45 protein-coding genes (2 of these 45 cut by a window edge) are annotated in these 57671 nt (G+C 59.6%); 23 read left to right on the top strand and 22 right to left on the bottom strand.

Translation table 11 applies throughout. From position 1 onward, the window contains the following. The 5 genes from pdeR to JS46_RS00840 all read right to left on the bottom strand — a co-directional run. Positions 1–591: the 5' portion of a cyclic di-GMP phosphodiesterase gene (pdeR, locus tag JS46_RS00820; protein WP_033746840.1), read on the bottom strand. The gene continues 1395 nt to the left of window position 1, outside the view; 591 of the gene's 1986 nt are visible here — the first part of the coding sequence; its start codon is at positions 589–591; its stop codon lies beyond the left edge, outside the window. A 159-nt stretch (positions 592–750) separates the two neighbouring features. Next, positions 751–1035 (bottom strand): YbdD/YjiX family protein, encoded by a 285-nt coding sequence (locus tag JS46_RS00825; protein ID WP_033746842.1) that lies wholly within the window; start codon positions 1033–1035, stop codon positions 751–753. Continuing rightward, positions 1028–3094, bottom strand: a complete 2067-nt coding sequence (locus JS46_RS00830; protein WP_033746844.1) for a carbon starvation CstA family protein — start codon at positions 3092–3094, stop codon at positions 1028–1030. Before JS46_RS00830 ends, JS46_RS00825 begins: the two co-directional genes overlap by 8 nt. 181 nt (positions 3095–3275) lie before the next feature. Beyond that, positions 3276–5210, bottom strand: a complete 1935-nt coding sequence (locus JS46_RS00835) for an exoribonuclease II (protein WP_033746847.1) — start codon at positions 5208–5210, stop codon at positions 3276–3278. A gap of 122 nt (positions 5211–5332) precedes the next feature. Beyond that, the gene (locus JS46_RS00840; RefSeq protein ID WP_033746849.1) at positions 5333–7636 is read right to left on the bottom strand and encodes an FdhF/YdeP family oxidoreductase; all 2304 of its coding nucleotides are present in this window, start codon (positions 7634–7636) and stop codon (positions 5333–5335) included. Between the two features lie 250 nt (positions 7637–7886). Between JS46_RS00840 and JS46_RS00845 the strand changes: the two genes are divergently transcribed. Both JS46_RS00845 and JS46_RS00850 read left to right on the top strand, forming a co-directional pair. Continuing rightward, the gene (locus JS46_RS00845) at positions 7887–9473 is read left to right on the top strand and encodes a PTS transporter subunit EIIC (protein ID WP_033746853.1); all 1587 of its coding nucleotides are present in this window, start codon (positions 7887–7889) and stop codon (positions 9471–9473) included. Between the two features lie 49 nt (positions 9474–9522). Further along, positions 9523–9732 (top strand): hypothetical protein, encoded by a 210-nt coding sequence (locus JS46_RS00850; protein WP_033746856.1) that lies wholly within the window; start codon positions 9523–9525, stop codon positions 9730–9732. A gap of 56 nt (positions 9733–9788) precedes the next feature. On the opposite strand, the gene JS46_RS00855 is transcribed toward JS46_RS00850, so the two are convergent. Continuing rightward, a complete protein-coding gene (locus tag JS46_RS00855; protein WP_033746860.1) occupies positions 9789–10001 on the bottom strand; it encodes a hypothetical protein in 213 nt (70 codons plus the stop codon). 284 nt (positions 10002–10285) lie between these two features. Here JS46_RS00855 and JS46_RS00860 point away from each other — a divergent pair, with 284 nt between their 5' ends. From JS46_RS00860 to JS46_RS00865, 3 genes are all read left to right on the top strand, one after another. Continuing rightward, the gene (locus tag JS46_RS00860; protein WP_033746862.1) at positions 10286–10498 is read left to right on the top strand and encodes a cold shock domain-containing protein; all 213 of its coding nucleotides are present in this window, start codon (positions 10286–10288) and stop codon (positions 10496–10498) included. Between the two features lie 17 nt (positions 10499–10515). After that, positions 10516–10659 carry a hypothetical protein gene (locus tag JS46_RS24495; RefSeq protein WP_227741483.1) on the top strand — a complete coding sequence of 48 codons (144 nt, stop codon included), beginning with the start codon at positions 10516–10518 and terminating at the stop codon, positions 10657–10659. A 271-nt stretch (positions 10660–10930) separates the two neighbouring features. Then, a complete protein-coding gene (locus JS46_RS00865; RefSeq protein ID WP_033746864.1) occupies positions 10931–11848 on the top strand; it encodes a LysR family transcriptional regulator in 918 nt (305 codons plus the stop codon). On the opposite strand, the gene JS46_RS00870 is transcribed toward JS46_RS00865, so the two are convergent. The 5 genes from JS46_RS00870 to sapC all read right to left on the bottom strand — a co-directional run bounded on the left by JS46_RS00870 (position 11824) and on the right by sapC (position 16743). Next, on the bottom strand, positions 11824–12951 hold the full coding sequence (locus JS46_RS00870) for an oxidoreductase (protein WP_033746866.1): 1128 nt from the start codon (positions 12949–12951) through the stop codon (positions 11824–11826). The two genes, JS46_RS00865 and JS46_RS00870, sit on opposite strands and share 25 nt — an antisense overlap. Before the next feature lie 195 nt (positions 12952–13146). Then, positions 13147–13935: an enoyl-ACP reductase FabI gene (gene fabI / locus JS46_RS00875; protein ID WP_033746867.1), complete on the bottom strand. Its 789-nt coding sequence runs from the start codon at positions 13933–13935 to the stop codon at positions 13147–13149. A gap of 118 nt (positions 13936–14053) precedes the next feature. Beyond that, complete coding sequence (sapF, locus tag JS46_RS00880; RefSeq protein WP_033746870.1) at positions 14054–14857, bottom strand: putrescine export ABC transporter ATP-binding protein SapF; 804 nt, start codon at positions 14855–14857, stop codon at positions 14054–14056. Then, positions 14858–15853 (bottom strand): putrescine export ABC transporter ATP-binding protein SapD, encoded by a 996-nt coding sequence (gene sapD, locus JS46_RS00885; RefSeq protein ID WP_033746872.1) that lies wholly within the window; start codon positions 15851–15853, stop codon positions 14858–14860. Further along, on the bottom strand, positions 15853–16743 hold the full coding sequence (gene sapC, locus JS46_RS00890) for a putrescine export ABC transporter permease SapC (RefSeq protein ID WP_033746874.1): 891 nt from the start codon (positions 16741–16743) through the stop codon (positions 15853–15855). The genes sapD and sapC overlap by 1 nt, the downstream gene beginning before the upstream one ends. Before the next feature lie 395 nt (positions 16744–17138). On the opposite strand from sapC, the gene JS46_RS00895 reads away from it, so the two are divergent. The 9 genes from JS46_RS00895 (at position 17139) to arnF (ending at position 26040) form a co-directional block, all read left to right on the top strand. Beyond that, on the top strand, positions 17139–17348 hold the full coding sequence (locus JS46_RS00895) for a DUF1471 domain-containing protein (protein ID WP_033746875.1): 210 nt from the start codon (positions 17139–17141) through the stop codon (positions 17346–17348). Positions 17349–17451: 103 nt separating this feature from the next. Then, complete coding sequence (locus tag JS46_RS00900; RefSeq protein ID WP_033746877.1) at positions 17452–17856, top strand: cupin domain-containing protein; 405 nt, start codon at positions 17452–17454, stop codon at positions 17854–17856. A gap of 797 nt (positions 17857–18653) precedes the next feature. Beyond that, positions 18654–19793, top strand: coding sequence for a UDP-4-amino-4-deoxy-L-arabinose aminotransferase (gene arnB / locus JS46_RS00905; protein WP_152560649.1), 1140 nt, complete (start codon positions 18654–18656; stop codon positions 19791–19793). 1 nt (position 19794) lies between these two features. Next, on the top strand, positions 19795–20781 hold the full coding sequence (arnC, locus tag JS46_RS00910; RefSeq protein ID WP_033746882.1) for an undecaprenyl-phosphate 4-deoxy-4-formamido-L-arabinose transferase: 987 nt from the start codon (positions 19795–19797) through the stop codon (positions 20779–20781). Next, positions 20778–22757 carry a bifunctional UDP-4-amino-4-deoxy-L-arabinose formyltransferase/UDP-glucuronic acid oxidase ArnA gene (gene arnA / locus JS46_RS00915; protein WP_033746885.1) on the top strand — a complete coding sequence of 660 codons (1980 nt, stop codon included), beginning with the start codon at positions 20778–20780 and terminating at the stop codon, positions 22755–22757. The genes arnC and arnA overlap by 4 nt, the downstream gene beginning before the upstream one ends. Then, positions 22754–23638 carry a 4-deoxy-4-formamido-L-arabinose-phosphoundecaprenol deformylase gene (gene arnD, locus JS46_RS00920; RefSeq protein ID WP_033746887.1) on the top strand — a complete coding sequence of 295 codons (885 nt, stop codon included), beginning with the start codon at positions 22754–22756 and terminating at the stop codon, positions 23636–23638. The genes arnA and arnD overlap by 4 nt, the downstream gene beginning before the upstream one ends. A 34-nt stretch (positions 23639–23672) precedes the next feature. Further along, positions 23673–25334 carry a lipid IV(A) 4-amino-4-deoxy-L-arabinosyltransferase gene (arnT, locus tag JS46_RS00925; RefSeq protein WP_033746890.1) on the top strand — a complete coding sequence of 554 codons (1662 nt, stop codon included), beginning with the start codon at positions 23673–23675 and terminating at the stop codon, positions 25332–25334. Next, positions 25331–25663 (top strand): 4-amino-4-deoxy-L-arabinose-phosphoundecaprenol flippase subunit ArnE, encoded by a 333-nt coding sequence (gene arnE, locus JS46_RS00930; protein ID WP_033746892.1) that lies wholly within the window; start codon positions 25331–25333, stop codon positions 25661–25663. Before arnT ends, arnE begins: the two co-directional genes overlap by 4 nt. Continuing rightward, positions 25660–26040, top strand: coding sequence for a 4-amino-4-deoxy-L-arabinose-phosphoundecaprenol flippase subunit ArnF (arnF, locus tag JS46_RS00935; RefSeq protein WP_152560650.1), 381 nt, complete (start codon positions 25660–25662; stop codon positions 26038–26040). The genes arnE and arnF overlap by 4 nt, the downstream gene beginning before the upstream one ends. On the opposite strand, the gene JS46_RS00940 is transcribed toward arnF, so the two are convergent. The 6 genes from JS46_RS00940 to JS46_RS00965 all read right to left on the bottom strand — a co-directional run bounded on the left by JS46_RS00940 (position 26035) and on the right by JS46_RS00965 (position 32341). Beyond that, positions 26035–27522 carry a sensor domain-containing diguanylate cyclase gene (locus JS46_RS00940; RefSeq protein WP_051905531.1) on the bottom strand — a complete coding sequence of 496 codons (1488 nt, stop codon included), beginning with the start codon at positions 27520–27522 and terminating at the stop codon, positions 26035–26037. The genes arnF and JS46_RS00940 overlap by 6 nt on opposite strands. Positions 27523–27728: 206 nt before the next feature. Continuing rightward, complete coding sequence (hutH, locus tag JS46_RS00945; RefSeq protein WP_033746897.1) at positions 27729–29225, bottom strand: histidine ammonia-lyase; 1497 nt, start codon at positions 29223–29225, stop codon at positions 27729–27731. Continuing rightward, the gene (locus JS46_RS00950; protein WP_033746900.1) at positions 29222–30016 is read right to left on the bottom strand and encodes an ABC transporter ATP-binding protein; all 795 of its coding nucleotides are present in this window, start codon (positions 30014–30016) and stop codon (positions 29222–29224) included. Before JS46_RS00950 ends, hutH begins: the two co-directional genes overlap by 4 nt. A 1-nt stretch (position 30017) precedes the next feature. Then, a complete protein-coding gene (locus JS46_RS00955; RefSeq protein WP_033746902.1) occupies positions 30018–30746 on the bottom strand; it encodes an ABC transporter permease in 729 nt (242 codons plus the stop codon). A gap of 11 nt (positions 30747–30757) precedes the next feature. After that, entirely contained in the window at positions 30758–31477 is a 720-nt protein-coding gene (locus JS46_RS00960; RefSeq protein WP_033746906.1) for an ABC transporter permease, read from the bottom strand. A gap of 12 nt (positions 31478–31489) precedes the next feature. Continuing rightward, positions 31490–32341 carry a transporter substrate-binding domain-containing protein gene (locus JS46_RS00965; RefSeq protein ID WP_033746909.1) on the bottom strand — a complete coding sequence of 284 codons (852 nt, stop codon included), beginning with the start codon at positions 32339–32341 and terminating at the stop codon, positions 31490–31492. Positions 32342–33190: 849 nt separating this feature from the next. Here JS46_RS00965 and JS46_RS00970 point away from each other — a divergent pair. Then, positions 33191–34375 carry an MFS transporter gene (locus JS46_RS00970; protein WP_033746912.1) on the top strand — a complete coding sequence of 395 codons (1185 nt, stop codon included), beginning with the start codon at positions 33191–33193 and terminating at the stop codon, positions 34373–34375. A 55-nt stretch (positions 34376–34430) separates the two neighbouring features. Here JS46_RS00970 and JS46_RS00975 read toward each other — a convergent pair whose 3' ends face one another. Continuing rightward, the gene (locus JS46_RS00975) at positions 34431–35372 is read right to left on the bottom strand and encodes an alpha/beta fold hydrolase (protein WP_235212953.1); all 942 of its coding nucleotides are present in this window, start codon (positions 35370–35372) and stop codon (positions 34431–34433) included. Between JS46_RS00975 and JS46_RS00980 the strand changes: the two genes are divergently transcribed. Together JS46_RS00980 and JS46_RS00985 are read left to right on the top strand one after the other, a co-directional pair. Further along, positions 35358–35753 carry a prolyl endopeptidase gene (locus JS46_RS00980; protein ID WP_033746917.1) on the top strand — a complete coding sequence of 132 codons (396 nt, stop codon included), beginning with the start codon at positions 35358–35360 and terminating at the stop codon, positions 35751–35753. The genes JS46_RS00975 and JS46_RS00980 overlap by 15 nt on opposite strands. 51 nt (positions 35754–35804) lie before the next feature. After that, positions 35805–36275, top strand: a complete 471-nt coding sequence (locus tag JS46_RS00985) for a GNAT family N-acetyltransferase (RefSeq protein WP_033746921.1) — start codon at positions 35805–35807, stop codon at positions 36273–36275. 79 nt (positions 36276–36354) lie between these two features. On the opposite strand, the gene JS46_RS00990 is transcribed toward JS46_RS00985, so the two are convergent. Then, complete coding sequence (locus JS46_RS00990; protein ID WP_033746924.1) at positions 36355–37443, bottom strand: NADH:flavin oxidoreductase; 1089 nt, start codon at positions 37441–37443, stop codon at positions 36355–36357. A 105-nt stretch (positions 37444–37548) separates the two neighbouring features. Here JS46_RS00990 and JS46_RS00995 point away from each other — a divergent pair, with 105 nt between their 5' ends. From JS46_RS00995 to JS46_RS24005, 5 genes are all read left to right on the top strand, one after another. Further along, complete coding sequence (locus tag JS46_RS00995) at positions 37549–38457, top strand: LysR family transcriptional regulator (RefSeq protein WP_033746927.1); 909 nt, start codon at positions 37549–37551, stop codon at positions 38455–38457. 348 nt (positions 38458–38805) lie between these two features. Continuing rightward, positions 38806–40470 carry a ShlB/FhaC/HecB family hemolysin secretion/activation protein gene (locus JS46_RS01000; protein WP_033746930.1) on the top strand — a complete coding sequence of 555 codons (1665 nt, stop codon included), beginning with the start codon at positions 38806–38808 and terminating at the stop codon, positions 40468–40470. A 12-nt stretch (positions 40471–40482) separates the two neighbouring features. Continuing rightward, a complete protein-coding gene (locus tag JS46_RS01005; protein ID WP_051905532.1) occupies positions 40483–52332 on the top strand; it encodes a hemagglutinin repeat-containing protein in 11850 nt (3949 codons plus the stop codon). An 11-nt stretch (positions 52333–52343) separates the two neighbouring features. Beyond that, positions 52344–52595: a MafI family immunity protein gene (locus JS46_RS01010; protein WP_033746931.1), complete on the top strand. Its 252-nt coding sequence runs from the start codon at positions 52344–52346 to the stop codon at positions 52593–52595. Between the two features lie 632 nt (positions 52596–53227). Continuing rightward, a complete protein-coding gene (locus tag JS46_RS24005) occupies positions 53228–53632 on the top strand; it encodes a hypothetical protein (protein ID WP_152560651.1) in 405 nt (134 codons plus the stop codon). Between the two features lie 444 nt (positions 53633–54076). On the opposite strand, the gene sapB is transcribed toward JS46_RS24005, so the two are convergent. Continuing rightward, positions 54077–55042, bottom strand: a complete 966-nt coding sequence (sapB, locus tag JS46_RS01015) for a putrescine export ABC transporter permease SapB (protein WP_033746932.1) — start codon at positions 55040–55042, stop codon at positions 54077–54079. Next, entirely contained in the window at positions 55043–56665 is a 1623-nt protein-coding gene (gene sapA, locus JS46_RS01020) for an ABC transporter substrate-binding protein SapA (protein ID WP_033746933.1), read from the bottom strand. Positions 56666–56834: 169 nt separating this feature from the next. Between sapA and JS46_RS01025 the strand changes: the two genes are divergently transcribed. Continuing rightward, positions 56835–57020 (top strand): hypothetical protein, encoded by a 186-nt coding sequence (locus tag JS46_RS01025; protein WP_033746934.1) that lies wholly within the window; start codon positions 56835–56837, stop codon positions 57018–57020. A gap of 241 nt (positions 57021–57261) precedes the next feature. On the opposite strand, the gene JS46_RS01030 is transcribed toward JS46_RS01025, so the two are convergent. After that, positions 57262–57671, bottom strand: the 3' portion of a protein-coding gene (locus JS46_RS01030; RefSeq protein ID WP_072010378.1) for a TetR/AcrR family transcriptional regulator. The gene runs 205 nt beyond the window's last position; only the last 410 of its 615 coding nucleotides appear in the window; the start codon falls outside the window, past its right edge; its stop codon occupies positions 57262–57264.

A 57671-nucleotide genomic window follows, 5' to 3' on the forward strand; every position in this document is an offset into this window, starting at 1 on the left:
GAGTCGCTGGCCCTTGCGGGTCTTCACCCAGCGTTCCACCTCATAGGAATTGCCGTCGCGGAAGAAGCCGGCGATGTTGCGGCGCGAGGCGGCCGCTTCCTGTTTGGTCATAAACAGCTGGAAAACGTTGCGGCCGATCACTTCGTGCTCGTTGAGGCCGGTGTACTCCTCGCTGAGGCGGTTGAAGCGCTGAATATTGCCGCGCTGATCGACAATCACGATCACCGAGTTAGCTTCAGAGACCACCTGTTCGGCAAACGAGAGCCCCAGCGTCAAATCGCGCGCGACGGCGGAGGTATCACCCCACGCGGAGGCGGTGCCGGCCCAGCTCGACTGGTTTACCTTGCGGCCGACGAAATGCATCGGCACCGGCGTGCCGTGCAGCGGCAGCGTCAGGTTTACGCTGGAGGTGATCACCGTCATGGCGCGCAACAGGGTGGCCTGCGCGGGCGTCAACGCAACGGCGATGTTGGTGTGCGCGTTTTCATCCTCTGCAAAATGCAGGGCGTCGCTGTCGGTGGTCAGGCGCCAATGAGGGCTGGTCGTGCCAAACAAGGTATACAGCAACGTTTGCCCTTGTTCATCGGTCATGGAAAGGTCCTCCGGGGGAGTGCTCTACTGGCGTTATCTCATTATTTTATCAACAGTATTCGGCATCTCACTTCAGCACAAGATGCCAGCCAAATATATTTTCCGGTCTGATAAAGAATGGCACAAAAAAGCCCCGCGTCGCGGGGCCGATTTACCTGCTTAACAAGGACATTTTCCCAGCTTGCCTGCCTGACTGGGGAACCGGGCATCAAGACAGTAACGATGAAAATCGCGTTCGCTCATCGGAGCCAGATCCGGGTGTTGACGCTGCATATGCTGAAGATAATTTTGATAATCCTGCACGCCCACCATCAGCCGGAAGCTTTGCTGCAGGCCGCGCCACAGCGTTCGCCAGCTAAAGCGTTTGGGCGCGTCGAGCGGACGGCAGCGGGTAATGGCGTTGAGGCGCGCCGGACGGGCGGCGCGGCGAATCGCATCAGACATGGTGCACCACCTTACGCAGCGACGGCTCCGCTTCGTGCGTGGTCGGCACGTTGCTGCGCAGGGCGCGGCGAATCACGAAGAAGGCGGCGATCAGCATGGTGACCGCCACCAGCATAAAGAAGCCGCACAGCACGGCGTTAATCTGGTTGCTGAAGACGATGGTTTGCATATCCGCCACGCTCTTCGCCGGGGCGATAATCACCCCTTCGTCGATGCCTTTGCGGAACTTGTTCGCCTGCGCCAGAAAGCCGATCGAAGGCTTCTCATGGAAAATCTTCTGCCAGCCCGCCGTCATCGAGGTGATAAACAGCCAGACGGTCGGCAGAATCGTCACCCAGGCGTAGCGCTGCTTCTTCATCTTAAACAGCACCACGGTGCCGAGGATCAGCGCCATCGAGGCGAGCATCTGGTTGCCGATGCCGAACAGCGGCCACAGGGTATTGATGCCGCCCAGCGGATCGACCACGCCCTGATAGACGAAAAAGCCCCAGCCGGCGACCGCGACCGCCGTGCCCGCCATATTGCCCACCCACGAGCGGTTATTCGCCAGCGACGGCACCACGGTGCCGACCAGATCCTGCACCATAAAGCGGCAGGCGCGCGTCCCGGCATCCACGGCGGTCAGGATAAACAGCGCTTCGAACAGGATGGCGAAGTGATACCAGAAGGCCATCATCGCGCGGCTGTTGAAGACGTCGGTGATGATATGCGCCATGCCCACTGCAAAGGTCGGCGCGCCGCCCGCGCGCGACAGCACCGAAGCCTCGCCGACGTCGCGCGCGATGCCCGAGAGCATCTCCGGCGTCACCACGAAGCCCCAGCCGTTAATGACCTGCGAGGCGTTCTCGACCGTGGTGCCGATCAGCGCCGCTGGCGCGTTCATGGCGAAGTAGACGCCGGGATCGATAACCGACGCGCAGATCAGCGCCATGATGGCGACGAAAGATTCCATCAGCATCGCGCCGTAGCCGATAAAGCGGATATGGCTCTCGCGCTCCACCAGCTTCGGCGTGGTGCCGCTGGAAACCAGCGCATGGAAGCCGGAGATGGCGCCGCAGGCGATAGTGATAAACAGGAACGGGAAGAGCTGGCCGGCGAAGACCGGGCCGCTGCCGTCGATAAAGCGCGTCACCGCCGGCATCTTCATCTCCGGCATGGCGAAGACGATGCCGACCGCCAGTCCGACGATCACGCCGATTTTCAGGAAGGTGGAAAGATAGTCGCGCGGCGCCAGCAGCAGCCAGACCGGCAGCACCGAGGCGACGAAGCCGTAAATGACCAGCACCCAGGTCAGCGAGGTGCCTTTCAGGGTAAAGAAGGGGCCCCAGTAGGGATCCTGCGCCACGTTGCCGCCGTAGATAATCGCCGCCATCATCAGCACAAAGCCGATCAGCGATACCTCTGCGATTTTGCCGGGACGGATAAAGCGCATATAGACGCCCATCAGCAGCGCAATCGGAATGGTCGCGGCAATGGTAAAGAGTCCCCACGGCGAGTTGGCCAGCGCTTTCACCACCACCAGCGCCAGCGCGGAGAGGATGATGATCATCACGCCGAGCGCGCCGAGCATGGTAATCACGCCGGCAAAGGCGCCCAGCTCCTGACGCGCCATCTCGCCCAGCGAGCGGCCGTCGCGGCGGGTAGAGATAAACAGCACGAGGAAATCCTGCACCGCGCCCGCCAGCATTACGCCGACGAGGATCCAGATGGTGCCGGGCAGAAAGCCCATCTGCGCCGCCAGAATCGGCCCGACCAGCGGTCCGGCGCCGGCGATCGCGGCGAAGTGGTGACCGAACAGCACCCATTTATTGGTCGGGACATAGTCGAGGCCGTCGTTGAAGCGCTCGGCGGGGGTACGGCGGCGATCGTCCAGCTCGAAAATATTGCGGGCGATAAACAGGCTGTAAAAGCGATAGGCTATGCTGTAGCAGGCGACGGCGGCCACCACCAGCCAGACGGCGTTAACGTGCTCGCCGCGGTTTAACGCCAGCATGGCGAATGCGCCCGCGCCGACTAACGCCACCGCTAACCAGATGACACTGGTTTTGACGTTCTTCATGACCTCACTCCTTGTATGAACCGAAAGGGACGTTCAAAGACAACGAGTCAAAGGTAATGTAATGGAATGTAAGTGAAAGTTAATGTGTTGAGAAGTGTGAAGCGGGGAACAAATTTAACATTTGTGTAAAGAGAGAGGTGAAAATGCGGGATAACAGCAATTATCCCGCATCTTTTCATGCTCAGACGGCCGGGCGGGCCACCACGCTGCGCGTTTCCATGCGCACTTCGGCGATGGTCACGTCGATCACGTCGGTCACGCGGAAGGCGACTTCGCCTTTGATCTGCACGGTACCGCTCTCCTGGCTGCACACCAGTTCGTCGCGCACCGCGTGGATAAAGGGCGCCGGAATAAAGGCGACCGCGCCATTCTCCAGCAGGCGCACGCGCATGCCGCCGCGCGAGACGTCGATAATCTCGGCGCTGAACTTGCGATCGGTCCCGGCGTGCGGCGCCAGCCAGCGCGCGTAAAGCCAGTCGCCGACGTCGCGCTCCGCCATACGGTTCAGGCGACGACGTTCGCCCATGGTCGCCGTCAGCGCCTCATCCGGACGCGCGCCTTGCTCGCCGCGGATAATCGCTTTCAGCAGGCGATGGTTGATCATGTCGCCCGATTTACGGATCGGCGAGGTCCAGGTGGCGTACGCCTCCAGGCCCAGGCCGAAATGGGGACCTGGCTCGGTGCTGATCTCGGCGAAAGACTGGAAGCGACGGATGCGGCTGTCGAGGTACTGCGTCGGCTGCGCGTCGAGCTGACGACGCAGCTGGCGGAAACCTTCCAGCGTGGTGATGGCGGCGGCATCGACGTTGACGCCGTGGCTGGCCAGCACGGCGGCGGCCTGCTCGGCGTTGGTGGCGTCGAAGCCGGTGTGCACGTTGTAGACGCCGAAGCCCAGCTTCTCGCGCAGCACCTTACCGGCGCAGACGTTGGCGAGGATCATCGCCTCTTCCACCATGCGGTTGGCGATGCGGCGCGGCTCGGCGACGATATCCAGCACTTCGCCTTTCTCACCAAGAACAAAGCGGTAATCCGGGCGATCTTTAAACACCAGCGCATGGTTCTGACGCCATTCGCTGCGCGCCAGGCAGATGCGGTGCAGCAGACGGATCTGCTGGGCGATTGCCTCGCTCTGCGGCTGCCATTCGCCGCTGTTCTCCAGCCAGTCGGAAATCTGGTCATAGACCAGCTTGGCTTTCGATTCGATCCAGGCGGCGAAGAAGTGCACGTCGTCGCCCAGCGAGCCATCCTGCGCCACGGTGACGCGGCAGACCAGCGCCGGGCGGCGCACGTTGGGACGCAGCGAACAGACGTCGTCGGAGAGTTCGCGCGGCAGCATCGGGATGTTGAAGCCCGGCAGATAGTTGGTGAAGGCGCGCTGCGCCGCCAGCTTGTCCAGCTCGCTGCCTTCCGGCACGTAAGCGGTGGGATCGGCGATAGCGATAGTCAGACGCAGCGTGCCGTCGGCGTTCTCTTCGACGTAGAGCGCGTCATCCATATCTTCGGTGCTGGCGCTGTCGATGGTGACGAAATCGAGCGCGGTAAGATCCTCGCGCGTCAGCTGTTCGTCCAGCATCTCGCCAAAGCCGACCTGCGGCGCTTCGCGCTCCAGGTTATGGCGCGACAGGGTAACCCACCACGGCGCCAGATGATCGTCGGCTTTAACGATAAATTCGGTCAGTTCGGCGTAGAAACCGCGGTCGCCTTTCAGCGGATGGCGACGCATTTCGGCAACGGCCCAGTCGCCCGCCTGGAAATCATGGCTCAGGCCACGCACCGGACGGCAGGGGATCGCGTCTTTTAACAGCGGATGGTCCGGAACGATGGAAAGACGGTCATCTTTCTTCTGTACGCGGCCGACAAAGCGGCTGAGAAAGGGTTCGATCAGCGTTTCAGGCTCGGCGCTTTCACGATCTTTATCGCTGTGGATGATGGCGGATACCCGGTCGCCGTGCATCACTTTCTTCATCTGCGGCGGCGGAATGAAATAGCTTTTCTGCGCGTCGACTTCAAGGAAGCCGAAACCTTTTTCGGTGCCTTTAACGACACCTTCTGCGCGGGGAGTCTGCGCGTGGAGCTTCTCTTTAAGCTGCGCGAGCAGCGGATTATCCTGGAACATAGTCAGTTTAGTTTCGTGGCCTAAGAGCGGCTGCTAGTTTTACGCGAATCAGGGGCGCGCGGCAAGGCAAAAGAGGGTAAAAAAGCCGGATTAACCGGCTTTTTACTAAGGAAACTCTGCGCTTACGCGATGCGCTGAGTCGGCAGAGAAACCGACAGTTCCAGCTTCACCGGAACCGATTTAGAGGTCGGCGTGCCGCTGATGTCGCCGAAGCTGTTCAGCGGAACCAGCGGGTTGGTTTCCGGATAATAAGCCGCGAGGTTGCCGCGCGGAATATTGTAGGGCACCAGTTTAAAACCGCTGACGCGACGCGAGATATTGTCGTTCCACAGGGTTTCGATATCCACCAGCTGACCTTCGGTAAAGCCGAGCGCCTGCATATCTTCCGGGTTGATAAACACCACTTCGCGCTGGCCGTAAACGCCGCGATAACGGTCGTCGAGGCCGTAGATCGTGGTGTTGTACTGGTCATGCGAACGCAGGGTCTGCAGCGTGAAAGGCACTTCCGCCACGTCCAGCGGGAAGAGCGAGGCGGGCAGCGCCGCGCTGCTGAACTCCGCTTTCTGCGTCGGGGTGTTGAAGCGCAGATCCGCCGCCGCGTTGCCGAGGTAGAAGCCGCCCGGCTGGTCGCACTTCTCGTTGAAGTCGGCGAAGCCCGGAATGGTAGCGGCGATATGGTCGCGGATCAGGTTATAGTCGGCGGCCAGCTTCAGCCACTGCACCTTCTCATCGCCCAGCACCGCGTGAGCGATGCCCGCCACGATAGCGGTTTCCGAGCGCTGCGTTTCCGCCAGCGGAATGCCGATGCCTTCAGAGGCGTGCACCATGCTGAAGGAATCTTCTACGGTGATGAATTGATTGCCGGTCGCCTGGGTGTCGCGCTCGGTGCGGCCCAGCGTCGGCAGGATCAGGCTCTCTGCGCCCGGCACCAGGTGGCTGCGGTTGAGCTTGGTGCTGATATGCACCGTCAGGCCGCAGCGCTGCAGCGCCTCTTCGGTGCGCGGCGAGTCGGGTGCCGCCGCGGCGAGGTTGCCGCCCAGCGCGATCAGCACTTTGATCTCGTCGCGCAGCATGGCGTTCAGCGCTTCAACGGTGTTATGGCCGTGCTCGCGCGGCGGCTCGAAGCCGAAGTGGCTGCCGAGCGCGTCGAGGAACGCTTTGCTCGGCTTCTCGTCGATGCCCATGGTGCGGTTGCCCTGCACGTTGCTGTGACCGCGCACCGGGCAGAGGCCTGCGCCTTTCTTGCCGAGCTGGCCGAACAGCAGCTGCAGGTTCACGATTTCGCGTACCGTGTCCACCGAGTGTTTGTGCTGGGTGATGCCCATCGCCCAGGTGACGATAACGCGATCGGCGCTCTGGTAGATGGCCGCGGCCTCGCGGATCTGCGCTTCGCTCAGGCCGGACTGCTGCACGATCTGCATCCAGTCGGTGTTGTCGACCGCGTCGAAATAGGCTTCGACGCCGTGCGTAGTGGCGTTGATAAAGGTTTCGTCGAACAGGCCTTTCTCACCGGCTGCTACGCGCGCGCGATGGGTCTCGAGCAGCGCTTTCACCATGCCGCGCACCGCCGCCATATCGCCGCCGAGATTCGGCTGGTAATAGGCGGAGCTGATGGTGCCCGCTTTAGAGGTGACCACTTCCAGCGGCTTCTGCGGATCGGCGAAGCGCTCAAGGCCGCGCTCGCGCAGGGTATTGAAGGTGACGATCTTCGCGCCGTGATCGGCGGCGTGGCGCAGGCTGTGCAGCATACGCGGGTGGTTGGTGCCCGGGTTCTGGCCGAAAACGAAGATCGCGTCGGCATGGTCGAAATCGTCGAGGCGAATGGTGCCTTTGCCGACGCCGATGCTGCGCTTCAGACCGGCGCCGCTCGCTTCGTGGCACATATTGGAGCAGTCCGGGAAGTTATTGGTGCCCGCCAGGCGGCCGAACAGCTGATAGAGCCAGGAGGCTTCGTTGCTGGCGCGGCCCGAGGTGTAGAGCTCCATCTGGTTCGGGTTGTCCATCGCCTTAATATGCTGCGCGATGAGCGCAAAAGCGTCGTCCCAGCTTACCGGCTCATAGTGATCGGTTTCGGCGTTATAACGCATCGGGTGGGTCAGGCGGCCCTGATACTCCAGGAAGTAGTCGCTCTGCGCATAAAGTTTGGTGACGCTGTGCTGGGCGAAGAAGTCGGTGTCAACCACGCGACGCGTCGCTTCCCAGGTCACTGCTTTAGCGCCGTTTTCACAGAAACTAAAGGTGCTTTTGTTATCGTCGCCCCAGGCGCAGCCCGGGCAGTCGAAGCCGCGCGCTTTGTTCATGCGCATCAGGTTGCGCATATTTTTCAGCGCAGCTTTGCTGTCTAAAACGAAACGGGTAGTAGCTTCCAGCGATCCCCAGCCGCCCGCAGCGGCGCGGTAGGGCTTAATTTTACGTTTGAATTTCATGGTGAGTGCAGGCTTATGTTTTTTGTAGGAAGTTTGTTATCAGGATATATCCTGACGGTGAGGGAAGTGTGCGACTGCAATCATAAGTTGTCTAATTGATTGACTTAATGGTGCGATAGCCGCCGTTTATCGTGCCAGATACAAAATTGTGATGCTGTTCAAATTTTACTCTCTGGCAACCTGTTGATAACGGGAGTTACTGGCGCATCGGGTCAATACTTGCTCCTTCATCTCTTAGAGGGCGCACTCCATGAAACAGCTCACTAGCCAGATCCATGCATTTGGCAAAGCGTTGATGATGCCAATCTCGGTGATTGCGGCGGCGGGGATCTTCCTCGGCCTCGCGGCCGCGATGCAGAACCCGGCGATTACCGGCGACGCCTTTGCCCAGATGCAGGTGCCGCAGCTGATTATCGGTTTCATCCGCAAAGTGGCGGGCGCGCTCTTCGCCAACCTGCCGGTTTTCTTCGCCGTGGCGAGCGCCATCGGCCTGGCGAAGGCGGAAAAGCCGACGGCGGCCTTCGCCGCGGTAATCGGTTACATCACCATGAATGTTGGCATCAGCGCCACGCTGGCGGCAAAGGGGCTGACGGCGGCGACCACCACGCCAGCCGCGTTGCAGCAGGCGGGCATGGATCAGACCACGGCGATGATGACCTCGGCAGAATATATCCAGATGCTGGGCATCTTTACCTATAACATGAGCGTGCTGGGCGGCGTGATTGCCGGCCTGCTGACGGTGCTGCTGCACAATCGCTTCTATACCCAGCAGCTGCCGACCGCCATCAGCTTTTTCGGCGGGCGCCGCTTTGTGCCAATCGTCACCGTGGTGGTGCTGCCGCTGGTGGGCGTGCTGCTGGCGCTGATCTGGCCGACGCTGGGCGCGGGCATCGCCTGGGTAGGCGAGATGATCGGCAAAAGCGGACAGTACGGCGCGTTTCTGCTCGGTACGGCGGAGCGCATTTTGATCCCCACCGGGCTGCATCACATCCTTAATGAAACCGTGCGCTTTACCCCGATCGGCGGCATCGCCATCGTTGACGGCCAAACGCTGGTGGGCGCGCTCAATATCTTTAACGCGTCGCTGACCCATCCCGGCTCGGTGCCTGACGACGCGCTGCGCAACGCGACCCAGTTTCTCGCTCAGGGCAAAATTCCGGTGATGATGTTCGGCCTGCCGGCCGCCGCGCTGGCTATTTATCACACCGCGCGTTCTGAACATAAGCTGCGGGTCAAGGCGCTGATGATGGCGGGCGCGCTGACCTCTTTCACCACCGGCATCACCGAGCCGCTGGAGTTCTGCTTTATTTTCGTCTCGCCGGTGCTCTATCTGCTGCACGCGCTGCTGACCGGTCTCTCTTTTATGCTGATGTCGATGCTGCACCTGATGATCGGCAACGTGCAGGGCGGCGTGATCGATCTGGTGGTGTTCGGCATTCTCGGCGGCAGCAAAACGCACTGGTGGTGGACGCTGGCGCTCGGCGTGGTCTATGCGCCGCTCTACTACTATGCATTCCGCTTTATTATCACCCGCATGGGCGTCGAGACGCCGGGACGCGAATCAGAAGATGAAAAGCCGCAGCAGGTGGCGGCGGACGAGCGCACAAAGGTAATTATCAGCGGCCTGGGCGGGCAGGCGAACATTGAGGATGTCGACTGCTGCTTTACCCGTCTGCGCGTTAGGGTGAAAGATATGAAAGAGGTGGTGGATCAAACGCTGCTCACCACCGGCGCCAACGGCATCAACCGCGTCAGCGAGCACGATATTCAGGTTATCTATGGTCCGCAGGTAGAGAAGATTGCCAACGAAGTTAAAAGCGCGCTCGGCGTGGCCTGAAGGATTTACGTCTACACTTAACAGACTGGAAGCGAACGAGGAGACGGAAATGTTTAAACATAAAACCAACGAAGAACGTAAGCAGGAAGGGGATGTCAGCAAGAGCGCGCCCGAAAGCACGCCGCACGTTCACAACGCCTATGAGGAGGACGATCATCCGGCGACCGATGCGCCTGCTGAACACGGCGAGATTCCTCGTACCCGTGACGATCATAATGATGACACGAAAGATCCGTACGAGGATCGCGAAAAGAAATAGCGCCACGACGCATTCCCACCTTGCTGAATCGGTAGGTGAAGGTGGGAATCACGCCATCATGACTGAAGGGTGAACTGCCAGGAGCCGATCGCTTTGCGTTCAAGCACCATAATCTTTTCTTTGCCGTCGATGACCACGAAATATTGCTCCTTGACCTTCAGGCGCTTAGGAAAATGTTCATTACCGTCATAGCGCACCGTGACTTTATTACCAAAAATCTCCACGTCTGCGCTGACATCGAACTGCGGAAGATAAATTTTATTTTTCACCTCTTTCTCCTTCTTATATTTAATTCATATTCTTAGCCGCGCTCAGCACGTCGCAAAGAGTGTAACAGCAAAATTCTTTTTTACTTGCTTGCAATGGCTGTCAATGCGTGCGTAAATGAACGTCTGGTCTGATAAGCAGACAACCACATCCTCTGTTTCTGTCGTTTCTCTCATTTATGTTAGTGCCGCGCTTAAGCCTCTCTTTTTGAGTTTTATCTCAATCTTACCGATGTGCCTCTGTAATTCAGCTATCCTTACTGACAGGCACAAAGTAAAGAGATCTTATCTCTAATAACATGCCCGGCACGGTTAAAGGGTTTAACGCAGAAAAAGGCTTCGGCTTTATTTCGCCTGATGAGAGCGGCAAGGATGCGTTCGTGCACTTTTCTGCTATTCAGGGCAATGACTTCCGCACTCTCGACGAGGGGCAGAAGGTAGCATTCACTGTGCAGGATGGTCCTAAAGGTCCATCGGCTGCCAACGTCACAGGACACTAAAAATTATTTCAGTCATTATGTCTCTTCGCTGCCCGCAATGTCAGGGCTCGCAATACCGCCGCTCCGTTTTTGACATTAACGTCAAAAACCCGCTTGGCGCAAAATGTATTTTTTGTAAATCGGCCATGATTAAAATAAATCCGCAACCGATCGCTGCCTGATTTTCTTTTTGTTCATCCGAATTACCTTACTTATTCAAGGCCGCCATTGGGCGGCCTTTTCACGCTTTTAACTGAACGACTTGCTCACCGATTAAAAAGCGGGCTGGCTAGTGGGCGGTAAGAATAATCCTGGTCAACAGCATTGACATCATCAGCAAGGTACCCGAAGATCTTCTTCAGGATGAGTCACTTTTTAAGTGGGTACAGGGAAAGGTGCAACATAATATTCCTCCACAAAGTTATGCTTTTATGTCATTGACAGGTAAAGAAAATAGACATTAAACAATTAATTTACCTCTGCAACCTCGAACGTGAACGCCATTTTGGCCGCGCGGCCGAAGCCAGCTTCGTTAGCCAGCCGACGCTCTCTATGCGCCTGAAAAACCTCGAACGCGAACTCGGCCTGTCGCTGATTAACCGCAGCAATAACTTCGTCGGCTTTACGCCGGAAGGGGATCGGGTGCTGGCGTGGGCGCGGGAGATCGTGTCGGTCTATCAGGGGCTGAAGCTGGAGGTCGAGTCGCTTAAGCACGGCGTCAACGGCACGCTGCGCATCGGCGTGATGCCGCAGTGCAGCGTGGCGCTGCCGGCGCTGCTGAAAAGGGTGCAGAGCCGCTATCCTCAGCTTAACTACCGCATCGCCGCGCTAAGCGCCGATCAGCTGCTGGAGGCGCTTAACAGTCATACCGTCGACGTCGGCATCGGCTTTTTCGAGCTGGCGACGCTGCGCGAACTGCATTTTCAGACGGCGTTTCTACCCGAGCGCGGCGTTGAAGCGATATTCGATCCGCAGCAGTTTCCCGATCTGGTGGGCGACGAACCGCTCTCGCTCGCCGAGCTCGCCGCCTTGCCGCTCTGCCTCTCCGAGCCGACGCGCTATTTTCGCCGCTATCTCGATATGGCCTTCCGCGAGTCGGGGCTGACGCCGCAGGTAATGGTGGAGAGCGCCGCGATTCTCGAACTGGTGCAGAGCGCACAGGTGGGGCTAGGGGTATTGGTGTCGCCTGTCGGTCATCTGCTGCCGTCTATGCTCCAGGGCATGGCGCAGCGGCCGATTGCCATTACCCATATGGCGCGCCAGGCGGCGCTGGTGATTGCCGAACCGGGTCGCGCCTCGCCGCTGTCGCAACACTTCTTCGACGAGGCGCGCAGCCACCTTGAAGGCTACGCCGCTTCGCCCATGGCGTAAAACAGCCGGCTGTTCCAGTTGCCGATCGCCACCGCCTGAATCAGGGCGAATAGCGCGTCCGGCTGCCAGCCTTCGGTGACCAGCGGCTGCAGATGCGCCGCGCTGAAGCGCTCAGGCGAGCGGGTCAGCTGCGCCGCCAGCGCCACGACGCGGCCCTGCGTCGTTGTCTGACCGGCGGCGTCATCCACCGACTCCAGCAGCGCCTCGCGCACCTCATCCGGGAAAAACTGAAATGCCCAGCGGCTGCCGAGCGCGCGCGCGCAGGTCGCCTCCGCCAGCGGGGTAAACGCAGTCGGATTGATGCGCTGGCGCAGAGTTTGCCAGCCGTAGAGCGCGGCGGCGTCGTGGGCCAGCAGCCAGACCGCATCGGCGAGATCGGGACGCGGCTGGCAGAAGGTGACGGCGGCCAGCTGCTCGGCGCTGGCGTAGCGCAGCTCCAGCGGCTTCACGCCCGATTTCCAGAATGGCTTTTCTGCAAATCCGTCGCGATCGGCATCGGGCGGCGGCGTCACGCCCGGCAGCCAGCGCACCGGCAGCGCCAGCAGCGCCTGTAAACCGGCCGCCACGCGCGCCTGATAGCTGACGAAGCCGACGATCTGATTCAGCGTAACGATATCCGGCTCGGTCAGGCCCACGGCGTCGAGCGCCCTGAGCGCTGCGGCGTTGATCAGCTCCGGCTGCATCGCCAGCTGGCGCGCATACTGCGTCAGCTGAGTCAGGCGATTATTGCTTTCACGCGACGAGTCGGGGCCGGGCAGCGGATTAAGGCGCGCCGAATAGTGATTGCACAGCCGCTGCACGCCCGCGACCTGCGCCACGGTCAACGCAGTGCTGAGGCGATCGTAAAGGGTAAGGGTATGGGTCAGCGTCGCCGCGACGCGATCGGGAAACAGCAGCTGGCAGAGATCGCGGGAGGCCAGCAGCATCGGCTGGCTGGCCTGCAACAGCGGCTGAAGCGCGCTCGCCTCCTGCTGCAGGCCGAGCAGGAAACGATCGTTAATCAGGGCTGCTTCGGGAACCAGCGGCTCAGCCTGAATGGTGTGCGGGCTGGTCTGGCTCTCGTAAAACCAGTGGTTGTGGCCAGGATAGCGGCGTTGTTCCATGGTTATTCCTTTTGCAAATAACTGGCACGTCGCGCATGGCGTGAATCCGAAACCGTGACGCGCGCCCGGGGGCTGGCTTATCGTCGCTTAACGGCGGGGAAGGGCAAAAGACCGATCGGTGATAATTAATAGCGCGAAGCTATAAGGCGGGGAAAGTGAGCAAAAAAAAGGGCGAGCCAGGCTCGCCCTCAGAACTTATTTCAGTTCCAGTTCGTTCATCGCGGCGATGCTGAAGCCGCCGTCAACGTGAACGATCTCGCCGGTGATGCCGCCGGCCAGGTCAGAACAGAGGAACGCCGCCGAGTTGCCGACGTCTTCGATGGTGACGGTGCGGCGAATCGGGGTAACCGCTTCGCAGTGCGCCAGCATCTTACGGAAATCCTTGATGCCTGACGCCGCCAGGGTACGGATCGGACCGGCGGAAACGGCGTTCACGCGTACCCCTTCCGGACCCATCGCGTTCGCCATATAGCGCACGTTGGCTTCCAGCGACGCTTTCGCCAGACCCATCACGTTGTAGTTCGGGATCGCGCGCTCTGCGCCCAGGTAGGAGAGCGTCAGCAGAGCGGAGTTGGGGTTCAGCATCTCGCGGCACTCTTTCGCCATCGCCACAAAGCTGTAGGCGCTGATGTCGTGAGCAATTTTAAAGCCTTCGCGGGTAACGGCGTTCACATAGTCGCCATCCAGCTGGTCGCCCGGGGCGAAGCCGATGGAGTGAACGAAACCGTCAAATTTCGGCCAGGTTTTTGCCAGTTCAGTAAACAGCGATTTGATGCTCTCGTCTTCGGCCACATCGCACGGCAGCACAATGTCTGAACCCAGATCTTTAGCAAACTCTTCCACACGACCTTTCAATTTGTCGTTCTGGTAGGTGAAAGCCAGTTCTGCGCCCTGCTTGTGCATCGCCTGCGCAATTCCGTAGGCAATAGAGAGTTTACTGGCAACGCCAGTAATCAGAATGCGCTTACCGGAAAGAAAACCCATAGCTGTAATCCTTATGGTCATAGTTGTTGGCGGTCGCATTGGTTAAAAAACAGGCGACCGCGTTAATCGACGTGCGGATTCTAGCACGTCTCAGGCAAATGGGGTAAACCAACCTGAATCAGGCCTCGCGGCGCCAGGCTTCCGCCGTCAGCGCTTCGCCGAAGTGGCTCGAAATCAGCCGTTTAGTCAGATCGTGCAGCGGCGAAGCCAGCACGTCGGCGGTGCCGCCGCGCTCCACCACTTCTCCCTGGTGCATCACCAGCACCTGATCGCTGATGTGCTTCATCATGCCGAGATGCTGCGTCACATAAATATAGGTGATGCCGTGCTGCTCCTGTAGCTCCAGCATCAGATTAACCAGCTGGGAGCGCATCGTCATATCGAGGGAGGCGAGGGCTTCGTCGGCGATAATCACTTTCGGCTGCAGGATCAGCGCGCGCGCCAGACCGAGGCGCTGCTTCTGGCCCGGCGCCAGCATATGGGGATAGTAGCCGGCGTGGTCGCGCAGCAGACCCACCTGGCGCAGCGTGGCGATAATACGCTTCTCGCGCGCCTCCGGCGCCAGATCGCTGTTGAGGCGCAGCGGCAGGTCGAGGATCTGGCTGACGCGCTGGCGCGGGTTGAGTGAAGTAGAGGGATCCTGAAAAATCATGCGGATGCGCTGGCTGCGGTAGCCGTAGTCGCCGAATTCAAGCGGATGATCGTTAATCAGGATTTCGCCGCTGCTCGGCGCCACCATGCCGCTCAGCATTTTCGCCAGCGTCGATTTGCCAGATCCGTTCTCGCCGATGATCGCCAGCGTCTGCTTCTCGCGCAGAATAAAACTCACCGACTTCACCGCCTCGACGTGCTGGCGGCGAAACAGCCCGGTGCGATAGCGGAAGGTTTTGCTCAGATTGCGCACTTCAAGCAGCGTCTCCACCTACTGCTCCTCCATATTCAGCGGAAAGTGGCAGGCGAAAAGGTGCGTTTTGCTGCCGCTCAGGCGCGGCGTTTCCACGCATTTGCGCTGCGCGTAGGGGCAGCGTGGGCCAAGCCGGCAGCCGATCGGCAGGCTTTCCAGCGAGGGGATCGCGCCGGAGAGCGTGTTCAGGCGGCTTTTGTGCGGCAGCGCGCGACCGAAATCGGGCATCGCGCGGATCAGCGCCTGCGTATAAGGATGGTGCGGTGTAACGATCAGATCGTCGCTGCCCGCGGTTTCGACGGTCTGCCCGCAGTACATTACGTTAATGCGGTCCGCCCACTGGCTCATGGTGCGCAGATCGTGGCTAATCAGCAGAATAGTGGTGTTGTTGTTCTGGTTGAGACGGCTCAGCAGGCGAAAAATTTGCGCCTGGGTGGTCGGCTCCATGGCGTTGGTGGGTTCGTCGGCGATCAGCAGGCGCGGCTGGTTGGCCAGCGCGATGGCGATCATCACCTTCTGGCACTCGCCTTCGGTCAGCTCGTAAGGAAAGCTGCGCATGATATCTTTATGATCTTTGATGCCGACGCGGTGCAGCAGCTCGATGGCGCGGGTTTTGCGCCAGAACCAGAAGCGTCCCATCCACGCACCTTTATAGGTCCAGCGCGGAATCGCCTGCATCAGCTGGCGGCCGATACGCTCCGAAGGATCGAGACAGGACTGCGGTTCCTGAAAAATCATCGAGACGTTGTGACCGACGATGCGGCGACGCTCGCGCGGCGACAGGCGCAGCAGATCGATATCGTCGAATACCATGCGATCGGCGGTGACGCGCCAGTTATCCTTGGTCACGCCGCAGATCGCCTTCGCCACCAGGCTTTTGCCCGAGCCCGATTCGCCCACTAACCCACGGACTTCGCCTTCCATCAGCGTCAGGTTGATGCGGTCCACCGCCTTGACGGGACCGTCGGCGGTCATAAATTCAATGGTCAGATTACGAATATCGAGTAACGGCATTATTCCACTCCCGCCTCTACAGCGCGGCGGATACCGTCGCCCAGCAGGTTAACGATTAATACGCTGATCATCAGCGCGGCACCCGGCAGCATCACGGTCCAGGGAGCGACATAAACCAGCTCCAGCGAATCGCCAAGCATCGCGCCCCATTCGGGCGAGGGCAGCTGCGCGCCGAGATCGAGAAAGCCGAGCGCGGCGATATCCAGAATCGCCAGCGACAGCGAGCGCGTCACTTCGCTGATCAGCATCGGCAGCACGTTGGGCAAAATCGCATGGCGCAGGATATCAACGTTGCTGGCGCCGTCGAGGCGCGCCGCCACCACATACTCTTTTTCCAGCTCGTCGTGCACCGCGCTATAGGTGGCGCGCACCAGACGCGGCAACAGCGCCAGCCAGATCGCCAGCAGCGCGTGCTCGAGGCGCGGGCCGAGAAAGGCCACCACGATAATCGCCAGCAGCAGCGTGGGGATCGACAACAGGGTATCCAGCACGTGATTCATAACGGCCGAGCGCAAACCGTGCGTAATGCCCGCCAGCACGCCAAGCGCCAGCCCGCACAGCGTAGCGAACAGCGTGACCAGAATGGCTGAACCCACGGTCGGCGCCACGCCGCTCAGCAGGCGGCTTAATACGTCGCGTCCTAAATCGTCGGTGCCGAGGAAAAAGGAGACGTCGCCGTAGCGCGACCAGGAGGGCGGCAGCAGCTGATAGCCGAGAAACTGCTGATCGATGCCGTAGGGCGCCAGCAACCCGCCGAACAGGCAGAGAAACAGCAGCGCGCCAAAGCCGTACAGCCCGATCATGGCGGTGGTGTTGCGATAAAAATGGTGCCAGCTGCGGCGAAACGCGCCGGGCAGCCGTTTTTCGGCATAGACGTTATCGTAGGGCATGCGCAATCGCCTGAAGGGGAATCAGCGTAGTGTGCAGCGCTTTACATTTTTCACTCATATCAATGCGTTGCCTAATTTTTCAGCGTTAGTGCGTCGGGCTGCGGCGTCGCCGCGTCAGCATGACGAAGTCTGTAGGGATTATCCGTCGATAACCCGCCTACAGGCAAGGAAAGGGCCGCAGCAATTTCGTGTCGGGCTTATGAAAGGTCACAATTTGCACCGTTAAGCGGGGCGTCGCCAGTTGGGCAGGCAGGCTAAAAAGAGACAGAAAAGTATTTCAATATTTTTGTCGTTTAAAAGCAAATATGTCAGCTTTTAAACCCTCTCTCAGGCGCATGATGTCTACATCGAGGCAAATCGCCTCACCAACTGAAATCAAATTTAAGGAATTGACCATGAAAATTATCAAAACTTTCGTTGTAGTTGCTGCTCTCTCCTCTGTATCATTCGGCAGCTTCGCTCAGAGCATTACCGCCTCAGCCGCCACGCTCGACGCGGCGGAAGCGCAAATTGCCGCGCAGGCGCATCAGGCTGGCGCAGCATACAAAATTACCGGGGCTCGCTTTGATAACGGCGCCTACGTTTCCGCTGAACTGATCAAATAACGCTGTCGCAATACCTGTTTCAGAGGCTGCTTAGCGCGGCCTTTGGCGTTTCTGGCGCGTCCTGTCCGCTACACTCTATTGAGATTAACGAACAGGAGAGACCATGACGGAGAAAAAACCCAACTCAGATCAGCGCCCGGCAGAGATCGCGCATCAACAGCTGTTACAGAGCGGCAGCGCCTGGAATGGCCAGCCCTATGAGGCTTATCCAGCGGGCAAACCGCAGATATCGGTGATGCGCATGTCGTTGCCCGCCCACAGCGAACTCCCCTGGCATACCCATCCCATGCCTAATACCGCCTATGTTCTTTCTGGACGCCTGACCATCGAAGACAAGCACAGCGGCGAACGATTTCACGCAGGCGCGGGAGAGGCGCTGAACGAAACGATCGACAGCGCGCACCGTGGCTACACCACCGACGAGCCGACCGAGTTAGTGATTTTCTATGCTGGCGTCGAAGGGCAGGAACTTTCCCAACCGCTGCCGGGAGAGGAAGCGGAGTTTTAGTCGTAACGTCCGCCTGGCCGGAAGCGCATCGAGAGCGATATACCGCAATGCGCTGCCGGCAACGGCGGCAACAATAATTTTATCTTAAACAAAAGATAAACCATTACTGCAATTCGACGATAAAAGGGCGCAGAAAAAACGCGTTATTTTACGTGCCCGTCAGTTACGAGACTTTACTCGCAGCATAAAACGGCGCCTGATTTTTCATGTGCGGAAATAAGATGACGCGGCGCGGAAAATCTGTTTGCCTTTCCTGTTTCTTTAACCGACCGGCCGATTTCACCAGGTCTGGAGAAAAGTTTTTTCTCGAGAGACGTGATTCTAAGCCCGAAAGTAAAGTAATTGAGTTGCAAGTATATTAAATTCAGGTTATTGATTTTATTTGAATTTTAACTATATTAATGTGCTAATTATTGGCTCGCTAATAATAAATATCGATAAAACAATCCACCTCCTTTACGTCATGCAGTTGAATTCGATGAAAGTCGATATAAATTCATATCGCAATGTTCACACTAAAATAATAACAAACAGATGTGGTCATATTATTAACCTCGTCCATCTTTACTGCCCTTGCATTTTCTCCCGCGCCAGATGAAAAAAAAGCGCCAGCCTGATTAAGGCTGTCTTAAGGTTTCGCCAGCATTATTTTCTCAACCCCGTCATGAAGCATGAGCTGGCGAGATTCACCAAACTTACGTCAAAAGGAAACAATTCCTTCATGTTTGTAAGATTTATTTCTTCAGGCGGCGCTTAGGCATTTATTTATTTCGAACATCTGAAACGGATGGGATTTTATTATGTCATTTCTCCCTTTTTCGCGGCCTTCGTTGGGTGAAGAGGAGCTGGCGGCGGTCAAAGCGGTGTTTGAATCCGGATGGATTACCACCGGTCCGCAAAATGTGGCGCTGGAACAGGCTTTTTGTCAGCTCACCGGCAATCAGCACGCCATCGCCGTCAGCTCGGCCACAGCGGGAATGCATGTCACGCTGCTGGCGCTCGGTATTCAGCCTGGCGATGAGGTGATAACGCCGTCGCTGACCTGGGTCTCTACCCTTAATATGATTACGCTGCTGGGCGCGACGCCGGTAATGATTGACGTCGATCGCGATACGCTGATGGTGACGCCCGAACAGATTGAGGCCGCCATCACGCCGCGCACCCGCGCCATCATTCCGGTGCACTACGCTGGCGCGCCGGCGGATGTGGACGCGATCCGCGCCCTGGGCGCGCGCTATGGCATTCCGGTCATCGAAGATGCCGCACACGCGGCGGGCTGCTATTACCAGGGACGCCATATCGGCAGCGCGGGCACCGCGATTTTCTCATTTCACGCCATTAAAAATATGACCTGCGCCGAAGGTGGGCTGATTGTCACCGATGACGCGCAGCTGGCGGATCGCATGCGCAGCCTGAAGTTTCACGGGCTGGGCGTCGACGCCTGGGATCGCCAGACACACGGGCGCAAGCCGCAGGCGGAAGTAGTGATGCCCGGCTTCAAGTACAACCTGCCCGATATCAGCGCGGCCATTGCGCTAACGCAGCTGAAAAAGCTCGCCGATTTCAATGCGCGCCGCGCCGCCATCGCCCAGCGCTATCTGCGCGAACTGGCCGACACGCCGTTTCTGCCGCTGGCGCAGCCGGCCTGGCCGCATCAGCACGCCTGGCATCTGTTTATCATTCGCATCGACGAAGCCGCCTGCGGCATCAGCCGCGATGCGCTGATGGAGGCGCTGAAGGCGCAGGATATCGGCACCGGCCTGCATTTCCGCGCCGCGCACACCCATAAATATTACCGCGAACACTATCCGCAGCTCTCGCTGCTCAACACCGAATGGAACAGCGAGCGCATCTGCTCTCTGCCGCTGTTTCCGGATATGCGCGATGAAGACGTCGCCCGCGTTGTCAGCGCGTTGCGTCAGCTGGCAGGAGTCTGAGATGCAGGAAGAAAAAGCGATTCGCAAAGTGTCCGTGGTTATCCCGGTCTACAACGAAGAAGAGAGCCTGGCGGAGCTGGTGCGCCGCACTGACGCCGCCTGCGCCACGCTGGGGCTGGAGTATGAAATTCTGCTGGTGGACGACGGCAGCGCTGACCGCTCCGCCCAGATGATCGACGATGCCGCCGACATGCCCGGCAGCCATGTGGTCGGCGTGTTGCTGAACCGCAACTACGGCCAGCACTCGGCGATTATGGCCGGTTTCAGCCATGTCTCCGGCGATCTGATCATTACCCTGGACGCCGATCTGCAAAATCCGCCGGAGGAGATCCCGAACCTGGTGCGCGCCGCGCAGCAGGGCTATGACGTGGTCGGCACCGTGCGCCAGAACCGCCAGGACAGCTGGTTTCGCCGCCGCGCCTCACGCGCCATCAATCACCTGATCCAGCGCGTCACCGGAAAAGCGATGGGGGATTACGGCTGCATGCTGCGCGCCTATCGCCGCCATATCGTTGATGCGATGCTGAACTGCCACGAGCGCAGCACCTTTATCCCTATCCTCGCCAACACCTTCGCGCGGCGCACCATCGAACTGCCGGTGACCCACGCCGAGCGCGAATTCGGCGACTCCAAATACAGCTTTATGAAGCTGATTAACCTGATGTACGACCTGGTGACCTGCCTGACCACCACGCCGCTGCGTCTGCTGAGCATCGTCGGCAGCCTGATCGCGCTGGCCGGTTTCGCCTTCTCGCTGGTGTTGATCGTGCTGCGCCTGTTTCTCGGCGCCAGCTGGGCGGGCGACGGCGTCTTTGTGCTGTTCGCCATCCTGTTTATCTTTGTCGGCGCGCAGTTTATCGGCATGGGGCTGCTCGGCGAATATATCGGGCGCATCTACAACGACGTGCGCGCGCGGCCTCGCTACTTTATCCAGCGTGTTATCCACCCCCAGCAAAAAGCCACTTCTGTACAGGAATCTGAGCAATGAAAACCATCGTCTTCGCCTACGCCGAAATGGGCTGTGCGGGCATCAGCGCGCTACTGAACGCCGGGTATGAAATCAGCGCCATCTTCACCCATGCCGACACCTCGCCGGAAAGCCACGCCTTTCCCTCCGTGGCGCGCCTCGCGGCGGAGCAGGGCATCCCGGTTTACGCGCCGGAAGACGCCAGCCATCCGCTGTGGGTCGACCGCATTAAAGCGATGCAGCCGGACTTTATCTTCTCGTTCTACTACCGCGCGCTGCTGAGCGACAGCATTCTCCGCACCGCCCGCCTGGGCGCCTTTAACCTGCACGGCTCGCTGCTGCCGAAATATCGCGGCCGCGCGCCGCTCAACTGGGTGCTGGTCAACGGCGAAACGGAAACCGGCGTAACGCTGCACCACATGGTGAAGCGCGCCGACGCGGGGGATATCGTGGCGCAGCAGCGCGTGGCGATCGATGCGCAGGACAACGCCCTGACGCTGCACCGCAAGCTGGTCGCCTGCGCCACCGAACTGCTGGAAGGGGCGCTGCCGGCGATGAAGCGCGGGGATATCGCCGCGCGGCCGCAGAACCACAGCGAAGCGACCCTGGTCGGCCGCCGCACGCCGGACGACGGACGCATCAACTGGGCGTGGCCGGCGCAGCGGGTGAACAACCTGGTGCGCGCCGTCACCGATCCCTGGCCAGGGGCCTTCGCCTTTGCCGGCACGCTGAAATTCGTGGTGTGGAAAGGGCGCGTGCACGCAGACGCGCCGCCGGCGAAGCCTGGCACGGTGCTGTCGGTCGATCCTTTTCTGATCGCCTGCGGCGACGGCGCGCTGGAGGTGCTGACCGGTCAGAGCGACAACGGCGTCTATATGAACGGCAGCCAGCTGGCGCAAAGCCTGGGCATGGTGCCGGGCGCGCTGCTCTATTCGCAGCCGGTTGCCGCGGTGAAGCGTCGCACCCGCGTGTTGATCCTCGGCGTCAACGGCTTTATCGGCAACCACCTGACAGAACGTCTGCTGCAGGATGACAACTTCGAGGTTTACGGGCTCGATATCGGCTCTGACGCCATCAGCCGTTTTCTCGATCAGCCGCGTTTCCACTTTGTCGAAGGCGATATCAGCATTCACTCCGAATGGATTGAGTACCACATCAAAAAGTGTGACGTGGTGCTGCCGCTGGTGGCGATCGCCACGCCGATTGAGTACACCCGCAACCCGCTGCGCGTGTTCGAGCTCGACTTCGAAGAGAACCTGAAGATTATTCGCGACTGTGTGAAGTACAAAAAGCGCATCATCTTTCCGTCCACCTCCGAAGTCTACGGCATGTGTACCGACAACCACTTCGACGAGGATCACTCCAACCTGGTGGTCGGCCCGATCAACAAGCAGCGCTGGATCTACTCGGTGTCGAAACAGCTGCTGGACCGCGTCATCTGGGCCTACGGCGAAAAAGAGGGGCTGCGCTTTACCCTGTTCCGTCCATTTAACTGGATGGGGCCGCGTCTCGATAACCTGAACGCCGCCCGTATCGGCAGCTCGCGCGCCATTACCCAGCTGATCCTCAACCTGGTGGAAGGCTCGCCGATCAAGCTGATCGACGGCGGGGCGCAGAAGCGCTGCTTTACCGATATTCGCGACGGCATCGAAGCGCTGTTTCGCATTATTGAAAACAAAAACGGCAACTGCGACGGCCAGATCGTCAACATCGGCAATCCCGACAACGAGGCCAGCATCAAAGAGCTGGCGGAGCATCTGCTGGCGAGCTTCGAGCGCCATCCGCTGCGCGACCGCTTTCCGCCGTTCGCCGGTTTCCGCGAAGTGGAAAGCAGCAGCTACTACGGCAAGGGCTATCAGGATGTCGAGCACCGCAAGCCCTCGATCAAAAACGCGCGTCGTCTGCTGAACTGGACGCCGACGGTGGAGATGGACACCACCATCGATAACACGCTCGACTTCTTCCTGCGCACCGTCGAGCTGCAGGAGAAGCCATGAAGAAAGTCGGGCTACGCGTCGACGTCGACACCTGGCGAGGCACGAAGCTAGGCGTGCCGGCGCTGCTGGAGCAGTTCAGCCTGCATCAGCTGCAAGCGAGCTTCTTTTTCAGCGTCGGGCCGGACAACATGGGACGCCACCTGTGGCGTCTGATGAAGCCGCGTTTCTTATGGAAGATGCTGCGCTCGCGCGCGGCGTCGCTCTACGGCTGGGACATCCTGCTGGCTGGCACCGCCTGGCCGGGACGGGATATCGGGCGCGGGCTGGCTGACATTATGCGCGCGGCGGCGGAGCACCATGAAATTGGCCTGCACGCCTGGGATCACTTCGCCTGGCAAACCTGGGCGGGCGTCTGGCCGCAGGAAAAGCTGAATCAGCAGATCGCGCGCGGCAAAAGGGCGCTGGAGGCGATAATCGGTGACGTTGTCACCTGTTCCGCCGTGGCGGGCTGGCGCGCCGATACGCGCGTGATCGCCGCTAAAGAGGCGTTCGGCTTTCGCTACAACAGCGACTGCCGCGGCAGCGGGCCTTTTATCCCGCTGCTGGCTGACGGCCGTCCGGCGACGGTGCAAATCCCGGTGACCCTGCCCACCTGGGACGAAGTGGTCGGCCAGCAGGTGAGCGCAGCGGCGTTCAACGACTACATCCTTGAGCAGATAATGGCCGCCCGCGGCTCGCCGGTTTACACCATTCATGCCGAGGTCGAGGGCATCGTGGGACTGCCCGCCTTCCGCGAGCTGCTGACGCGCGCGGAACGGATGGGCATTCGCTTTTGTCCGCTCAGCGAGCTGCTGCCTGAGGATCTGGCGACGCTGCCGCAGGGCAAAGTGGTACGCGGCGAGATCGCCGGGCGCGAAGGCTGGCTGGGCTGCCAGCGTTAACTCAAGACAGGACGCTTCTCTTATGTGGACACCGATGCGCGCAGGGACGAAAACGGCGCTGCTGCTGGCGCTTTTCGCCCTCTATTACCTGATTCCAGTTGAGTTCCGCAGCCTGTGGCAGCCGGATGAAACCCGCTACGCCGAGATCAGCCGCGAAATGGTGGCGGGCGGCAGCTGGGTGGTGCCGCACTTTTTCGGCCTGCGCTACTTTGAAAAACCGATTGCCGGCTACTGGGTCAATAACATTGGCCAGCTGCTGTTCGGCCACACCCTGTTCGGCGTGCGCGCGGGCGCCATTTTCAGCACCGCGCTGAGCGCGCTGCTGCTCTACTGGCTCGGCGTGCGGATGTTCGCCAGCCGCGCCGTTGCGCTCAGCGGCAGCGTGATTTTTCTTACCTCGTTGCTGGTATACGGCATCGGCACCTACGCGGTGCTCGATCCCATTCTGCTGCTGTGGCTGGTGGCGGCGATGTGCAGCTACTGGCTGGCGGCCCAGGCGAGCGGCACGCGGCAGCGGCTGTGCGGCTATCTGCTGCTCGGCGTCGCCTGCGCCATGGGCTTTATGACCAAGGGCTTTCTGGCGCTGGCGGTGCCGGTGCTGGCGATCGCGCCCTGGGCCATCTGGCAGCGTCGCTTCGGCGAACTGCTGCGCTGGGGAATGCTGACCGTCGCGACGGCGGTAGTGATTAGCGCGCCCTGGGCGCTGGCGATCGCGCGGCAGGAGGGGGATTTCTGGCACTACTTCTTCTGGGTGGAGCATATCCAGCGTTTCGCCGACGCTGATGCCCAGCACAAAGCGCCGTTCTGGTACTACCTGCCGGTGGTGCTGGCGGGCTCGCTGCCCTGGCTGGCGCTGCTGCCCGGCGCGCTGGCCGCGGCGTGGCGGCAGCGCGGAAGGCATGCCGACGCCGCCTATCTGTTGAGCTGGGTGCTGTTGCCGCTGCTGTTTTTCAGCATCGCCAAAGGCAAGCTGCCAACCTATATCCTGCCGTGCTTCGCGCCGCTGGCGCTGCTGATGGCGCGCTACGCCCACAGCGGCGGCGCGCGGCTCGGCAGGGTGTTCCGCATCAACGGCGGGATCAACCTGCTCTTCGGCCTGCTCGCCACCGCGGCGGTGGTCCTGTTTCTCGCGCCCTGGGGGCTGGCGCGCCATCCGCTCTACGCGCGCGACGAGGTGCTGCGCGCGGCGGCGGCGGCGGCGGCCTTTGCCGGCTGGGGCATCGCGGGCTGGCTGAGCCTGCGGCCGGGCAGCAACCGCTGGCAGCTGGCGGCGCTCTGTCCGCTGGCGCTGGCGCTGCTGGTGGGGTACGCCATTCCGCAGAAGGTGCGCGATTCGAAGCAGCCGCTGAGCTTCGTCAGCGCGGTGCGCGAGCGGCTGGCGGGCAGCCGCTATCTGCTGGCCGATAATCCGGGCGTCGCCTCAGCGATCGCCTGGACGCTGCGCCGCAGCGACATCACCCTCTATGACGCCAAAGGCGAAGTGCAGTATGGCCTGAGCTATCCCGACGCTCAGGCGCGCTACGTCGATGGCGCGGCCTTCGCCGACTGGCTGCAGGCGCATCGTCGCCACGGGCGCGTGTCGGTGGTCATCATGCTCAATTCGGGCGAGAAAGCGCCTGACGCGACCATGCCGACGCCGGACGAGAGATATCGGCAGGGGCGGCTGGTCTACTACGGCTACGACGAAAAACCATGAGCCTGCTGCTGATTGCGCTGGTGAGCCTGCTGAGCTGCCTCGCGCAGCTCTGCCAGAAGCAGGCGGCGACCCTCGGCGCGCGCCACGGTAAAAGCCGCCTGATGCTGTGGATTGGCTTAAGCCTGCTGCTGCTGGGCGTCGCGATGCTGCTCTGGCTATGGGTGCTGCGGCGGGTGCCGGTCAGCGTCGCCTATCCGATGCTCAGCATTAACTTTGTGCTGGTGGCGCTCGCCGCGCGGCTGATCTGGCAGGAAAGCTATACCCTGCGTCAGTGGCTCGGCACGCTGGCGATCGTGGCGGGCGTGGCGTTGATCGGGAGCCATCTGTGAAAGGCGTTATGCTGGGGATCGGTTCGGTGCTGCTGGTGACGCTGGCGCAGCTGACGCTGCGCCTGGCGATGCGCGATTTCCCGTCTGTCGAGGCGTGGATAAGTTATGACTGGATGCGCCACGCCAGGACGCTGCTGCTCGCTGCCGGACTGGGCGCCTATGCGCTTTCCATGCTCTGCTGGATGCTGGCGCTGCGCCATCTGCCGCTCAACCGGCTCTATCCGCTGCTGAGTCTGAGCTACGTGCTGGTATGGCTGGCAGCGGTGCTGCTTCCGGCATTCGGCGAGCCGTTTCGCTGGAGCGGCCTGGCGGGCGTGCTGCTGATCGTGCTGGGCCTGCTGGCGATTACCGTACCGCCGCGCCGGAAAAAGCTATAACAGACAGATGCCGTCCGTTCCGGCAATGCAGTTGCGTCCCGCTTTTTTCGCTACATAGAGCGCCTCGTCGGCGGCGAGCTTGAGGGAATCAGGCGAGTCGCCGGGCGGCGAGGCGCTGATACCCGCGCTCAGAGTGACGATTTTATCCGGCAGATCGCTCGCCTCATGGGGCAGCGCCGCGCGGCGGATCGCCTCCAGCGCCCGGTGCGCCACTTTTTCAGCGTCGCGGGCATGGGTGCCCGGCAGAATAATGGCGAACTCTTCGCCGCCGTAGCGGGTGACCCGGTCGGTGCTGCGCAGCGGCAGGTGCTTGAGCACCGCCGCCACCTCCTGCAGGCACCGGTCGCCGGCGATATGGCCATACTCATCGTTGTAGCGTTTGAAATAGTCCACGTCGAACATAATCAGCGAGACGGGCGAGGCGGTGCCCTGCAGGCTTTTCTCCAGATAAAAATCGAACTGCCGCCGGTTGCCCAGCCCGGTCAGGCCATCCAGCATCGCCAGATCGCTGAGCGTGCCGTTGAGGCGCGTCAGCTCATCCTGCGAGCGCATCAGCGCCTGCTGGCTGCGCTGATTGGCGCGCAGCTGACGCAGCACCAGATAGCCGAACAGCAGCACCAGCAGCCAGGTAAAGATATTCACGCCGATGCCGGTGATATTGCTCTTCCACCAGGCGTGCCGGATCGCCCGGGTTTCATAGCCGACCGCCACCACCAGCGGATAGCGCTCCAGCCGGGCGTAGCCGAAAAGACGCTCCTCGCCGTCGAGGCGGCTGTGCCAGGTGGCGCTGCCGATGCGCGACTGGCGCAGCAGGCGGGTAAACAGCGGGCTGGAAGAGAGGCTGCGGTTGAGGACGCTATCGGGAAAAGGGCGGGCGTAAAGCAAGAGGCCGTCGGTGTTCATCAGCGCCAGCAGATCGCCCGGGCTCTGTTCATACCAGCCGTAAAACTGGCGGAAAAAAGCGACTTTTACCGAGCCGAGCGCTACGCCGCGGAAATTGCCCGCCGCGTCGTTTAGCCGCAGAGAAACCGGGATCACCAGCTCATCGGCGCTGCGGCTGCGAATGACGTGGCCGATATGCGCGCCCGGATCGGCATGGTCGCGGTGCCAGATAAAGGACTCGCGGTCGGCGTTATTCATCTGCTTAAACTGCATGTCGCGCGAGGTAGCCAGCCAGTTGCCCTCTTTATCATAAACAAAGAGTCCGGCCAGCTGCGGCAGCGGCAGCGAGAGTCCGGCGAGAATGCCGTTTCTGCCGCTGTACGCCTCAGGACGGCTAAACACCTCATCTCCCTGGCGGGCGATCTCATCCAGCGCAATATTGACCTGTAGAAAGGTGTCCTGCGCCTGGCGGGAGAGCGACAGCGACTGGTTGCGCGCCTGCACCGAGACATCCTGCAGCCGGTTCTGCCACGACTGCCAGAGCGCCCAACTGCATGCCGTCACGATAAAAACGCTGATAAAAAGCAGAAACAGCAGCACAAAGCGCTCTGTTTTCCTGGAGCGGGGCAATGGCAAAGTCTCTCTCCGGTAAAACAACGGGTTATCTGTAAAAGGTAGCAGTAAAAAGCGGACCTGGCGGCGGGCGGAAGCGAGAGAGAGCTGGCGCGTCGGGAAGCGCAGCGGCAAAGCGGGCCGCGCCGCGGCGGGTTGATGCCCGCCGGGCGTAGAGAGCCCGCGACAAGGCGTTACGGCTGGGTAAAATCCGGCGTGCTTTTCAGTACCTTGACCGCCAGGGCGATATCGGGTGCCAGCCAGCGATCCTGCTGCCAGTTGGCCACCACCGCCCGCAGGCGGTGCAGCGCCCGCCGCGTGCCCGAGGCGAGCGCCGCGTCGCCGTGAAAATCGAGCGCCTGGGCGGCGAGCAGATATTCTATAGCCAGGATGTGCCAGACATTTTCCAGCAGCTTCAGCAGCTTGAGCGCCGCGCCGGTGCCCAGACTCAGGTGATCCTCCTGCAAGCCCGAGGTGACATAGTTATCCAGCACCGCAGGCTGCGCCAGCTGGCGATTCTCGGCGCAGAGCGACGCCGCCACATACTGCGCGATCATCATGCCGGAGTTAACGCCCGGCTGCGCCACCAGAAAGGGCGGCAGGCCGCTCACCAGCGGATTAACCAGCCGGTCGAGCCGCCGCTCGGCGATGCTGCCGATCTCCGCCATGGCGATCGCCAGCAGATCCGCCGCCATCGCCACTGACTCACCGTGCGGGTTGGCCTGCGACACTACGCGCCAGCTCTCCGGCGTGCCGAGCACCAGCGGGTTGTCGGTGCAGGCGTTGAGCTCGGTCTCGATCTGGCGCGCGGCGTGCGCGAACTGATCGCGGCTGGCGCCGTGCACCTGCGGCATCGAACGCAGGCTGAGCGCGTCCTGCGTGCGGACGCCGACGCTGGCCGCCAGCAGCGGACTGTCGCCCAGCAGCTGACGCAGCCGCTGGCCGCTGATCTGCATGCCGGGACTCGCCTTAAGCGCCAGCACCTCAGGGTCGAACGCCGCCAGCTGGCCGCGTAGCGCCTCGAAACTCATCGCGCCGGTGATGTCCGCCCAGTTCAGCAGGCGCGCGGCATCGTCCAGCGCCAGGCAGGCGAGACCGGTCATGCAGGGCGTACCGTTCACCAGGCTCAGCCCCTCTTTGGCGCCGGGACGCCAGGGCGTCAGGCCAGCCAGCGCGAGCGCCTGCGCGGCGGGCATAGGCTGATTTTGATACTCCACCTCGCCGACGCCGATCAGCGCCAGACCGATATGCGCCATATGGCTCAGGTAGCCGACCGAGCCCTGCGACGGCACCTGCGGCGTAATCTGATGATTCAGCAGCGCCAGCATATGCTGCACCAGCCCGGCCGATACGCCCGATTTGCCGTGGCTGTAGTTGGCGATCGCCGCGCACAGAATGGCGCGCGCCTGCTCGCGCGTCAGCAGCGGGCCGACGCCGCAGGCGTGGCTCAGCAGGGTATTGCGCGACAGCTGGCTAAGCTGCTCGTCCGCCAGCGTGATATTGCACAGCGCGCCGAGGCCGGTGTTGACGCCGTAGGCGATCTGCCCGCTGGCGACGATCTCATCGACAATGGCGCGCCCCTGGGCGATACGCTGCCAGGCGCTGGCGCTTAGACTTAACTCCGCATCGTGCCGCGCCACCGCGACCAGATCCTGCCACCGCAGCGGCCCGTCGCCCCAGACCAAGGTCATGACGGCTGCCCCGCGGCGTGGTGGCTGGAGATAAACTGCTTAAAGCGCTGCGAGCCCTGCTGGCCGAACATTGCCTCGGGTTCGCCCTGACAGTCGATGGTGCCCTGATGCATAAACACCACGCGGTTGGAGACGTTGCGCGCGAAGCCCATTTCGTGCGTCACCACCAGCATGGTGCGTCCCTCTTCGGCCAGGCTGCGCATCACCTTCAGCACTTCGCCCACCAGTTCGGGATCGAGCGCGGAGGTCGGCTCGTCGAACAGCATCACCTCGGGATCCATCGCCAGCGCGCGGGCGATCGCCACGCGCTGCTGCTGACCGCCGGAGAGCTGCGCCGGATAGAAATCTTTGCGGTTGAGCAGGCCGACGCGATCCAGCAGCTGCTCCGCCTGGGCGATGCAGCTTTTTCTGTCGCGCTTCAGCACGTAGTGCGGTCCTTCGATGACGTTTTGCAGCACCGTCATGTGCGACCAGAGATTAAAGCTCTGAAACACCATGCCGAGACGGGAGCGCAGGCGTTCGATCTGCCGGGGATTGGCCGCCAGCTGATGGCCGCGCGCATGGCGCTTCATTTCGATGGTTTCGCCGCCGACGCTGACCACGCCGGCGTCGGGCGTCTCCAGCAGGTTAATGCAGCGCAGCAGGGTGCTTTTTCCCGAGCCGCTGGCGCCGAGAATCGAAATAACATCGCCTTTGTGCGCCTGCAGCGAAATGCCTTTCAGAACTTCCATGGCGCCGAAGGATTTATGAATATCCGTGGCGGACAGGGTAACGGGGGATGTGGAATGCATATTACTCTCCGACAAGCGGTTTAACGGCGGATAACGGCTTTTTTGCCGTGCGATGCACCGGGGTCAGACGACGCTCCAGCAGCGCGTAGAGCTGGACGATAATAAAATTCAGCAGCAGGTAGATCGCAGCGGCGCAGAGAAACACCTCCATAGTGCGGTAGGTGCGCTGGATGATTTGCTGCGCCACGCCCGTCACGTCCCAGACGGTGACGAGGCTGGCCAGCGCGGTGGATTTCACCAGCAGAATCGCCTCGGTGGAGTAGGCGGGCAGCGCATAGCGCAGCATCACCGGCGCGATAATGCGGCGCAGCAGCAGCCAGCGCGACATGCCGCAGGCGAGGCCGGCCTCGACCTGACCGGCGGGCACGGCGAGCAGCGCGCCGCGCAGGATCTCCGCCGTATAGGCTGCGGTACAGAGCGACAGCGCCAGCACCGCGCAAATAAAGGGCTCGCGCAGGAACGGCCAGACGATGCTGTGGCGGATCACGCCGAACTGCCCAAGCCCGTAGTAGATAAGGAAGAGCTGGATCATCAGCGGCGAGCCGCGAAACACCAGAATGTAGCCGCGCGCGAAGCCGCTCAGCAGCCGCCAGCGGCTCATGCGCAGCGCCAGAATGCCGATCGCCAGCACGCCGCCGCACAGAAAGGCGCTGATAAACAGGCCGAGGGTCACCGGTAGGGCGGCGCTCAGCTTAAGAAAGGTGTCGGAGAGAAAGGCGAAATCAATCATGCTGCTGCTCCTTAATGCTGCGCCGCGGTGCGGCTCTGCCACGCGCGTCCGAGGCGCGACTCCGCCCGACGAAACGCCTGATTAGACAGCAGCGTCAGCACCAGATAGCAGGCGCCGCCGACCAGGTAAAAGGTGAAATAATCGCGGGTGGAACCGGCCGCGACCTGGCTGGCGCGCATCAGTTCGACGATGCCGGTCACCGAGACCAGCGCCGAATCCTTCAGGCTCATCTGCCAGACGTTTGACATGCCGGGCAGGGCGTAGCGCACCACCTGCGGCAGCAGAATGCGCTGCGCGATGCGCCAGCGCGGCATGCCGATCGCCACCGCCGCCTCCACTTCGCCTTTGGCCAGCGCCAGGCGCGCCGCGCGATAGACTTCGCCCTGATAGGAGCCGGAGATGAGCCCGATCGCCAGCGCGCCGATCAGGAACGGCGGCGCCTCGATAAAGCCGTCCGCGCCGAAGAGCTGGCCTACCAGCGTAATCAACCCGGAGCCGCCGAAATAGAACAGGTAGATCACCAGCAGTTCCGGAATGCCGCGAAACACCACCGAATAGCTCTCGCCCAGCCAGCGCAGCCAGCGCTGGGGAGAGAGCTTGGCGGCCGCCACGCCGGAGCCGACCACGGCGCCGATGATTAGCGCCGCCAGCGACAGCAGCAGCGTGGTGCAGGCGGCGCTCAGGATCAGTCGGCCCCAGCCGTCCGGGCCAAAACTCAGCAGGCTCATCATCTCTTACCTCTCTTACGGGGTGACGTCGGTTTTAAACCACTTTTCGCTCAGCTTTTTCACCGTGCCGTCGGCCAGCGCGGCATGAATCGCTTCGTCGAGTTTGGCTTTAAGATCGTTGTCGGCCATGCGCACGCCCATCGCTTCGCCTTCGCCCCAGATCGGACCGCCCAGCTGCGGACCGCTAAAGCTCAGGTTGGCGTTCTCTTTGCGCGCCAGCATCGACTGGGCGAAGGTGACATCATCGAACACCGCGTCGATGCGGCCCGATTGCAGATCGAGGATGGCGTCCGCCGACGAGGTGTATTCCCGCACCTCTGCGTCGCCTTTGAAGTATTTATCGATAAAGGGGGTATAAACGGTGCCGGAGGCGATGCCGATGGTTTTGCCTTTCAGCGCCGCTTTGAGCGGGGCGATCGCCGCGTTGATCGCGGCCTGGTCGTCGTGCAGCTTAATGATATGGCTATCGGCCGGCAGCAGCGGGTTATCTTTGCTGGTAATAAAGGTGGCGGGCGTAGAGGCGTACGGCGTGGTGAAGCTGACCACTTTTTTCCGATCTGGCGTAATCACGATCGCATCCATGATCACATCATATTTGCCGGCATTGAGTCCGGCGATCATGCCGTCCCAGTTCTGCACCACCAGCTTGCACTGAACGCCCATGCGCTTGCAGAGGTCTTCCATCAATTCTGGTTCAAAGCCGCCCAGCTTGCCGCCCGGCAGCGTCAGGTTCCAGGGTTCATAGCTTCCTTCGGTCGCTATGGTAATCGATTTCCACTCTTTGGCCTGCGCGGCCGCGCCGCTCAACATCAGCGTGGCGAAAAGGGTGGTAAGGCAAAAAAGGCGAACGGGTGCGCGTTGCGTCATGCGGCTTCTCCTGGTGAGTAATCGATTCAGGCCATCTCATGGTGAAATCTGTGCAAATGACATTTCATGTATATACAAGTAAATCCGTTCTGATACATCGTTGATTTGCCCAGTTTGTGAGCATCACTTGATAAAATTTTGTTAAATGCAGAGCAGGATTAACTTGTACATACAAGTAGCAAAAGTTGTGCCAGCAAACGGGCAGGCGAAACCGGTAAAACAGGCGCAAAAGCAGAGGCCATACCGCGCTTCTGCACGGAAAAAGCGCATGGCTGCATGAAAAAAGTGCAAAAGAGGCGCAGCGGAAGTTAATGCGAGCCGCTTATTTATTTTCATCTTAAGGTCAGCTTAATCATAGAGATGAACCTTAAGTTTTCAGGCGTTATGAGGTGCGCGCTGTCGGCGTTATGCCGACTTAAGCCAGACTGGCAGCAGAAAATGCTGACTTTTATTGATAGTTAGAACCTTTTCCAGCGATAGGTTTTACTGATGTATCAATTTATTTCAGGATATTTAATAGTGTATTTACGATGCAACTTTTACTCAGTAACCATGATGAGCAGCTTTTACTACCTTACTCTGGAATGCGATCCCTCTGGCTGTTTTGTTCTGCATACCAAAGCCTGTACACGGCTTCCCGACGTGGCGCTACGGGTATTTATCGGCACGTTTTATCATCCACGCGACGCGCTGCTGACCGCAAAAAACAGAAAGGTGAATACAAAACCCTGCCGCGAATGTCTGAAGGATATTTGCCGTTAAAGGCGGCGCTGGCCGCTACGCTAAAAAGAACCCAGCGTCAGCCAGTCTGTTGTTAAAGGCTACTGTACAGGATGCTAAGGAACGGAAATGATTGCTCGCTTTGCCACTCTGAAACGCATACCCGGCGGCGTATGGATTATCGGCTTCGTCAGTCTGCTGATGGATATCTCCTCCGAGATGATCCACAGCCTGCTTCCGCTGTTTATGGCCACCGCGCTCGGCACGCCGGTAGTGATTATCGGTCTGATCGAGGGCATTGCCGAAGCGACCGCGCTATGCGTTAAGGTCTTCTCCGGCGCAATCAGCGACTACATCGGCAAACGCAAGGGGCTGGCCGTGGTGGGGTATGGCCTGGGCGCGCTCAGCAAACCGCTGTTCGCCCTGGCGTCGACCTCCGGCATGATTTTCAGCGCTCGCATGATCGATCGGCTGGGCAAAGGCATCCGCGGCGCGCCGCGCGATGCGCTGGTCGCCGATGTCACGCCGCCTGAAATTCGCGGCGCCGCCTACGGTTTGCGTCAGGCGCTCGACACCACCGGCGCCTTTCTGGGGCCGCTGCTGGCGGTCGGGCTGATGCTGCTGTGGAACAACGATTTCCGGGCGATTTACTGGGTGGCCGTCATCCCGGCGTTTCTGGCGGTCGCTTTGCTCTTCTTCGGCTTAAAAGAGCCGCGCGCGCCGGTGACCGCCCCGCGCTCCAGCCCGGTTAAGAAAGAAAATCTTAAGCGGCTGGGCGCAGAGTGCTGGTGGGTGATCGGCCTGGGCGGGGTATTTACCCTGGCCAGATTCAGCGAGGCTTTTCTGGTTCTGCGGGCGCAGGAAGTGGGGATCGCGCTTGCGCTTATACCGCTGGTGATGGTGGCGATGAATGTGGTTTTCTCACTTACCGCTTATCCCTTTGGCCGACTCTCCGACAGCATGAGCCATCGCCGTCTGCTGCAGGCGGGACTGGTGGTGCTTATTCTGGCTGACGTGGTGCTGGCGCTCAGCCACAGCTGGGCTGGCATTATTGCGGGTGTGGCATTGTGGGGCGTGCATATGGGCATGACGCAGGGTCTGCTCAACGCCATGATCGCCCGCACCGCGCCTGCCGACCTGCGGGGCACGGCGTTTGGGTTCTTTAGCCTGCTGAGCGGCGTCGGCGTACTGCTCGCCAGCCTGGGCGCAGGGCTGCTGTGGGAGCTCTGGGGCTCCGCGTCGACCTTTTTCGCCGGCGCGGCGATCTGCGTTTTCACTTTGCTGCTCACCCGTTTCGCGCCCGAACGCGCCTGAGGAGCGGATATCCCTCTGGCGCAGAGGCTGCTACCTGGCCAGAGCCGCCGCGCCGCTACTGAAAAAAGCGCAGCAGCGCGGCGCTCAGCTCTTCAGGCGCCTCTTCCGCCATATGATGACCGCTGTTAATCGCGTGGCCGCGCACATCCGGCGCCCAGCGCCGCCAGATGGCGAGGATATCGCCGTACAAATCTTCCAGATCATCCTGCTTCGACCATAAACATAAGGTTGGGCAGGTGATAAGACGTCCGGCCTGGCGATCCTGCGCCTCATGATCTCTGTCTATCGACAAGCCTGCGCGATAGTCCTCAATCATCCCGTGCACGGTGGCGGGATCGTGAATGGCTTGCCGGAACGCCTGATACTCCTCATCTCCCATCGCTTTCGGCTGCGGACCGTACCATTCGTCCGGATCGGCCAGAATCGCCCGTTCAGGCTTTTCAGGCTGGGCAAAGAAAAACCAGTGATACCACTGACGCGCAAACCTCTCGTTACAGCGTTCCAGGGCTTCAAGGATCGGAACAGAATCGAGAAGCGCGAGGCGAGTGATGCTGTCGGGATAATCGAGCGCGGCGCGATAGGCCGTATAACTCCCTCTGTCATGGCCGGCCAGCGCAAAGCCAAGATGGCGCATCAGCTCAATGCAGTCCTTCGCTTTCGCTCGTTTGGCAGAGCCTGCGTGATCCGGTAAATCAGCAGGTTTTGACGAGTTGCCGAAGCCGCGCAGGTCTGGGCAGACCACAGTAAAGAACTTAGCCAGCTGCGGCGCGACTTTTGACCAGGTGACATGGGTGCGGGGATGGCCATGCAGCAGCATAAGCGGCGGACCGCTTCCGCCATAGCGTACGTTGATTGTCGCGTCGGAAAGCGCTATTTCTGTATGAATAAATCCTTCAAACATATTTATTTTCCTGGCAGGCGGATTGTACAGATTATAGTCACGGGCGGCAGCGATCCATCTGGAGCATAAAGAGAGGCGGCAATGGAATTTCAGCATATGCGTATCGCCAGGCCGGTGAGCCTGCTGAGCAAAAGCGGTGAGATGTACGTCAGCGGGCTGGATCTGCAGATCATCGGCGAATTTCGCGATCACGAGGGATTTAGCGGCTGTATGTTAGGGCGCGACGATTTGCCCTGGCATCTTGAATTTACGCAGTGTCATTTTCATCCGGTCACGCCGTCTCCGTCTGCCGAAGATCTGCTGGTGCTCTACGTGCCTGACCAGGCTAGCTGGGCGAGGCGCTGCACGAATATGGATCAGGCTGGCTTTGTCAGGGTGATATCGTTCAATCCCTACTGGGACAGAAGAGGCGTGACATTCCAGGATGTCGATGGCTATCGCGTTGTGATTCAGCAGATGCGCTGGGGCGAGCGCTGATGCGCCACTGCCGAGATAATCAACCGACAGAGAAAAGAATAAGGAAAAGCGATGAGGGTGAGACGCGCGCGACCTGACGAAGCGGAACAATGCTGGCTTGTCAGAAATTTGGCTATCCGCGACGGGTGCCGCAACAGCTATAAGCCCGAGATCCTTCAGGCCTGGACGCCAGATGGGATGCCTGAAAGTTATCTCGAGGTAATCAGAGCGAACCCCTTCTTCGTGATTGAAGGGCCGGATAGCCGCCCGGTGGCAACGGGTTTTCTCGACCTCTCTTCCGGCAGTGTCGAGGCAATTTTTACCTTGCCCGAACACGCTGGAAAAGGGTTAGCTGGCAAGATTATCGAGGCGATAAAAGGCGAGGCGCGCCAGCGAGGGTTTACCCGACTCACTCTCGCCTCGACCCCTAATGCGCAAACCTTCTATGAGCGGCACGGCTTTAGCTTTGTGCAGGAAAATATCTATCCTTCCAGGCTCGCCCAGGCTGAACTGCGCTGCATCGATATGGCGATCGCGCTTTAAGCTCGATCGCGTCGCACTGGCAAGCCGCGCTTCACCGCCGGGCTCGCTTCATGACAACGGCCCGGCATGCTGGCGAAAATTAGATTTCGTCTGGTTTGATATTCGCCACCGGCGATAGCACGCTTTCCGGCAGGGCGCGCAGCGGCGCCTTCTGCGCGACGCGCGTCGGCCAGTCGTGGTTGGCCAGCGCCGCCTTGCCGATCGCCACAAAGTCGGCGCCTTGTTCAAGCTGCTCTTCAGCCAGGTCGCCGGTATCCAGGCCGCCGTTAACAATAAGTACGGTGTCCGGCGCCGCCTCGCGGGCGATAGCGGCAAAAGTCTGTTCGCCGTCGCTAAAGGCGGGTTGCCATGCCTGATATTCCGTCACGTGGATATAATCCACGCCCGCGGCCTGCAGCAGTGCGAACACTTTCGCGGCGCCCGCTTTGCCTTCTTTCCATTTGTGATGGAAATCGTTGACCTTGCCCTGCGAGATGCGCACGCCCAGGATAGCATCAGGCCCGATTTGCGCCCGCACCGCCTTAATCACCGCCAGCGTCAGGCCCAGGCGCGCTTCGATATTGCCGCCCCAGCGGTCGGTGCGCTGATTGGTATAGTCGGTCAGGAACTGATCGAGCAGATAGCCATTGGCGGAGTGGATCTCCACGCCGTCAAAACCCGCCGCGTTAACCGCGCGCGCTGCGCTGGCGGCAAAGGCGTCAATCGCCTGCTGGATTTGCTCCTCGCTCATCGCCTCCGGCAGCGCATAGTCGCCCTGACCGTGGTAAAAGCCGAGCTGCTGGCCGACCGGCTGCACAGCCGAAGGGGCAACGGTAGAGCGGCGATAGATATTGGCCTGCGAAAGCGCGCCGCCGTGGATAAGCTGCGCGATAAACACGGCGCCCTGGCTTTTCACGGCGTCGACCACCTTGCGCCAGCCCTCGACTTGCTCGTTGGTCACGATGCCAGGCTGAAACGCATAGGTCTGCGACCAGGCCTGGTCGACATAGAGTCCCTCTGAAATCACGCCGCCGAAACCGCCGCGCGCAAAGCTGGCGTAGTAGCGCTGCATTGTCTCGCCCGGCACGCCGGTTTCCGAAGCGGAGATGCGGGTCATCGGCGCCACCATGGCGCGGTTGTTAAAGGGGGTGGCGTTGATAACGCCGGCCGTAAAAAGTTTTTTAGCCATATCGGCAGGATCTCCTGAGTGATTATCTAATGAAGCTATTGTAATGCAGCGGCCAGCGGCGAATAATCGCCAAAATCGACAAGCTGTATAACGGATAACGTTACAATGGATTTAAAAAACGTTGAGATTTTCTGCAGCATCGCCGACACCGGCAACTTTACCGAGACGGCCAGACGGGTTAACGCAACGGCCATGACCATTTCGCGACGGTTAGCGCAGCTGGAGAGCGAACTGGGCGTGCGCCTGTTTCAGCGCACAACGCGCGCGGTATCGTTAACCAGCGAAGGCGAAGAATTTCTGCCCTATGCGCGCCTGATGCTGGAGGCAGGGGAAACCGCCAAAAGCCTGTTTAATTCAGCATCGCAGGGCGCCAGCGGGCTGCTGCGCGTGACGGCGGCGTCGGAATTCGGCAAGCGCCATCTGCTGCCGCTGCTGCCTGCGCTGATGGAGGCGAACCCTGCGCTGCGGGTCGATCTCAACCTGAGCGACAGCGTGGTCGATATCGTCGGGCAGGGCTATGACATGGCGCTGCGGCTGGCACCGCTGAAGGATTCAACGCTGATCGCCCACCGGCTCGCCGATAATCCACGCATACTCTGCGCCGCGCCCGGCTATCTGGCGCGCTATGGCCAGCCGACCAGCCTCAGCGCTCTGCAGCAGCATCGCTGCCTGAAAATTTCCGGGGTGGCGCACTGGATGTTCGAGCAGCACGGACAGGTGGTGAACTGCCCGATCGCCGCGCGCTTCAGCTGCAGCAGCGTCGAGGGCGTGCGGGAGATGTGCGTTGCCGGGATCGGCATTGCGCAGTTGACCTTTCTCGATGTTCGCGACGAGCTGCGCCGGGGAGAGCTGGTGGAGATTGCGCTGTCAGACGCCAGTCGACACGCGCTGGCGGTCTGGGCGCTGCTGCCGACCCGACAGTACATGCCTTATCGCACGACGCTGCTGCTGAAGGCGCTAAAAGCGGCTTTGCAGGAATTTGATGCCGGGCAAAACGGTGAAAATCCGCTTTAACGCCCGCCGGAAAGGTAACGCGATGTCGTACGACACAGTCTCGCTTTTCCCGCCTGAGGCAGTGCATCAGTGCCTGCTTTATTTATCAGTCGCGCCACGGATCATATTAAAAGAGAGGTAAACGTTAAGCGTTAATATCAGGCTGCCCACCAGTTAATTATCCATCAATATGCACTGCCATCTTTAATTCTCTCCATTTGAGTTAATTTATCATTTAACGCTTTGCTATAAAAAACCAGGGCGAGATTAATTTTTTATGCCTTTAACCGGAACTTTCTCATTGTTTCGGTGATATTCTGTGTCGCAGGGAAGAACGAATACTAACAATTAACTTAACTTAAGTTTTTGATGATGGCTAAATCAGGGATGTTACTGACGCTATGCGTCAGCTTATTGACAACTTCGGCTATTGCGGCGCCGTTAAATCCCGCCGACCGCGATTATATTCAAAATCAGCAGCAGCAGCGACTGAATCAGGATCAGCAGCAGCGCGACGCCCTGTGGCGCGCGGTGTCGCCCGAGAACGTGCCCGCTGCGGCCTCCTCGCCAGGCGGCCCCTGCTTTTCGATTCACGCCATCGATATTCGCCACGCCTCGCTGCTCTCTGCGCGCCAGCGGGAAAGGATTGCCGCGCCCTATATTAATCGTTGCCTTAACTTAACGGAAATAAACGCGCTGGTGCACACCATTTCCGACTGGTATATGCAGCGCGGCTATATTACCAGCAGGGCGTTCCTCACCGAACAGGATTTATCAAAGGGCGAACTGACCATTCCGGTGCTGGAAGGCAAACTGGATGAAATTCGTCTTGAGGGCCAGCATCCGCGCGCCCTGACGATGGCCTTTCCCGGCCTGGAAGGCAAAATCCTCAACCTGCGCGATATTGAGCAGGGCATGGAGCAGATTAACCGGGTGCGCAGCACGCCGGTGCAGATCGATATTCAGCCGTCGCCCAGAGCGGGCTATTCCGTGGTTAATCTCACCGCGAAGCCAGAATTTCCCCTGAGCGCCGCTGTGGGCTTTGACAACAGCGGGCAGAAAAGCACCGGCGTCGGCCAGCTCAGCGCCTCGCTCACCGGCAATAACCTGCTCGGGCTGGCGGACCGCTGGTTTATCAGCGGCGGACGCAGCAGCGCCTTCAGCGACTGGCGCGACGCGCAGAACCTGCAGGCGGGCGTCAGCGTGCCTTACGGCTACGGATTGCTCGACTACAGCTACAGCTGGAGCAGCTATCACAGCAGCTTCGTCAACAACGGCTTTACCTGGCTGAGCAACGGAGACAACGTTGCGCACCGCCTGAGCGGCTCCTGGGTGCTGTTTCGCAACGGCGATATTAAAACCGGCGTGCAGCTCGGCCTGAACCACTACAGCAGCCATAACTTCCTTAACCACACGCTGCTCTCCGGCAGCAGCCGCAAAATCACCAGCCTGCAGCTCGGGCTGAACCACACGCAAAAACTGCTCGGCGGCGTGGCGACGCTGAATCCGACCTTCAGCCGCGGCATGTCCTGGTTTGATGCCGAAAGCGACGCGGGCAAAAACAGCGAGCTGCCGAAGGCGCAGTTCCGCAAGTGGAGCCTGGGCGGCAGCTTTCAGCGCCCCCTGACGAACGATCTCTGGTGGCTCAGCAGCCTCTATGGCCAGTGGTCGCCCGACCGGCTTTACGGCAGCGAGCGCCTGACGCTCGGCGGCGAAAGCTCGGTGCGCGGCTTCAAAGAGCAGTATCTCTCCGGCGACGCCGGCGGCTACCTGCGTAACGAGCTCAGCTACCGCCTGTTCACGCTGCCGTTCATGGGCGAGGTCAGCGCGCTGGCCGCGGTGGACGGCGGCTGGCTGAAAAGCGACGCGCAGAACCGGGAAGCGACCGGCACGCTGTGGGGCGGCGCGGTCGGGCTCGGCACGCGCGGCCGTTACTTCTACACCCAGTACACCCTCGGCATTCCCCTCAGCTATCCCGGCTATCTGCAGCCGGATCGCGTCAGCATTTACGCCCGCGTCGGGCTGGTTTTCTAAGAGGCAAAGATTATGGACGATCGTCAACCTGTTTCCCTTGCCCGCCGCGCGCTGAGCTACCTCATCTGTTATCTGGTGGCCGTGCAGCCGATGCTCCCCGCCGTGGCGGCGCAGATTACGCCGGTCACGCCCGGCACCCGGATGGATGCCGCGGGCAACGGCGTGCCGGTGGTCAATATCGCCACGCCGAACGGCGCAGGCGTTTCGCATAACCAGTACCAGCAGTACAACGTCGGGCAGGAAGGACTGATCCTCAATAATGCCACCGGCCAGCTTAATCAGACGCAGCTGGGCGGCCTGATCCAGAACAACCCCAACCTGAAAGCCGGGCAGGAAGCGCGGGCGATCATCAACGAAGTCACGGGCGCGAACCGCTCGCAGCTGCAGGGCTACACCGAAGTGGCGGGAAAAGCCGCCAACGTGATGGTCGCCAACCCGTACGGCATTACCTGCAACGGCTGCGGCTTTATCAACACGCCGAACGTCACGCTCACCACCGGCAGGCCGCAGCTGGATGCGAACGGCAACCTCGCCGCGCTGGAGGTAAGCAAAGGCGCGGTGATCGTCGAGGGCAAGGGTCTGGACGGCAGCAGCGCGGACGCGGTGTCGATCGTCGCGCGCGCCACGGAAATCAATGCCGGCATTCATGCGAAAGATCTCTCGGTGACGGTGGGCGCGAACCGCGTCGGCGCAGATGGCTCGGTCACGCCGATCGCCGGCGAGGGGGCCGCCCCGTCGGTGGCGGTAGATACCGGCGCGCTGGGCGGCATGTACGCCAACCGTATTCGCCTTGTCTCCAGCGAAAAGGGCGTGGGGGTCAACCTCGGCAACCTGGTGGCGAAACAGGGCGATATCCAGCTCGACAGCAGCGGACAGCTGACGCTGAATACCAGCCTGAGCAGCGGGTCGCTGACGGCAAAAGGCGCGTCGGTCGCGCTAGGCGGCGATAACAAAGCGGCCGGGCAGGTTGCCGTCAACGCACAGCAGGATGTCGCCATCGGGCCAGGCGCGCTGGTGAGCGATGCCGGCATCGCCGTGTCGGCCAGCGGCAATCTCACCACGCAAGGCGCCAGCCTGACGGCGGGGCGGGATATCCTCTTAAGCGGCGGCACGCTGTCGGCAGACCAGGCCAGCCGGGGAAATGCGGGCGAGACGATTCAGCTGCAGGCGGCTAAGCAGCTGAGCAATGCCGGGCAATTTACCGCTGGCAAAACGCTCTCTGCCACCGCGCAGCAGCTCGATAACCGCGGTTCACTTGCCGCAGCGGCCACGACGCTGGGCGCGGGCACCTTAACCAACCACAGCGGCGCGACCCTTGCCGGTACCGGCAGCCTGGCGGTGCGCAGCGATTATCTGCTCAACCAGGGCGTGCTCTCCGCGCCTGCGCTGACCCTCGACAGTGCGCAAACCGACAACAGCGGGCTGCTGCAGGGCGCGGATGCGCTCAGCTTCAGCGGCAGTCAGTTCAATAACCTGGCGGGCGGCACCCTCAGCTCAAATAACGGCTTCTCACTCAATTTCCAGACTCTGGACAACGGCGGCCTGATCAGCAGCGGCGCGATAGTGACGCTGGGCGGCCGCAGCCTGACCAATCGGGGTGAAATCAACGCCGCGAACCTGACGGCGCTCAATGAGACGATCGGCAACAGCCAGGGCGGATCGCTGCTCGCGGAGCACCGCCTGCAGCTAAACAACAACGCGCTGGACAACAGCGGAAAAATCGCCGCCGAACAGCTGGCCATTAACAGCGCCGCGCTGAGCAACAGTGGGACGCTGCAGGCGAAGCAGACGCTGGAGACGCAGGGCCAGCAGCTCGACAACCGCGGAACGGTGCTGAGCGACGGGCAGCTAACCCTCAATGCCGACACGCTCAGCAACGCAGGCGCGCTGCAGGGACAGCAGATAACCGTCATCGCCAACAGCGGGCTGAACAGCGGCAAGGTGCTGAGCCTGGGGGATGCGTCGTTTACGCTAGGGCATCTCGATAACCGCGGCAGCCTTCTCAGCCAGCAGGCGCTGCGGCTGAGCAGCGGGGAAACCGACAACAACGGGCTGATTCAGGGCACCCGAGCGCTCAGCCTGACGGGACAACGTCTCACTAACCTGGCGCAAGGCACGGTCAGCTCTGAGAACAGCTTTGGGCTGAATCTGCCCGAGCTGAACAACCTGGGCCTGATCACCAGCGGCGGCACCCTGACGCTGGCCGGCGCCAGCCTGATCAACGGCGGCGAGATCAACGCGGCGGATATCGTTGCCAGCAACGACAGTTTCAGCAACCAGCAGGAAGCGCGGCTGCTGGCGGATAACGCCCTGCAGCTAAACAACGCCAGGCTAGCTAACAGCGGAGAGATCGCCGCCAGCCAGCTGAATATTGACGGCGGAACCCTGGACAACAGCGGCACCCTACAGGGCAAGCAGACGCTGCTCGCCGCAGGCCAGCAGCTCAGCAACAGCGGCACTCTGCTGAGCGGCGGGGAGCTGAAGCTGAATGCTGGTCAGCTGGAAAACAGCGGCCTGATGCAGGGCGAGCGGTTGAACCTGACGGCCGCCGACTGGCAAAACCGCGGCAATGCGCTCAGCGTCGGCGACGCGCAGCTTAAGGCTGACAGCCTGAACAACAGCGGCAAGATCCTGGGACAGCAGGGCGTGCAGCTGCAGGCGGGCAAAACAGACAACAGCGGCTGGCTGCTGGCGCAGGTGCTGACGTTGCAGAGCGATCTGGTGAACAGCGGGCTGATGCAGGGCACGGACGCGCTGACGCTCCAGGGCAACCAGCTCAGCAACCAGGCGGGCGGTCAGCTTCTCAGCGCCGGTACGCTGGCGGTGCAGGGCGATAATCTGGTTAACCAGGGCAGCCTGCAGGGCGATCGGCTCGATCTGCGGGTAAACCGCTGGCAGAACCCGGGCAGCGCGCGCGCTGCCTCGCAGCTCACCGCAGCGGTCAGCGGCCTGCTGGATAACGGCGGCGCGCTGCTGAGTGAAAAGCGTTTTGACCTGACAAGCGGCGAGACGCGCAATGCCGGTACGCTGGCGGCGGACCAGCTTAATGTTACGGCAGCGAATCTCTCCAGCGCAGGTCTGCTGCAGGGCAACAGCGCGCTCACTCTCAAAAGTGCGACCATTACCAACGCGATCGGCGGCCAGCTTATCAGCGGCTCCTCGCTGTCGCTCTCGCCAGCGACGCTGACCAACGCCGGACTGCTACAGGTCTCAGGCGACTTCGACTTAAACGGACGCGACTTCAGCAACAGCGGACGGGTCACGGCGGACAACGTCACCACCCGTCTGACCGGCACGTTCAGCAATGGCGACGCCGGGGTGCTGCTGGCGCGTCAGCAGGCGACGCTGCAGGCCGCGACGCTGGACAACGCCGGCACGCTGGCCGCGCAGCAGCTCGCTGCGTCAGGCGATACGCTGACTAATCGCGGTCTTGTGCAGGGCGACGCGGCGCTTTCGGCCGGTTTTGGTCAGTTCAACAACCTGAGCGCGGGCACGCTGCTGAGCGGCGGCGATCTCGGCCTGCAGGCAAACAGCGGCAACAACGCTGGCGCGATGCAGGGCAGCGATCTGCACTATCAGTTCGGCGCGCTGACTAACAGCGGCACGATAAACGGCATCGCGACGCTGACCGGCACTACGGCCGGACTGCTCGACAACAGCGGCACGATGGTGACAAAAGGCAGCGCCAGCCTGACCGCAGGCCGTCTTGACAACCGCGGCAGGCTGATGGCGGATAGCCTGGCGCTGCGCGGCGATACGCTCAGCAACGGCGGGCTATGGCAAGGCAGCACGCTGCTGGACGCGCAGGCGACGGACGCCGTCACGCAGACATCGTCCGGTAAGGCCCTGAGCGGCGGCGATCTGCTGCTCAGTGCGCGCGATCTGAACAGCGACGGCACGCTGCAGGGCAATCGCGTACAGATCGACGCTGAGAGCTGGCAGCATCAGGGCTCGCTACTGAGCAGCGGCAATCTTACGGCGTCGATCAGCGGCGCGCTGCGCAACGGCGGCGAGGTGATGTCGCAGGGCGCTTCGCTGATTACCGCGCAGGATGCCGAAAACAGCGGCTCGCTGCTGGCAGAAAAAGCGATGATGCTGCGGGGCGGCGTGCTCAACAACGGCGGCACCGTGCAGGGCGAGACGCTGACCATTACGCCCGCCAGTGTTACCAATCAGGGCAGCCTGATCGGTCTGCAGTCGCTGACGCTGGGCCCGGCCGCAGCGGCTCGCGGCCTGCGCCTGCTGGCGGTACAGGCTCAGCCAGCGCGCGTCTTGATCAATAACCCCGGCGGGCAGCTGCTGACGCAGGGCACGCTAAGCATTACCGGCGATACCGTCACCAATAACGGAACGTGGCAGGGGCAGCAAATTCTGCTGAACGCCGCGAGCCTCGCCAACGGCGGCGCGATCCAGAGCGCCGACACCATGCAGCTCAGCCTGCGCGACCGGCTCTCATCCTCGGCGGGCAGTAAAATTACCGCGAACGGCGTCGCCGCGCTCAGTGCGCTCAGCCTCAGCAATCAGGGACAGTGGATAGCGAAAAACCTGACGCTGAACGGCACCACGTTAGACAACAGCGGTGAAGTCTCTGGCGTAAACGGGCTGACGGTGATACTCGGCGACGCGCTGACGCAGCAGCAGAACGGCTCGCTGCTGAGCGGCGGCCGGCTGGCGCTGCAGGCCGCCGCCATCACCAACGCCGGACGGGTGCAGGGTGCGGATCTGGCCATGACCACCGGGGCCGTCGCCAACAGCGGGCGCCTGCAGGGCGACAACAACCTGCTGCTCACCGCCAGCGGCCGCGTGACCAATGAGGGCAGCGGCACGCTGCTCAGCCAGGGCGGACTGACGCTCACCACGCCGGAACTCTATAACTACGGCCTGATTCAGGGCGCCAACAGCCGCCTCACCGCTAACAATTCGGCAACCAATACGGGCAGAGTGCTGTTGGCCGGCGAGCTGACGCTAAACGCGCCGCAGCTGACCAACAGCGGCTGGCTGCAGGCGACGCAGCTGACGCTGAATGCGGCGAATGCCAGCAACAGCGGCACGCTGCTGGCCGACGGGCAGGGCACGCTGACCGGCGCGCAGCTGCAAAATCAGGGCACCGCGCAGGGCGGCAGCCTGACGGTGAACTACGCGCAGCTCACCAACAGTGGAACGCTGCTGGGCGTCAGTCAGCTTAACGTGAAGGCGTCGCAGGTGACGCAGCAGGCGACCGGCAGACTCTTCAGCGGCGGCAACCTGCTGCTGGAGAGCGGCGGCTTCGATCAGCTGGGTCAGGTGGTGGCGCTCGGCGACGCCGCCCTGAACCTGATTAACGGCTTTACCGCCCGCAACACGCTGGCGGCGGGCAATCGGCTCAGCATCAGCAGCAACGGCGCGATCGATAATCAGGGCACCCTGCAGGGCCAGGCGCTGACGCTGAGCGCGGGCGGCGATTTGACCAATAACGGCCAGCTCACCACCGGAACCGGCGACAGCAGCCTGAGCGGCAACCGCATCGCCTTGAACGGCAGCGGCACGTTACAGGGCGGCGGCAACGTCAGCCTGAACAGCCGCAGCGACATCGCTGTCGATGGCTTTACCGGTACGCTGGGCAGTCTGACCCTTAGCTCGCCAGGCAGCATCGTCAACGCTGCGCTGCTTTATGCCGGGCAAAACCTGACGCTCTACGCGAACAGCATCCGCAACCAGCGCGGGGATATGCTGGCGGGCAACAGCCTGTGGATGCAGGGCGATGCGGCGGGAAATGCTAACAGGGAGGTGATCAATACGTCGGGCACCATTGAGTCGCAGAATGGCGATATCAATATCAGGACCGGGCATCTGCTGAATACGCGGGATGGGCTAAGAACTCATGATGAGGTCACTCAGTTAGCTACTCCGTCATGGGCGAATGGTACCAATGTCAGGATCCCGTTTACGTGGTTTAAGTCCAGTGATTACAGCCAATACGTTAGTGGCAGCCAACATCATCATGGACATGGTGATGACTGGGATACCTATACATACAGCTACAGACCCAACGCTGATGTTCAGGTGCAAAAGGTGGCGTATCAGTCGATTGCCGTGACCGCCACTGCCAACGGAGGAGCAGGACGTATTGCGGCAGGCAGGGATCTGAATGTACAGGCCGCGCAGATGGACAATTCCGCGTCCACTCTGCTTGCCCGTAACAATATGGCGCTGTCAGGCGATCAGCTGAATAACCAGAGCTGGACGGATGGCACGACAACGGTTTACCAGATCTACCGTTATAACGGTGGCGCGTCCTCAAGCTCATTTGGCTACACGCTTGATGGCAGCCCGGTATATGAAACGACCGGCAGTGGTAACGTCTACCGTAGCGTCATTCAGGCGGGGAATACCATCAATGCTGACTTCAGTCAGAACATCAGTAACACCTCCACCGATCCGCATGTTAGCGGAAGCGTAAACACGCTTAACGCACCGGTATTAAACACGCTGACTCAGCAGACGATAGGTGGAACGGCTCAGAAGCAATCACTTGGCACAGCAGACAAAGTCGCGGTGAACTCCCCTGCGTGGAAAGACCAGGTCCAGAACGCACTTTTACAGATCAGCGGCGCTGGTGCGCTGGCAGCGGAAAGCAATGATACTACAGCTCTTGCTGACAGGTCCGTCAGCCAGAAAGGCCGCGTCGGTTTTGGTGTGTCAAATGCCCTGAAAGATGCCGGGTCTGATGCCAAAGGAACCACGCTGAAAAACTTTCAGGGTAGAGCGGTTGATATTAGCGCGTATCCGATACCAGTCAGTGACAACGGCTATTTCGTTGTTTCCACCAGTTCCTCAAGTCCTTATCTCATCACGGTCAACCCGAAGCTGGATGGGATGGGTCAGTTGGACACTCGTCTGTTTAGCGATCTCAATACGCTGCTGGGAAAACAGCCTGGCAGCGCGCCAAAGGAAAATCGTCAGCAGTATACGGATGCGAATGCTTTCCTTGGCTCTTCATACCTGCTCGACCGCCTCAATCTGAAACCTGAGCGAGACTATCGATTCCTCGGCGATGCGGCTTTTGATACCCGTTACGTCAGCAATGTGGTGCTAAACCAGACCGGCAGCCAGTATCTGAATGGCATCGGGTCGGACCTGGAACAGATGCAGTATTTGATGGATAACGCCGCGGCGGCTAAACAGTCGCTGGGGCTGCAGTTTGGCGTATCACTTTCCGCCGATCAGATTGCCTCTCTCGACCATAGCATTCTGTGGTGGGAGTCGACGACCATTAACGGCGAAACCGTCATGGTGCCTAAACTTTACCTTTCAGCTAAAGATACAGCCGTTAATAACGGTAGCGTGATTGCCGCTAAAAATGTCAACGTGACCGCCGGCTCATTAACTAACAGCGGCAGTACGCTGCTGGCATCAGACAGCCTGTCTCTCGATAGCCAGAACAGTATCAGTAACCTGAATGATGGGCTTGTGAAAGCGGGTAACAGCCTGAATCTCAGCGCAATTGGTGATATCAACAATGTCAGCAGCGTCCTTCAGGGCAAAACCGTCGCACTGGAAACGCTGAATGGCAGCATCAACAACATCACATTGTCTAATCCGCTTGGGATAGTCAGTAATAGCCTGAAAAACGTTCAGACTGGCAGCATTGCCGCCATCACTGCAGACCAATCCTTAACACTCAATGCGGGTAAAGATATTACGCTTGAAGGAGCATCCCTCTCCTCAGGCAGCAATCTGTTAATGAGCGCCTGGGGCGACATTGCCCTGAATGCCAACCAGCTAGCCACAACATCCGGCAGTGGTTATAAGCCAGTTCAGAACGACAAAGTTTCCTATCAGGGAAGCCGGGTCAGTGCTGGCGGTAACCTTCTTATTGAGGCCGGACACGATGTGGCGATTACGGCCAGTGATGTTAGTGCCAAAGGCAATGCCACCCTCAGCGCGGCAAACAATCTGCAGCTTAACGCCGCGCAAACCAGTGAGAGCAGCAAGCAGAGCAAGGGGAACAAGGAAACGCACAGCTCTGGTTCAGATCGCACGACAATTTCTTCGGGTGGGGATCTGGTGCTGGCTGCAGGTCAGGATCTCACCAGCCAGGCAGCAGCAATTGTTGCAGACGGCGATGTCGGGCTGCAGGCCGGACGCAATATCAACCTGAACGCGGAAGAGAGCCGAACCGGCAACAGCGAACGCGGCAGCAAGAAAACCGTTATTAATGAAACGGTACGTCAGCAGGGCACTGAGATTGTCAGCGGCGGCAGCGCTACGCTGGTGGCTGGAAATGATATTACCAGCCAGGCAAGCACTCTCACTGCGAACAACGATCTGGCGCTGCAGGCTGGTCATGACGTGAACATCACGACCGCCACGGAGAGCGATTACGCTTACAAAGAAGAGACGAAAACCAAAAAAGGGCTGTTCAGCAAAAAGACCACCCACACCATCAGCGAAGAGAGCGCCACCGCTGAGAAAGCCTCGCAGCTGAGCGGCGATCGCGTTTCAATCATCGCGGGCAATGACCTGACGGTGAAAGGATCCTCAGTGATTGGCGAAGGCGATGTGGGCCTGAAAGCCGGGAACGATCTCACCATCGCGGCGGCTACCGATACCCAAACCAGCTATCGCCTGAGCGAAACCAAAAAGAGCGGCATGTTCAGCGGCGGCGGCATTGGCGTGACCTTTGGCAGCGCCTCCTCGAAACAGCAGCTGAAGCAGGACGGTACCACCCAGAGCCAGAGCGCCAGCACCATCGGCAGCACCGGCGGCAACGTGACGCTGATTGCCGGTCACGATGCGCGCGTGGCGGGTTCCGACGTGATCGCGAAGCAGGATATCAGCCTTGTTGGCGGATCGGTTACTATCGATCCGGGCAACGACACGCTGACGCGACGTCAGAGCTATGAGCAGAAGCAGAGCGGCCTGACGCTTCAGCTCACCAGCCCCATCACCGACGCGCTGCTGAGCCTGGGCTCGCAGGCGAAAGAGGCCAGCCAGGCAGGGGACGATCGCCTGAAGGCGCTTAACGCCGTGAAAATGCTGGAAAGCGGCTGGGCGATGTCAGGCGCGGCCAAAGATTCTGCGTTGGCGCTGGCAAATGGCAAAATCGACGATGTCGGCATTAAAATCGCGCTTAACGTTGGGTCCAGCAAGAGCAAATCCTCATCGGAATATAGCAGCAATACCGTCAGCGGCAGTTCGCTCAGCGGGGGCGGTAGCGTCGCCGTCGTTGCCATCGGCGCGAACGGCGCCAGCGGCGATCTGACGCTGGCAGGCAGCGCTATCACTGGCAAAGACGTGACGCTGGCCGCCGCGCACGACCTGAACCTGGTCGCCGCCAGCAACCATACCGAACAGCAGAGCAGCAACAAATCATCCGGCTGGAGCGCTGGTGTGCATGCCGCCATCGGTAAGCAAACCGGCTTCGGCGTACAGGCCAGCGGCTATATGGCCAGCGGCGGTGAGAACGGCGACAGCACGACCCACGTCAACAGCCGCGTTAACGCGAAGGATAAACTGACGCTCAGCAGCGGCAACGACATGCTGCTCTCCGGCGCGCAGGCGCTGGGCGACAGCATCAGCGTCAACGCAGGCAATAACCTCACGCTCACCAGCCTGCAGGACATCGATAACTATCAGAGCAAACAGCAGAGCGCCAGCGGCGGCTTCAGCTTCACCTGGGGCACGGGCGGTTCGGCCGGGCTGAGCCTCAGCAAAAGCAAGATAAACAGCGAGTACGCCAGCGTTGGCGACCAGAGCGGGCTGTTTGCGGGCGACGGCGGCTATGACATCTTTGTCGGCAACCATACACAGCTTAACGGCGCGGTCATCGCCTCCACTGCGGATGCGGCGAATAACCGCCTGTCTACCGGCACGCTGGGCTGGGACAGCATTGATAATCACGCCTCCTACAGCGCCAGCAGCGCTTCCTTCGGCATCAGCGGCGGCTATGACAGCGAGAATGCGCCGGGCCAGCAGTTTGCGGGCGGCGCGCTACCGACCTTTGTGAACATGAGCGGCAGCGCCTCCGGCACCACGCGCTCGGCGGTGGCGGACGGTACGATCACGGTGCGCGACGCTCAGCATCAGACGCAGGACGTGACGGGCCTCAGCCGCGACACGGAAAACGCCAACGGCCACATCGACAAGATTTTCGACAAGGAGAAAGTCAACAACCAGATGGCGTTTGCGCAGGGCGTCCAGCAGCTGGCAGGAAACGTTGTCGGCGACGTGAAAGCGTGGAAGCTGGATGCGGCCGCCAAAGAGACCTCAGAGCGCCTGCTTAAAGAGCATCCTGACTATGCCCGCCTCACGCAGACCCAGCTCAGCGCAATCGTGCAGAGCGACCCGGGCTACAAAGCGGCGGCGGCGCAGTGGGGCACGGGCGGCACCTATTCGATGGCGATGACCGCGGTGGCGGGCGCGCTGGGCGGGCTGAGCGCCAGCAATCTGGGTGCCGCAGCGGGCGGCGCGATGGCGCCGTACCTCGCTAACGCCATCAAGAAAGCCACGACAAGCTATGACGCCCAGGGTAACCCGCACACCGACGTGCTGGCGAACACTATGGCGCACGCGGTCGCAGGCGCGGTGCTGGCGCAGATAGCGGGCGGCAGCGCGGCGGCAGGCGCAGCGGGTGCGGCAGGCGGAGAGCTGGCGGCGAAAGCCATCGTGAAGGTGATGTATCCGGACACGGACATCCGCGAACTGACGGAGAGCCAGAAGCAGACGGTGAGCGCGCTGAGCCAGATGGCGGCAGGGCTGGCGGGTGGGATCGCATCGGATTCGACGCTGGGAGGCGGGACCGGGGCGGGGGCCGGGAAGAATGCGGTTGAGAATAATACGCTGAGTCCGTCAAAGAATGATGCCCTGAATAAAGCTCTCGAAGATCAGAAAGCCGGCAAGAACCTGCTGGAGGCCTCTCGGAATATTGTCACACTAACCAATGAAGACAAAGCAAGTAATGTTCTTCTGGATAAGTATCAAAAAGGCCAACTGAATGAGGTAGAAAAGCAGCAACTTGCCGGACTGCTCAATCAATATGGATATGAACTTCAGACAATGTTTGGTTACTCAGAGCAGCAGGCAGCAGAAGCAATTCAGGCGCTTGTTAAAGGTGGGGCCTTTGTAGCATCGGCTGCGGATGCTAAAGCCTACAATGAGGCGCTAGGGTATTTGAAAGCTTACAGTATACAGTCAGGTCAGGCAGCAGTAGGAACAGATGCGCTACTGGTTCTTCCTGGTGTTCCGGGTGCATTGGTACGGGGTACGCTGGTTGCTGGCGGGTCCCATCAGGTTGGTACTGGTGTAGGTCAGATAGCCGATGGCAACTATATGGATGGTGGTCTGAATGTAGGTCTGGGCACAGCAGCGATATTTGGAGGGATGTCTGGACAGGGTACTATCTCCAAAGTAGATAAGGGGACACCATCGGCGGGCAGTCCTTCAGTTTGGCAAGAAAATGGTCAATCAATAGGAAAAAACATATTCCCGGATAATAACACTAACATTAGCCCAGAAAACCGGAAGTATGTTGATATCCTTTCGCCAGAGGCGAAGCAGCATATTTTATACGGGGAGAATATGAACAGTGGCGGGCATTTATACCCAGGTAATCCAGGAAAGACTATTTATCCACCGACATGGTCAGCCGATAAAATCGTTCATGTTGTTGGGAACATTGCAACCTCTCCAGATACTCAATGGTATGCTCAAACTGGCACTGGAAGCTTTTATACAAAAGCAGGACAGCCAGCCAGGTGGGTTGCATGGGAAGTTCGTGATGATGTACGTATGCGAGTAGTCTACGAACCAGCGAGTGGTAAGATCATCACTGCATTCCCAGATAAAAATCCAGCACCACCAAAGTTGAAGCCAATAAAGTAAGGAAATTAAGTATGGATATTAATGAACAGATTAGAATATTCGGAGAGGGACTGAAAGGTCGTATAGACCCAATAGTCATTGATTTTGATTTAGAATATATAGAGCATTCGGAAAGCATCCTTGCTTTTGAAACATTATGTGATCATATTGCTGACTATGGCATACTCATAACAAAAAATGAATATAAAAAAATACTTGATATTGCAAATGAACTGCGCTTGGAAATAAATAACAGGTATTTATATATAAATCCTGAAAAATGACGTTGAGGATAATTCGTTATCAGGCAAACAGACACGTCGGACGGTGAAGCAATCGAAATATATCTCTTGCTAGTTGAATAGCATATAAATAAACCGGGTGATTACTTATGGGAAGTAAGAATGATTTTTATCAGGAAGTGGAAACATCCTATGGCGGCAAAGAAAAAAATAAGGAATATGCAGGTAAAAAGGGCGATGTGATGAGAGCAAATTAGGAGGATGAGATACTATATGGGTACTCAATAAAGCTTTATGATGAGTAGCATCTGTTATCTTTTGGTAAAGATGAAGTCATCCCCACAGGTAAGCAACTCACTCAATACTTTTTTATTAAGCTTTAGGCAAAACGGATCCCAATCTTCAATGGCTTGTTTTTTTAATTGTTATCTGACCAGTAACCCTCCCTTCTTTCCAGCCTGACCATAGCCCAGAAAAACCAAAATGCCGAATTCATGAATAACTAAGTTAAGGGAAGGTCTGGAGAGCGGATAATATCTTTCATTGATAAAAGTATTATTAAATCTTGTGAGAATCAAAGGAGTGCGTGGGTGATATATGTAGTATAACTGATTTTAATAAAAGGCTTATATATGTGTGTCTGGCATGAAATCGATAAAGGGGATTAAGAAGTAATGATAAGATTCGAACTGGGTGGATATTATTTAGACAGTGGTGGGCGTGTGCAGTTGCCTCTAATTTTACAGCCATCAATTCCTCAGTTGATGAATTATCTAAGCATACTAGAGGGCCATAATGGAGTCCTTGTTCTTGAAAATGATCAAGAGGATAAATATGTGCCTTATAAATTGGTGTTGTATTCTGAGCATGGTATCTACATGGTCTTACTTGAAACAAGCATTGAAGACGGTGATATAGATGTTAGGACTTTTTATGACAAAGGTTGCTCTAGAGAGCTTATACCAATTCTTGGGGAATCCTTTTCAAAAGCATCAACAGTTAAAAATTTTTCCCATGTGATAAAAGCATTTAAGGAGTTTTATGAAACTGGTAATGTTAATAGAGGGTTGCTAAATTGAAGCTTCAGAACTTCATTCATTAATAAATTTTATATATAATCTGGGGAGATTTACCTTAAGCCAGCTGGGCGAGCAATTGTCCAGCTTATAACATAATTTTAATCTTCTATTTTATGTCTGCATCAAAACTAACAATCTTTTATTATTCAATATCGCTTCAGCTGCATGTGGAATGATTGCTGAAAAAAACTCTTTTCCCGAGTTTAATCCTGTGTATGTCAAGTTTTTGTCTAAGTCATATTCTAAATTATGGATTCACATATGATAAACCTCCCGGCATAACTTCTAAGGTAGACCTTAGTTTAGCTAAGTGTGAATGGTTGTCACCAGATGATGGGCAATGGCTAAGATTGAGGCAGCCAACGGTTATTGGCTGAAACGTCAGCAAGTAATTTGCCTCTCACTAGCATCAGATCTACATGGCCATGCCAAATACTTCTTCCCCTACCGCAACGCATACCACTCTTTATGCTTCAGCGGATTCATCGCCGCGCCAATAATATCGGAAACCACGTTCACCAGAATCACCAGACCGCCAACCACCATCACGCCGGCGGAAATCGCCGCATAATCCTGCTGACGAATCGCATTAATTAGCCACCGGCCCAGACCAGGCCAGTTGAACACCATCTCGGTGATCATCGCCAGCGTCAGCATGGTGGAAAACTGCAGGCCCAGACGCGGGATCACCGGCGGCAGCGCATTATGCAGAACGTGACGGCGGATCACGGTAAAACGCGACAGCCCGCGCGTGGCGGCCGCCTTCACGTAGTTCTTATCCATCACCTCGCTGGTGCTGGCGCGCAGCAGGCGGATCACTTCGGTAGCGGGGGCGACCGCCAGCACAATCACCGGCAGGATCATATGCGTCATTACGCTGACCAGCATCTCGTGACGCCACGGCGACGGGCTCAGCCAGGCGTCCACCAGCGCAAGACCGGTAATATTTTGCACCGGATAGAGCAGGTCAAACCGGCCGGACACCGGCAGCCAGCCGAGCGTCAGCGAGAAAAACAGCGTAAACAGCAGCGCCAGCCAGAATACCGGCATCGAAAAGCCGAGCAGCGCCAGCGCGCTAATCACCTTGTCCTGCCACTTATTACGCGTCACGCCGGCGCAGATGCCGAGCGGAATCCCGGTCAGCAGCGCCAGCACAAACGCTAGCACGCACAGCTCCAGCGTGGCGGGGAACACTTCGCGCAGCTGCAGGCCAATCTCCTGACCATTGGTGCTGGAGACGCCGAAATCAAACTGCAGCATGCCGCTGAACCAGAACCACCATGCATCGAACAGCGAAGCGCCTTCCAGCGGCGCGTTGGGCGTGAAGTAGCTCAGGCTAAAGCCCACCAGCGACAGCAGAAACAGAGTAATCACCAGCAATAACAGGCGACGCAACATATAGATGATCACTTACGGCTCCTCGCGCTCATCACGGTAGACTCCGGCAAAAGAGGCGTTGCCGAACGGACTTAACACCAGGCCTTTAATATCGTGGCGGTAGGCCTGCAACCGCAGCGAAGAGGCGAGCGGCAGCACCGGCAGATCGCGTGCCAGCATCTGCTGCGCCAGGTGATAGTTCTCAATGCGGCCCGCCAGCTGCTGCGACAGCAGCGCCTTCTGCAGAGCTTCGTCGAAGCCGGGCGAGCACCAGTGCGCATAATTGGTCTGCGAGCGAATCGCCGCGCAGCTCAGCAGCGGGCGGAAAAAACTGTCGGGATCGTTACTGTCGGTCGCCCAGCCGGTGAGGGTGAGATCGTGGTTCATCGCCATCAGCTGCGCTTCCTGAAAGCGGCCCTCTACCGGTGCGATGCTCACCTTGACGCCTACCTGCGCCAGATCGGCCTGCAGCAACTCCGCCGTTTTCAGCGGGCTGGGGTTCCAGGCCTGCGAGGCGGAGGGCACCACCAGGCGCAGATGAAGATCGGTAATGCCCAGCGACGCCAGCATCTCGCGCGCTTTTTTCGGGTCATACTCGGTGACGCGCGCTTCGCTATCGTAAGCCCATGATGCGCGCGGCAGCACCGAGGCGGCGGTTTCCGCCGTACCGTAGTAGATCGACTCCATCAAGCGTTCGTTATTGATCGCCAGCGCCAGCGCGTGGCGCACTTCCGGACGGTCCAGCGGCGCTTTGCGGGTGTTGAACGCCAGATAGGCGATGTTCATGCCGGGGCGCAGCGTCATGCGTAGGCGAGGATCGTCGCGCAGGATAGAGATCTGACTGGCGGCGGGATAGGCGAGCACGTCGCACTCTCCCGTCAGCAGCTTGGACAGGCGGCCCGTTCCGCCTGCGCCCATATCGATCACCGCCTGCTGCAGGCGCGGCACGCCTTTCCAGTAGGCGGGATTACGCGCCAGCCGAATATACTGTCCGGCGCGATATTCGCTGAGCTGGTAAGGACCCGTACCCACTGGCTGGCGATCGAGCTCTTCCTGGCGGCCGCTGCGGGTCAGCTGATCGGCATATTCTGCCGACAGCACTGGCGCGTAGTGGGTCGCCAGATGCCAGAGAAACGAGGCGTCCGGGCTGTTGAGCCGGATTTCAACCGTATTACCATCGAGCTTTTTAACACTCTGCACCGAATCGGCGAACTGCAGGCTGTCGAAATAGGGGTAATTGCCGCCATTAACGTTGTGCCACGGATGGTGGCGATCGAACATGCGGGCAAAGCTGAATACCACGTCGTCGGCGTTCATTGCGCGAGTCGGCGTAAACCAGGAAGTGCGCTGAAAAGAAACCTTGCTACGCAGGTGGAAGCGGTAGGTCGCGCCGTTATCGCGCACTTCCCAGGAGGAGGCCAGATCTGGCACCAGACGATAGGTATAGGGATCGACATCCAGCAAACGATCGTAAAGCTGCGCGGCGAGGGTATCGACGGCCAGGCCGCTGCTCGCCATCTGCGGATTGAAGGTATTCAGCGTGCCGTTGACGCAGTAGACGAAGCCGCTGTGGCGAATATCGCGACTCTCTGCCGACCAGGCAGACGCGCTGAATACGCTGAGAATAAGCATCAGCGACGGGATTAATTTTGACATAGAACTCAACGGTGTTCGGGCAATAGGCTGAGTGTATCGCAAAGGCGGCGATGTCCCAAAATATGGTGACGCGGCTGGGGGGGTTTTCGCCAGAGAGCAGAAAATAGACACACCCTTGCTGTGGTAATGAGAAAAATTCTCAATTAGAGCTTTACAAGTGAGAACAAGAATGATTATTATTTCATTGCGCTTCAGCGGTGGCTCTACCGGTGAAGAGCACGACATTGCTCACATTGCTTCCAGTATTGTTGCCCGCGCAAGCGGGCTTTTTTTTGCCTTCGCACTGGCTGCGTTACGCGACTTCAGACATCTGGGGAAGTACGCTCAGGGGGACAGCGCACAAGCAGAGAAATAGAAGGGCAGGCGCATGTACGACCACATCGGACTGAAAAAGACGCAAGCAAACCCCGCATGAACAGCTTACGTATTGATAGCAATCTGCCGGCTACGGCGTTGCAAGAAACAAACGCTGCCAACAGGAGAAAATGTCGGCAGCAACTATGAATCAATTAGCCACTCTGGAATAAGGATAATGCTTTTAATAGTTCCAGGCACCACTACGCCTGGAGAGTTTAGAATCGGAGCATACCTGTCTTTCAGCTTTCACTCGTCTGCTCCAGTCCTTTGATCAGGGAAGCGAAGGCTGCAACCGCTTCAGTCTCCTTTAATCGCCCACGAGTAAGCGCAACGGACAGCGCCTCTCCCGCGCCGACCAGGCCGATGCAACGTTGTAGTAACTCCTGCGGCGACATATGTAGATGTGGTGTCAGAACTGTCACAAACATTGCGACACAATTGTCCAGGAGTTCCTGGAAAACCACCGCCTTCTCTTCGCTCCCTGCCAGCGCCGCACCTACTGCATGAAACTCGTCCGTTTTGTCCGCGGCGCAGTGAATATAAGCACTCGCCAGTACTTGTACGGTTTCCTGCAGGTTTCGGGGGGTCGTGCTTATGGCCTCAGTGAACCTCCTGATCCGTTCCATATCAATCCATCTGTACAGCTCAA

Origin of the sequence: Pantoea sp. NGS-ED-1003, from assembly GCF_000738765.1 — a bacterium.
Classification (GTDB): domain Bacteria; phylum Pseudomonadota; class Gammaproteobacteria; order Enterobacterales; family Enterobacteriaceae; genus Pantoea; species Pantoea septica.

What these genes read in the sequence shown, in the direction of transcription:
- JS46_RS00970 (WP_033746912.1), top strand. Translation starts at nt 33,191, where the DNA reads ATGATTGCTCGCTTTGCCACTCTGAAACGCATACCCGGCGGCGTATGG.
- JS46_RS00825 (WP_033746842.1), bottom strand. Translation starts at nt 1,035, where the DNA reads ATGTCTGATGCGATTCGCCGCGCCGCCCGTCCGGCGCGCCTCAACGCC.
- arnE (WP_033746892.1), top strand. Translation starts at nt 25,331, where the DNA reads ATGAGCCTGCTGCTGATTGCGCTGGTGAGCCTGCTGAGCTGCCTCGCG.
- hutH (WP_033746897.1), bottom strand. Translation starts at nt 29,225, where the DNA reads ATGACCTTGGTCTGGGGCGACGGGCCGCTGCGGTGGCAGGATCTGGTC.
- JS46_RS00955 (WP_033746902.1), bottom strand. Translation starts at nt 30,746, where the DNA reads ATGATTGATTTCGCCTTTCTCTCCGACACCTTTCTTAAGCTGAGCGCC.
- JS46_RS00850 (WP_033746856.1), top strand. Translation starts at nt 9,523, where the DNA reads ATGTTTAAACATAAAACCAACGAAGAACGTAAGCAGGAAGGGGATGTC.
- JS46_RS01025 (WP_033746934.1), top strand. Translation starts at nt 56,835, where the DNA reads ATGATTATTATTTCATTGCGCTTCAGCGGTGGCTCTACCGGTGAAGAG.
- JS46_RS00950 (WP_033746900.1), bottom strand. Translation starts at nt 30,016, where the DNA reads ATGCATTCCACATCCCCCGTTACCCTGTCCGCCACGGATATTCATAAA.
- arnD (WP_033746887.1), top strand. Translation starts at nt 22,754, where the DNA reads ATGAAGAAAGTCGGGCTACGCGTCGACGTCGACACCTGGCGAGGCACG.
- JS46_RS01000 (WP_033746930.1), top strand. Translation starts at nt 38,806, where the DNA reads ATGATGGCTAAATCAGGGATGTTACTGACGCTATGCGTCAGCTTATTG.
- JS46_RS00985 (WP_033746921.1), top strand. Translation starts at nt 35,805, where the DNA reads ATGAGGGTGAGACGCGCGCGACCTGACGAAGCGGAACAATGCTGGCTT.
- arnT (WP_033746890.1), top strand. Translation starts at nt 23,673, where the DNA reads ATGCGCGCAGGGACGAAAACGGCGCTGCTGCTGGCGCTTTTCGCCCTC.
- JS46_RS00965 (WP_033746909.1), bottom strand. Translation starts at nt 32,341, where the DNA reads ATGACGCAACGCGCACCCGTTCGCCTTTTTTGCCTTACCACCCTTTTC.
- sapA (WP_033746933.1), bottom strand. Translation starts at nt 56,665, where the DNA reads ATGTCAAAATTAATCCCGTCGCTGATGCTTATTCTCAGCGTATTCAGC.
- JS46_RS01005 (WP_051905532.1), top strand. Translation starts at nt 40,483, where the DNA reads ATGGACGATCGTCAACCTGTTTCCCTTGCCCGCCGCGCGCTGAGCTAC.
- JS46_RS00895 (WP_033746875.1), top strand. Translation starts at nt 17,139, where the DNA reads ATGAAAATTATCAAAACTTTCGTTGTAGTTGCTGCTCTCTCCTCTGTA.
- fabI (WP_033746867.1), bottom strand. Translation starts at nt 13,935, where the DNA reads ATGGGTTTTCTTTCCGGTAAGCGCATTCTGATTACTGGCGTTGCCAGT.
- JS46_RS00900 (WP_033746877.1), top strand. Translation starts at nt 17,452, where the DNA reads ATGACGGAGAAAAAACCCAACTCAGATCAGCGCCCGGCAGAGATCGCG.
- sapC (WP_033746874.1), bottom strand. Translation starts at nt 16,743, where the DNA reads ATGCCCTACGATAACGTCTATGCCGAAAAACGGCTGCCCGGCGCGTTT.
- arnA (WP_033746885.1), top strand. Translation starts at nt 20,778, where the DNA reads ATGAAAACCATCGTCTTCGCCTACGCCGAAATGGGCTGTGCGGGCATC.
- JS46_RS00835 (WP_033746847.1), bottom strand. Translation starts at nt 5,210, where the DNA reads ATGTTCCAGGATAATCCGCTGCTCGCGCAGCTTAAAGAGAAGCTCCAC.
- JS46_RS01010 (WP_033746931.1), top strand. Translation starts at nt 52,344, where the DNA reads ATGGATATTAATGAACAGATTAGAATATTCGGAGAGGGACTGAAAGGT.
- sapD (WP_033746872.1), bottom strand. Translation starts at nt 15,853, where the DNA reads ATGCCGTTACTCGATATTCGTAATCTGACCATTGAATTTATGACCGCC.
- JS46_RS00990 (WP_033746924.1), bottom strand. Translation starts at nt 37,443, where the DNA reads ATGGCTAAAAAACTTTTTACGGCCGGCGTTATCAACGCCACCCCCTTT.
- JS46_RS24005 (WP_152560651.1), top strand. Translation starts at nt 53,228, where the DNA reads ATGATAAGATTCGAACTGGGTGGATATTATTTAGACAGTGGTGGGCGT.
- JS46_RS00975 (WP_235212953.1), bottom strand. Translation starts at nt 35,372, where the DNA reads ATGCTGAAATTCCATTGCCGCCTCTCTTTATGCTCCAGATGGATCGCT.
- JS46_RS00840 (WP_033746849.1), bottom strand. Translation starts at nt 7,636, where the DNA reads ATGAAATTCAAACGTAAAATTAAGCCCTACCGCGCCGCTGCGGGCGGC.
- arnC (WP_033746882.1), top strand. Translation starts at nt 19,795, where the DNA reads ATGCAGGAAGAAAAAGCGATTCGCAAAGTGTCCGTGGTTATCCCGGTC.
- JS46_RS00995 (WP_033746927.1), top strand. Translation starts at nt 37,549, where the DNA reads ATGGATTTAAAAAACGTTGAGATTTTCTGCAGCATCGCCGACACCGGC.
- JS46_RS00870 (WP_033746866.1), bottom strand. Translation starts at nt 12,951, where the DNA reads ATGGAACAACGCCGCTATCCTGGCCACAACCACTGGTTTTACGAGAGC.
- JS46_RS00845 (WP_033746853.1), top strand. Translation starts at nt 7,887, where the DNA reads ATGAAACAGCTCACTAGCCAGATCCATGCATTTGGCAAAGCGTTGATG.
- JS46_RS00960 (WP_033746906.1), bottom strand. Translation starts at nt 31,477, where the DNA reads ATGATGAGCCTGCTGAGTTTTGGCCCGGACGGCTGGGGCCGACTGATC.
- JS46_RS24495 (WP_227741483.1), top strand. Translation starts at nt 10,516, where the DNA reads ATGTCTCTTCGCTGCCCGCAATGTCAGGGCTCGCAATACCGCCGCTCC.
- JS46_RS00980 (WP_033746917.1), top strand. Translation starts at nt 35,358, where the DNA reads ATGGAATTTCAGCATATGCGTATCGCCAGGCCGGTGAGCCTGCTGAGC.
- JS46_RS00830 (WP_033746844.1), bottom strand. Translation starts at nt 3,094, where the DNA reads ATGAAGAACGTCAAAACCAGTGTCATCTGGTTAGCGGTGGCGTTAGTC.